The organism is Sphingobium jiangsuense (assembly GCF_014196495.1).
Classification (GTDB): domain Bacteria; phylum Pseudomonadota; class Alphaproteobacteria; order Sphingomonadales; family Sphingomonadaceae; genus Sphingobium; species Sphingobium jiangsuense.
Genome location: NZ_JACIDT010000001.1, coordinates 278,039 through 334,936, shown reverse-complemented (window position 1 = coordinate 334,936; position 56,898 = coordinate 278,039). Strand labels below are relative to the sequence as shown.

The 56,898-nt window shown below is 66.5% G+C and carries 54 protein-coding genes and 1 tRNA gene (1 of these 55 running past the window's edge); 40 read left to right on the top strand and 15 right to left on the bottom strand.

The features are described from left to right. Window positions 1-593: 593 nt before the first annotated feature. The 3 genes from GGR43_RS01595 to uvrB form a co-directional block, all read right to left on the bottom strand. A complete protein-coding gene (locus GGR43_RS01595; protein ID WP_246343263.1) occupies window positions 594-1,175 on the bottom strand; it encodes a hypothetical protein in 582 nt (193 codons plus the stop codon). Window positions 1,176-1,252: 77 nt separating this feature from the next. Then, the gene (locus tag GGR43_RS01590; protein WP_246343262.1) at window positions 1,253-2,071 is read right to left on the bottom strand and encodes a class I SAM-dependent methyltransferase; all 819 of its coding nucleotides are present in this window, start codon (window positions 2,069-2,071) and stop codon (window positions 1,253-1,255) included. A gap of 93 nt (window positions 2,072-2,164) precedes the next feature. Further along, entirely contained in the window at window positions 2,165-4,348 is a 2,184-nt protein-coding gene (gene uvrB, locus GGR43_RS01585) for an excinuclease ABC subunit UvrB (protein WP_188070179.1), read from the bottom strand. 70 nt (window positions 4,349-4,418) lie between these two features. On the opposite strand from uvrB, the gene GGR43_RS01580 reads away from it, so the two are divergent. From GGR43_RS01580 to GGR43_RS01445, 28 genes are all read left to right on the top strand, one after another. Further along, complete coding sequence (locus GGR43_RS01580) at window positions 4,419-4,991, top strand: DUF3617 domain-containing protein (RefSeq protein ID WP_188070178.1); 573 nt, start codon at window positions 4,419-4,421, stop codon at window positions 4,989-4,991. A 16-nt stretch (window positions 4,992-5,007) separates the two neighbouring features. Continuing rightward, complete coding sequence (locus GGR43_RS01575; protein WP_188070177.1) at window positions 5,008-5,883, top strand: arylamine N-acetyltransferase family protein; 876 nt, start codon at window positions 5,008-5,010, stop codon at window positions 5,881-5,883. Window positions 5,884-6,124: 241 nt separating this feature from the next. After that, entirely contained in the window at window positions 6,125-7,498 is a 1,374-nt protein-coding gene (locus GGR43_RS01570; protein ID WP_188070176.1) for a class II 3-deoxy-7-phosphoheptulonate synthase, read from the top strand. A gap of 259 nt (window positions 7,499-7,757) precedes the next feature. Then, window positions 7,758-7,832: transfer RNA gene (locus GGR43_RS01565), tRNA-Glu, on the top strand. Between the two features lie 11 nt (window positions 7,833-7,843). After that, window positions 7,844-9,541, top strand: a complete 1,698-nt coding sequence (locus GGR43_RS01560; RefSeq protein ID WP_188070175.1) for a DUF6538 domain-containing protein — start codon at window positions 7,844-7,846, stop codon at window positions 9,539-9,541. Between the two features lie 201 nt (window positions 9,542-9,742). Next, window positions 9,743-10,297, top strand: coding sequence for a hypothetical protein (locus GGR43_RS01555; protein ID WP_188070174.1), 555 nt, complete (start codon window positions 9,743-9,745; stop codon window positions 10,295-10,297). 470 nt (window positions 10,298-10,767) lie between these two features. After that, window positions 10,768-12,021, top strand: a complete 1,254-nt coding sequence (locus GGR43_RS01550; RefSeq protein WP_223177236.1) for a phage portal protein — start codon at window positions 10,768-10,770, stop codon at window positions 12,019-12,021. Continuing rightward, the gene (locus tag GGR43_RS01545; protein WP_188070173.1) at window positions 12,011-12,343 is read left to right on the top strand and encodes a gene transfer agent family protein; all 333 of its coding nucleotides are present in this window, start codon (window positions 12,011-12,013) and stop codon (window positions 12,341-12,343) included. Before GGR43_RS01550 ends, GGR43_RS01545 begins: the two co-directional genes overlap by 11 nt. Next, complete coding sequence (locus tag GGR43_RS01540; protein ID WP_188070172.1) at window positions 12,336-12,578, top strand: hypothetical protein; 243 nt, start codon at window positions 12,336-12,338, stop codon at window positions 12,576-12,578. The genes GGR43_RS01545 and GGR43_RS01540 overlap by 8 nt, the downstream gene beginning before the upstream one ends. Beyond that, complete coding sequence (locus tag GGR43_RS01535; RefSeq protein WP_188070171.1) at window positions 12,575-13,114, top strand: HK97 family phage prohead protease; 540 nt, start codon at window positions 12,575-12,577, stop codon at window positions 13,112-13,114. The genes GGR43_RS01540 and GGR43_RS01535 overlap by 4 nt, the downstream gene beginning before the upstream one ends. Then, window positions 13,111-14,307, top strand: a complete 1,197-nt coding sequence (locus tag GGR43_RS01530) for a phage major capsid protein (RefSeq protein ID WP_188070170.1) — start codon at window positions 13,111-13,113, stop codon at window positions 14,305-14,307. The genes GGR43_RS01535 and GGR43_RS01530 overlap by 4 nt, the downstream gene beginning before the upstream one ends. 65 nt (window positions 14,308-14,372) lie before the next feature. Next, window positions 14,373-15,110: an Ig domain-containing protein gene (locus GGR43_RS01525; RefSeq protein ID WP_188070169.1), complete on the top strand. Its 738-nt coding sequence runs from the start codon at window positions 14,373-14,375 to the stop codon at window positions 15,108-15,110. A 7-nt stretch (window positions 15,111-15,117) separates the two neighbouring features. Further along, a complete protein-coding gene (locus tag GGR43_RS01520) occupies window positions 15,118-15,681 on the top strand; it encodes a hypothetical protein (protein ID WP_188070168.1) in 564 nt (187 codons plus the stop codon). Continuing rightward, window positions 15,681-15,923 carry a helix-turn-helix domain-containing protein gene (locus GGR43_RS01515; RefSeq protein WP_188070167.1) on the top strand — a complete coding sequence of 81 codons (243 nt, stop codon included), beginning with the start codon at window positions 15,681-15,683 and terminating at the stop codon, window positions 15,921-15,923. The genes GGR43_RS01520 and GGR43_RS01515 overlap by 1 nt, the downstream gene beginning before the upstream one ends. Then, the gene (locus GGR43_RS01510; protein WP_343054387.1) at window positions 15,920-16,264 is read left to right on the top strand and encodes an HNH endonuclease signature motif containing protein; all 345 of its coding nucleotides are present in this window, start codon (window positions 15,920-15,922) and stop codon (window positions 16,262-16,264) included. Before GGR43_RS01515 ends, GGR43_RS01510 begins: the two co-directional genes overlap by 4 nt. Beyond that, window positions 16,261-16,911 carry a hypothetical protein gene (locus GGR43_RS01505; RefSeq protein ID WP_188070166.1) on the top strand — a complete coding sequence of 217 codons (651 nt, stop codon included), beginning with the start codon at window positions 16,261-16,263 and terminating at the stop codon, window positions 16,909-16,911. Before GGR43_RS01510 ends, GGR43_RS01505 begins: the two co-directional genes overlap by 4 nt. Beyond that, window positions 16,908-17,210 (top strand): head-tail connector protein, encoded by a 303-nt coding sequence (locus GGR43_RS01500; RefSeq protein ID WP_188070165.1) that lies wholly within the window; start codon window positions 16,908-16,910, stop codon window positions 17,208-17,210. Before GGR43_RS01505 ends, GGR43_RS01500 begins: the two co-directional genes overlap by 4 nt. Further along, on the top strand, window positions 17,210-17,614 hold the full coding sequence (locus GGR43_RS01495; RefSeq protein WP_188070164.1) for an HK97-gp10 family putative phage morphogenesis protein: 405 nt from the start codon (window positions 17,210-17,212) through the stop codon (window positions 17,612-17,614). The genes GGR43_RS01500 and GGR43_RS01495 overlap by 1 nt, the downstream gene beginning before the upstream one ends. After that, entirely contained in the window at window positions 17,611-18,024 is a 414-nt protein-coding gene (locus GGR43_RS01490) for a DUF3168 domain-containing protein (RefSeq protein ID WP_188070163.1), read from the top strand. Before GGR43_RS01495 ends, GGR43_RS01490 begins: the two co-directional genes overlap by 4 nt. 11 nt (window positions 18,025-18,035) lie before the next feature. Continuing rightward, window positions 18,036-18,338 (top strand): head-tail adaptor protein, encoded by a 303-nt coding sequence (locus GGR43_RS01485; RefSeq protein ID WP_223177235.1) that lies wholly within the window; start codon window positions 18,036-18,038, stop codon window positions 18,336-18,338. 3 nt (window positions 18,339-18,341) lie between these two features. Beyond that, window positions 18,342-20,039, top strand: a complete 1,698-nt coding sequence (locus GGR43_RS01480) for a terminase large subunit (RefSeq protein WP_223177234.1) — start codon at window positions 18,342-18,344, stop codon at window positions 20,037-20,039. Between the two features lie 10 nt (window positions 20,040-20,049). Next, window positions 20,050-22,809: a tape measure protein gene (locus GGR43_RS01475; RefSeq protein ID WP_188070161.1), complete on the top strand. Its 2,760-nt coding sequence runs from the start codon at window positions 20,050-20,052 to the stop codon at window positions 22,807-22,809. A gap of 84 nt (window positions 22,810-22,893) precedes the next feature. Then, the gene (locus GGR43_RS01470; RefSeq protein WP_223177233.1) at window positions 22,894-23,703 is read left to right on the top strand and encodes a hypothetical protein; all 810 of its coding nucleotides are present in this window, start codon (window positions 22,894-22,896) and stop codon (window positions 23,701-23,703) included. Window positions 23,704-24,339: 636 nt separating this feature from the next. Next, complete coding sequence (locus tag GGR43_RS01465) at window positions 24,340-26,556, top strand: TonB-dependent siderophore receptor (protein WP_188070159.1); 2,217 nt, start codon at window positions 24,340-24,342, stop codon at window positions 26,554-26,556. A 4-nt stretch (window positions 26,557-26,560) separates the two neighbouring features. After that, entirely contained in the window at window positions 26,561-26,854 is a 294-nt protein-coding gene (locus GGR43_RS01460) for a hypothetical protein (protein WP_188070158.1), read from the top strand. Beyond that, the gene (locus GGR43_RS01455; RefSeq protein WP_188070157.1) at window positions 26,851-28,437 is read left to right on the top strand and encodes a PepSY domain-containing protein; all 1,587 of its coding nucleotides are present in this window, start codon (window positions 26,851-26,853) and stop codon (window positions 28,435-28,437) included. The genes GGR43_RS01460 and GGR43_RS01455 overlap by 4 nt, the downstream gene beginning before the upstream one ends. After that, complete coding sequence (locus tag GGR43_RS01450; protein WP_188070156.1) at window positions 28,434-28,718, top strand: DUF3325 domain-containing protein; 285 nt, start codon at window positions 28,434-28,436, stop codon at window positions 28,716-28,718. Before GGR43_RS01455 ends, GGR43_RS01450 begins: the two co-directional genes overlap by 4 nt. A gap of 197 nt (window positions 28,719-28,915) precedes the next feature. Beyond that, window positions 28,916-30,103 (top strand): acyl-CoA dehydrogenase family protein, encoded by a 1,188-nt coding sequence (locus tag GGR43_RS01445; protein WP_425502143.1) that lies wholly within the window; start codon window positions 28,916-28,918, stop codon window positions 30,101-30,103. A gap of 103 nt (window positions 30,104-30,206) precedes the next feature. On the opposite strand, the gene GGR43_RS01440 is transcribed toward GGR43_RS01445, so the two are convergent. Then, window positions 30,207-30,878: a peroxiredoxin-like family protein gene (locus GGR43_RS01440; protein ID WP_188070154.1), complete on the bottom strand. Its 672-nt coding sequence runs from the start codon at window positions 30,876-30,878 to the stop codon at window positions 30,207-30,209. A 101-nt stretch (window positions 30,879-30,979) separates the two neighbouring features. Beyond that, a complete protein-coding gene (locus GGR43_RS01435) occupies window positions 30,980-31,813 on the bottom strand; it encodes a LysR substrate-binding domain-containing protein (protein WP_188070153.1) in 834 nt (277 codons plus the stop codon). A gap of 462 nt (window positions 31,814-32,275) precedes the next feature. On the opposite strand from GGR43_RS01435, the gene GGR43_RS01430 reads away from it, so the two are divergent. The 8 genes from GGR43_RS01430 to GGR43_RS01395 all read left to right on the top strand — a co-directional run bounded on the left by GGR43_RS01430 (window position 32,276) and on the right by GGR43_RS01395 (window position 42,381). Continuing rightward, window positions 32,276-32,893 carry a cysteine dioxygenase family protein gene (locus GGR43_RS01430; protein WP_188070152.1) on the top strand — a complete coding sequence of 206 codons (618 nt, stop codon included), beginning with the start codon at window positions 32,276-32,278 and terminating at the stop codon, window positions 32,891-32,893. After that, window positions 32,890-34,122, top strand: coding sequence for a rhodanese-like domain-containing protein (locus GGR43_RS01425; protein ID WP_188070151.1), 1,233 nt, complete (start codon window positions 32,890-32,892; stop codon window positions 34,120-34,122). Before GGR43_RS01430 ends, GGR43_RS01425 begins: the two co-directional genes overlap by 4 nt. A 20-nt stretch (window positions 34,123-34,142) precedes the next feature. Continuing rightward, window positions 34,143-35,231 (top strand): LLM class flavin-dependent oxidoreductase, encoded by a 1,089-nt coding sequence (locus tag GGR43_RS01420; protein WP_188070150.1) that lies wholly within the window; start codon window positions 34,143-34,145, stop codon window positions 35,229-35,231. Between the two features lie 111 nt (window positions 35,232-35,342). After that, complete coding sequence (locus GGR43_RS01415; RefSeq protein WP_188070149.1) at window positions 35,343-36,677, top strand: LLM class flavin-dependent oxidoreductase; 1,335 nt, start codon at window positions 35,343-35,345, stop codon at window positions 36,675-36,677. A 365-nt stretch (window positions 36,678-37,042) separates the two neighbouring features. Beyond that, window positions 37,043-39,319 (top strand): TonB-dependent receptor, encoded by a 2,277-nt coding sequence (locus tag GGR43_RS01410; RefSeq protein WP_188070148.1) that lies wholly within the window; start codon window positions 37,043-37,045, stop codon window positions 39,317-39,319. A gap of 145 nt (window positions 39,320-39,464) precedes the next feature. Then, a complete protein-coding gene (locus GGR43_RS01405) occupies window positions 39,465-40,538 on the top strand; it encodes an ABC transporter substrate-binding protein (RefSeq protein ID WP_188070147.1) in 1,074 nt (357 codons plus the stop codon). A 26-nt stretch (window positions 40,539-40,564) separates the two neighbouring features. Next, entirely contained in the window at window positions 40,565-41,584 is a 1,020-nt protein-coding gene (locus GGR43_RS01400) for an ABC transporter permease (RefSeq protein ID WP_188070146.1), read from the top strand. After that, a complete protein-coding gene (locus GGR43_RS01395) occupies window positions 41,578-42,381 on the top strand; it encodes an ABC transporter ATP-binding protein (protein ID WP_284278300.1) in 804 nt (267 codons plus the stop codon). The genes GGR43_RS01400 and GGR43_RS01395 overlap by 7 nt, the downstream gene beginning before the upstream one ends. A gap of 97 nt (window positions 42,382-42,478) precedes the next feature. Here GGR43_RS01395 and epsC read toward each other — a convergent pair whose 3' ends face one another. The 8 genes from epsC to cysK all read right to left on the bottom strand — a co-directional run bounded on the left by epsC (window position 42,479) and on the right by cysK (window position 51,041). Continuing rightward, window positions 42,479-43,480: a serine O-acetyltransferase EpsC gene (epsC, locus tag GGR43_RS01390; protein WP_188070344.1), complete on the bottom strand. Its 1,002-nt coding sequence runs from the start codon at window positions 43,478-43,480 to the stop codon at window positions 42,479-42,481. Then, window positions 43,467-44,072, bottom strand: a complete 606-nt coding sequence (locus GGR43_RS01385) for a nitroreductase family protein (protein ID WP_188070145.1) — start codon at window positions 44,070-44,072, stop codon at window positions 43,467-43,469. The genes epsC and GGR43_RS01385 overlap by 14 nt, the downstream gene beginning before the upstream one ends. A gap of 684 nt (window positions 44,073-44,756) precedes the next feature. Beyond that, window positions 44,757-45,707: a sulfate/molybdate ABC transporter ATP-binding protein gene (locus tag GGR43_RS01380; protein ID WP_246343261.1), complete on the bottom strand. Its 951-nt coding sequence runs from the start codon at window positions 45,705-45,707 to the stop codon at window positions 44,757-44,759. Beyond that, window positions 45,704-46,543 carry a sulfate ABC transporter permease subunit CysW gene (cysW, locus tag GGR43_RS01375; RefSeq protein ID WP_188070143.1) on the bottom strand — a complete coding sequence of 280 codons (840 nt, stop codon included), beginning with the start codon at window positions 46,541-46,543 and terminating at the stop codon, window positions 45,704-45,706. The genes GGR43_RS01380 and cysW overlap by 4 nt, the downstream gene beginning before the upstream one ends. Further along, window positions 46,540-47,391 carry a sulfate ABC transporter permease subunit CysT gene (gene cysT, locus GGR43_RS01370; RefSeq protein WP_188070142.1) on the bottom strand — a complete coding sequence of 284 codons (852 nt, stop codon included), beginning with the start codon at window positions 47,389-47,391 and terminating at the stop codon, window positions 46,540-46,542. Before cysT ends, cysW begins: the two co-directional genes overlap by 4 nt. A 42-nt stretch (window positions 47,392-47,433) precedes the next feature. Next, window positions 47,434-48,453 carry a sulfate ABC transporter substrate-binding protein gene (locus GGR43_RS01365; protein WP_188070141.1) on the bottom strand — a complete coding sequence of 340 codons (1,020 nt, stop codon included), beginning with the start codon at window positions 48,451-48,453 and terminating at the stop codon, window positions 47,434-47,436. 281 nt (window positions 48,454-48,734) lie between these two features. Then, window positions 48,735-50,096, bottom strand: coding sequence for an FAD/NAD(P)-binding protein (locus GGR43_RS01360; protein ID WP_188070140.1), 1,362 nt, complete (start codon window positions 50,094-50,096; stop codon window positions 48,735-48,737). Between the two features lie 15 nt (window positions 50,097-50,111). Continuing rightward, on the bottom strand, window positions 50,112-51,041 hold the full coding sequence (gene cysK, locus GGR43_RS01355) for a cysteine synthase A (RefSeq protein ID WP_188070139.1): 930 nt from the start codon (window positions 51,039-51,041) through the stop codon (window positions 50,112-50,114). A 565-nt stretch (window positions 51,042-51,606) separates the two neighbouring features. Between cysK and GGR43_RS01350 the strand changes: the two genes are divergently transcribed. Next, entirely contained in the window at window positions 51,607-52,170 is a 564-nt protein-coding gene (locus tag GGR43_RS01350) for an arsenate reductase/protein-tyrosine-phosphatase family protein (protein ID WP_284278968.1), read from the top strand. Here GGR43_RS01350 and GGR43_RS01345 read toward each other — a convergent pair. Both GGR43_RS01345 and GGR43_RS01340 read right to left on the bottom strand, forming a co-directional pair. Next, window positions 52,136-53,374 carry a carboxylate--amine ligase gene (locus GGR43_RS01345; RefSeq protein WP_188070138.1) on the bottom strand — a complete coding sequence of 413 codons (1,239 nt, stop codon included), beginning with the start codon at window positions 53,372-53,374 and terminating at the stop codon, window positions 52,136-52,138. The two genes, GGR43_RS01350 and GGR43_RS01345, sit on opposite strands and share 35 nt — an antisense overlap. Beyond that, window positions 53,371-54,363, bottom strand: a complete 993-nt coding sequence (locus tag GGR43_RS01340; protein ID WP_188070137.1) for a polysaccharide deacetylase family protein — start codon at window positions 54,361-54,363, stop codon at window positions 53,371-53,373. The genes GGR43_RS01345 and GGR43_RS01340 overlap by 4 nt, the downstream gene beginning before the upstream one ends. A gap of 216 nt (window positions 54,364-54,579) precedes the next feature. Here GGR43_RS01340 and GGR43_RS01335 point away from each other — a divergent pair, with 216 nt between their 5' ends. The 3 genes in view from GGR43_RS01335 to GGR43_RS01325 are tightly spaced (each overlapping or abutting the next) and all read left to right on the top strand, a layout consistent with a single transcriptional unit that may run on beyond the window. Further along, the gene (locus tag GGR43_RS01335; RefSeq protein ID WP_188070136.1) at window positions 54,580-55,302 is read left to right on the top strand and encodes an ImuA family protein; all 723 of its coding nucleotides are present in this window, start codon (window positions 54,580-54,582) and stop codon (window positions 55,300-55,302) included. After that, complete coding sequence (locus tag GGR43_RS01330; RefSeq protein ID WP_246343260.1) at window positions 55,299-56,831, top strand: Y-family DNA polymerase; 1,533 nt, start codon at window positions 55,299-55,301, stop codon at window positions 56,829-56,831. Before GGR43_RS01335 ends, GGR43_RS01330 begins: the two co-directional genes overlap by 4 nt. Continuing rightward, window positions 56,828-56,898: the 5' portion of an error-prone DNA polymerase gene (locus GGR43_RS01325; protein WP_188070135.1), read on the top strand. It continues 3,163 nt past the right edge of the window; only the first 71 of its 3,234 coding nucleotides appear in the window; the start codon lies at window positions 56,828-56,830; its stop codon lies off the right edge, out of view. The genes GGR43_RS01330 and GGR43_RS01325 overlap by 4 nt, the downstream gene beginning before the upstream one ends.

Below are 56,898 nucleotides of genomic sequence, written 5' to 3'. Positions count from 1 at the left end.
CCTGCCGCGCATATGAGAGGGGCCGCCGGTGCATGGACATGCTCCGACGGCCCATCATGACATGGTCAGCGGCCGGAAAGGCTGCCCCATATTCGATGGAATGTGGTTCGCGCTGGCTTGCCGGCGGGCGCGGCGGCCGGGCTATGTCATGACCCGGCGGCCGGGGCCGCTGTCCTGCAAGGCGACGCTGCTCCGTCGCTCAGCCGCGCATTCCCCGAATGGACCTGTCCGACCCTCTTGCTGAACCATGAGACATCGGATCACCTCCTTTCGCGCTGTTGAAGCCGTTCGTCGCCGGAAGCCCCGGATAGGTGTCCTTTTTCGACCAGACGCCCGAAAAACCACCGGCCACGACTCATATGTGAGTCAAAGAGGCGGCGCGATCAAGGCTTGTAATTTTCTTTTTTGGAATCATACTTGTTCGTCCGCGCCGCAGCCCGCCCCGGTGCGTTTCGTCCCATTGCCGTGGCGCAACAAGGGCTTAATCCCATCCCTCTTCTTAAAGACGCGCTCGCGGCGATGCGCCGCGTCGTCCGGACTGCCGGGATTGCGGCGAACCGGGCGGAATTTCCGGCGTTCGGGCGCTCAGCGCTTCAGCCCCGGCAATCCTCGATCACGCGGGACACTTCGGCCCAGGCGGGCACGGAAAGCGGCGTGGCGCCCGGCGCCTCGATCGCGAACCGTCCCCGGCTGAAGGCGATCCGGTCCAGCGCGGCGTCGTTGCCCGCGCGTATGGCGATGGCGAAGGGCGCGGTCGAGCCTTTCTCCGGGCTGGATAGGGTGGGAATGTCCGACACCGGCCATTGATAATCGCCGAAGCTGGTGCGCACGGTCATCTGGTCGCCGGGGCGCGTGGCGGAGGCGGTGGCGCGTGCGACATGAAGGCGGCGCGTCGCCAGCTCGCAGCGGATCGCCAGCAGCGCCGTCCGGCCCGGCTCGCCGAAGCTGGCGAGCGTGCCGCCGTCGATCGCGCGATAGCTCCAGTCGCCGCGCGCGACCGGCCAGTCGCGCCAGTCCTTCGCGACCGGGGCGGGCGCGGGCGTCGCAGGCGGCGGCGGGGCCGGGCGCTGTTCCGGGGCGGGCGACGGCGCGCCGACGCAATTGGCGAGGAACAGAAGCCCGCCCAATGCGGCGGCGGCGCGAACCATGGTCGATGCGGTGGTCGATGCGGTCATCCCGCGCTTATGACCCGGACCATGGCCGCGCTCAACCCCCTTATCGGTGGACCGGCCCGGCAGGGGCATAAAGGCCCTTATTGCGGCTTGCGGAATTTCAGCAGGAAGCGGTCCGTCTTGCCGCGTATCGCCGGATCGAACACCATCTTGCTGTGGTCGTCCTCCGCATTGCGCAGCACTTCGCTCTCGCCTTCGGTGACGAAGCCCGCCCGCTCGAAATCGGCCCGCACCACGGCGGGGTCGATGCGGTGGAGGCTTTCGGCGATGGCGCGGGTGTCGCCGGGGCTGGCGACATGGTCGATCACGCCGACGACCCCGCCCGGCTTCATCGCCGCATAGAGGGTGCGGACGAAATCATCCGGGTTCATGCGCGGGATCTTCATCTTTTCCGACTGGGTGTAGAGGTCGTGATAGGTGGTGTTCATGATCGCGAAGTCGAAGCTTTCCGGGCTGGCGGTGAAGGCTTCCAGCGGATGGGTTTGCAGCGTGATGCCCTTCTGCCGCGCGAGCAGGGCCTGCCATTCGGCCTTGGTCTTGTCGCTGTAGAATTGCAGCGGCTCGAACGCGGTGACATGGCCCTGCGGGCCGACCACGCGGGCCATCAGTTCCGCCCAATAGCCGCCCCCGGTCATCAAATCCGCCGCCTTCATCCCGCTGGACAGGCCGAGGAAACCGAGCACCTCGGCGGGCTTGCGGCTGGCGTCGAGCGCGGTCGCGCTTTCCGGGCGGCCGGGCGCGGCGACCGCGTCGGAAAGGTCCGCCGCCATCACGATCATCGCCTTTTCCAGCGGGCTCAGGTCCGCCACGGCGGGCGCGGGAGCCGCGAGCGCGGCGATCAATATGGTTGGCAGCAAGGCCGGCAGGGCGGCGGGCAATGACAGGGGACGCATGGCCATTCTCTCCTCAATCTTATGTCGATTGGGGGGAGCATGCCCGCATGCGCGCGCGGGCTCAAGCGCCGTGTGAGCGGGCGGCGCTTGCGGGCGCGATCAGAATTTGCCCTTACGCTGCGTCCTGCCGTAGCGCAGCTTGCGCGTGCCGGGCTTGCCCTCGGTCGCGCGGCCGGTGGGGCGGGCGACCTGCTGATCGGTGGGCAGGCCGAGTTCGGTCGCCTCCAGCTGCTTGATCTGGTCGCGCAGGCGGGCGGCTTCCTCGAACTCCAGCTCGGCGGCGGCGGCGCGCATCCTGCCTTCCAGCTCCTCGATATAGGCGCGCAGATTATGGCCGACGAGATGCTGCGGCGCGTCCTCGCCGATATCGATGGTCACGCTGTCATGGCTGGACACGTCGGCGATGATGTCGCCGATATGCTTCTTCACCGTTTCGGGCGTGATGCCGTGCGCCTCGTTATAGGCCATCTGCTTTTCGCGGCGGCGGCCGGTTTCGCCCAGCGCCCGCTCCATGCTGCCGGTCATGCGGTCGGCATAGAGGATCACGCGCCCGTCGACATTGCGCGCGGCGCGGCCGATGGTCTGGATCAGCGAGGTTTCGGAGCGCAGAAAGCCTTCCTTGTCCGCATCCAATATGCCGACGAGGCCGCATTCGGGAATGTCCAGCCCCTCGCGCAGCAGGTTGATGCCGACCAGCACGTCATAGACGCCGAGGCGCAGGTCGCGGATCAGCTCGATGCGCTCCAGCGTCTCGACGTCCGAATGCATGTAGCGGACGCGGATGCCCGCCTCGTGCATGAATTCGGTCAGGTCCTCGGCCATGCGCTTGGTCAGCGTGGTGACGAGCGTGCGATAGCCCTTCTCCGCCGTCAGCTTCGCCTCGTGGATCAGGTCCTGCACCTGGTCCTCCACCGGGCGGATCTCGACCGGCGGGTCGATGAGGCCGGTCGGGCGGATCACCTGCTCGGTGAAGACGCCGCCGGTCTGCTCCAGCTCCCACGAGCCGGGGGTGGCCGAGACGCTGACCGTCTGCGGGCGCATCGCGTCCCATTCGTTGAAGCGCAGCGGGCGGTTGTCGATGCAGCTGGGCAGGCGGAAGCCATATTCGGCCAGCGTCACCTTGCGCCGGTGGTCGCCGCGCGCCATCGCGCCGATCTGCGGAATGGTCTGGTGGCTTTCGTCGACGAAGAGCAGCGCATTTTCGGGCAGATATTCGAACAAAGTCGGCGGCGGTTCGCCGGGCAGGCGGCCGGTGAGGAAGCGGGAATAATTTTCGATCCCCGCGCAGCTGCCGGTCGCCGCGATCATCTCCAGGTCGAAATTGGTGCGCTGCTCCAGCCGCTGCGCCTCCAGCAGCTTGCCCTGCGCGTTCAGCTCCTTCAGCCGTTCGGCCAGCTCCATGCGGATCGCCCCCATCGCCTGCTGGAGCGTGGGGCCGGGGGTGACGTGGTGGCTGTTGGGAAAGACCTTCACATAATCGAGCTTCGCGGCCGTCTTGCCGGTCAGCGGATCGAATTCGGAGATTTCCTCTATCTCGTCGCCGAAGAAGGAGATGCGCCAGGCATTGTCCTCATAGTGGGACGGGAAAATCTCCAGATTGTCGCCCCGCACGCGGAAATTGCCGCGCGCGAAGGCGGCGTCGTTGCGCTTGTACTGGAGGGCGACCAGCTTGCGGATGATCTCGCGCTGGTCGACGCTCTCGCCCTTCTTGAGCGAGAAGGTCATCGCCGAATAGGTTTCGACCGAGCCGATGCCGTAGATGCACGATACCGACGCGACGATCAGCACATCGTCCCGCTCCAGCAGCGACCGGGTGGCCGAATGGCGCATCCGGTCGATCGCCTCGTTCACGCTCGACTCCTTCTCGATATAGGTGTCGGAGCGCGGCACATAGGCTTCGGGCTGGTAATAGTCGTAATAGGAAACGAAATATTCGACCGCGTTTTCGGGGAAGAAATGCTTGAACTCCCCGTAAAGCTGCGCGGCCAATATCTTGTTGGGGGCGAGCACCAGCGCGGGGCGCTGCACCGCCTCGATCACCTTGGCCATGGTGAAGGTCTTGCCCGATCCGGTGACGCCCAGCAGCACCTGATCGCGCTCCCCCTCTTCGGCGGCGGCGACCAGCTCGGCGATGGCGGCGGGCTGGTCGCCGGCGGGCTGATAGTCGCTGACGAGCCTGAACGGCCGGCCGCCTTCCGCCTTTTCCGGGCGGGCCGGGCGGTGGGGGACGAAGGCCGGGCCGGTTTCCGGTTCCTCTAGCGTGGTGCGGATCTGGATGGACATGGGGCCTTGATATGGTAGTCCCGACCGGCGGGCGCAACAGGTGATGCCGCGAACAGGCCGAAAGGACAGGATGATGAGGATGCTTCCGATATTGCTGGCGGGCTCCGCCGTGCTGATGCTCGCGGCATGCGGCAAGGAACCGGAGACGGCCCGGAACCAGAGCGCCGAGGAAGTCGCCTCGGAAATGAAGAAGATCACGCTGTTGCCGGGCGAATGGGAAACCACGCAGGAGGTCGTCGACGTGAAGCTGGAGGGCGCGCCCGAAGGCATGCCGGCGGGAGCGATGGACGCGATGAAGGGGCGCAAGACCACGGTCAAGACCTGCATCACGCCCGAACAGGCCGCCAATCCCAGCGCCGATTTCCTGACCGCGCAGAAGGACAGCAACTGCACCTATAGCGGCTTCGAAATGGCGGGCGGCGCGATCAAGGGCGCGGTATCCTGCCTCAGCCCCGACGGCAAGGGCAAGGCGGATATCGCCATCGACGGCAGCTATGGGGCGGACAGCTATCAGATGACGATGGAAATGCAGGCCGCCGGGATGGGCGGGCCGCAGACCTCGGCGATGACCATGCACCTGAAGATGCGCACCAGCGGCAAGCGGATCGGCGAATGCCCGGCTTCCCCCGCGACGGGCGGATGAGGCGCGGCCGCCGGAGATGACGTTTTCCCCTCCCCTTGCCGATTCCTCGCCCGCGCGGGCGGAGGGGTTCGATCTGGCCGCCTATCTCGGCCGGATCGGGCTGGACGCGCCGCCGCCGGTGTCGCTGGAGGGGCTGGCGCTGCTGGTGCGCGCGCATCGCATGGCGATCCCGTTCGAAAATCTCGACATCGCGCTGGGGCGGGGGATCAGCCTTGCGCCCCAGGCGATCTTCGACAAGCTCGTCCATCGGCGCCGGGGCGGCTATTGCTTCGAGCAGAACGCGCTGTTCCACCGGGCGCTGGCGGCGATGGGTTTCCACGGGCGGCCGCTGATGGGCCGAGTCTGGCTGGGGGCGCAGGCGGGGGATGTACCGCCGCGCACGCATCAACTCGAACTGGTGACGCTGGACGGGCGGCCGTGGATCGCCGATGTCGGCTTCGGCGGCAGCCTGACGCCGCCGCTGCCGCTGGCCGAAGGGGAAAGCGAGGCCGGGCCGGACGGCGTCCGCTTCCGCCTGACGCGCGATCCCGATCATGGCTGGCTGCTCGCCCGCCTGGGCGCGCCTTCCTACACCGAGGTGACGGCGGAGGAGGCCGCGCGCTGGCAGCCGCAATACAGCTTTACCGAGCATCCCGTCTTTCCGGTGGACATGGAGATGGGCAATCACTGGACCTCGACCCGCCCCGGCACGCGCTTCACCAGCCTGCTGATGGTCCACCGCATCACCGGCGACGGCTTCGCCTCGCTGATCGGCAACCGCCTGCGCCTGCGCGATGCGCGCGGGACCGGCGAGGCAATGCTGGAAACGCCCGCCGCCTTCCGCCGGGCGCTGGCGGACCATTTCGGCATGGCGCTGGATGGGGAAGAGGCCACCCGCCTCCACGCCTTCTGAAGGCCGCGGCGCCCGTCCGCCCTTGCATGGCGGCGGCGCATCTCCATATGCGGCGGCCCTCGCGGTCGATCACAGTGATCGGAAGAGTCCGCTTTCCCGGCGATCGGGACAGGCGTATGATTGTGGCTCCCGCAAGAGGGCGGGGCTTGCCTTGATGGCGGACTCTCCATAGGGGACTTGGCCAGAGGGAATTTCGTGCAAGAGGCGCGCGGCGGACCGCGCGCAGGACAGGAGTGATACGGTGGCGGCGAATTGGACGCCCGACAGTTGGCGGGACAAGGAAGGGCTGCAAATGCCCGAATATCGCGATGCCGCGGCGCTTGCCGCAGCGGAGAAGCAGCTTTCCAGCTATCCGCCGCTGGTCTTTGCGGGCGAATCGCGCGCGTTGCAGGCGGAACTGGCCAAGGTGCAGCGCGGCGAGGCGTTCCTGCTTCAGGGTGGCGACTGCGCGGAAAGCTTCGCCGAGTTCCACCCGAACAACATCCGCGATACCTTCCGCGTGCTGTTGCAGATGGCGGTGGTGCTGACCTTTGCCTCGAAGCTTCCGATCGTCAAGGTCGGCCGCATGGCGGGCCAGTTCGCCAAGCCGCGCTCCGCGCCGACCGAAACCATCGGCAGCCGCGAACTGCCGAGCTATCGCGGCGACATCATCAACGACATCGCCTTCACCCCCGAAGGGCGGGAGCCCGACCCGCAGCGCATGGTGCAGGCCTATAACCAGGCGGCGGCGACGCTCAACCTGCTGCGCGCCTTCGCGCAGGGCGGCTATGCGAACCTGCATCAGGTGCATCGCTGGACGCTGGAGTTCATGGGCCGCAGCCCGTGGGCGAAGAAGTTCAGCGAGACCGCCGACCGCATCGGCGAGGCGCTGGACTTCATGAAGGCGTGCGGCATCGACGCCGACACCGTGCCGCAGTTGAAGGCGACGAGCTTCTACACCAGCCACGAGGCGCTGCTGCTGCCCTATGAGCAGGCGCTGACGCGGCAGGATTCGCTGACCGGCGACTGGTACGACACGTCCGCGCACATGCTGTGGATCGGCGACCGCACCCGCTTCGAAGGGTCGGCCCATGTCGAATATCTGCGCGGCATCGGCAACCCGATCGGCATCAAATGCGGTCCCTCGCTGGAGCCGGACGCGCTGCTGCGCATGCTCGACCTGTTGAACCCGCAGCGGGCCGAGGGGCGCATGACGCTCATCACCCGCTACGGCCATGACAAGATCGAGACGGGCCTGCCCAAGCTGGTGCGGGCGGTGCAGCGCGAGGGGCATCCGGTGCTGTGGTCGTGCGATCCGATGCACGGCAATGTCGTCAAGGCGGCCAACGGCTACAAGACGCGCCCGTTCGAGCGCATCCTGGCCGAGGTGCGCGGCTTCTTCGCGGTGCATCGCGCCGAGGGCAGCTTCGCGGGCGGCATCCATGCCGAGATGACCGGCCAGAACGTGACCGAGTGCACCGGCGGCGCGATCGCCATTACCGACGAGGGGCTGGCGGACCGCTACCACACCCATTGCGACCCGCGCCTCAATGCCGCGCAATCGCTGGAACTGGCGTTCCTGCTGGCCGAGATGCTGAACGACGAACTGGCGGAACGGCGCAGGGCCGCGGCCTGATCGCCCGCCGGCGAAGAGCGATAGGATGGAGATGCCGGGGCACGCCGATGCGCGCCCCGGCATTTTTCGTTCGGAAACGGGCAGAGGAGGCGCGGGCATCCCTTGCCGTGGGGAAGGGGCGGACGGGGCGGTGTGGGCCCTGCATCCCGGCTACGGCAGGCGAAGGAAATGCGCGGCAAAGACACGCTTGTCGCCTGAACGCTTGATTCTTGCGGACCGACCCGTTAAGGGCGAACCCACCGGGGCGCCACGCGCCCATGGCCCCTTCGTCTAGCGGTCAGGACGCGGCCCTCTCACGGCTGAAACACGGGTTCGATTCCCGTAGGGGTCACCATAACCCGCCGAATGTCCCGGAATTGGGCAGAAACGGCGGTTTTCAGACATTTAGACGTGCCCACTGGTCACAATTCTGTGATACAAAGAGGCATGGAAAAGATGGCTGATATGCAACGGCTGCTGAAGCGCGGCGACACTTACCACTATCACCGGCGCGTGCCGCTGCACCTTGTCGAGACAGTCGGCAAAAAGTTTGTTCGCCGTGCGCTGGGCACTGATAGCCCCAAGGAAGCGCGCCGCCGCCGCACAATGGAGGACGCCCGCACCGAAGCAATGTTCCGGGAAGCGGAAAAGGGCATCAAGCCCGGCACTGGCCGCATGTCCGTATCGCTGGACACCCTCACCGCCTATGTGCGGGAGACGGTGGAAGAGATGGACCGCAAGGCGTCCGAACGGCTGGCCTTGTCCCCTCCCGCCGACAAGCGGCAACTGGCCGATATGGTCGAGGATGCACAAGTTCAGCTTGGCATCCTGACCAATCCGGGCGACCCCCGACAGGATGAGTTCGTGGCAACCGCGACCGACCGCATTGCCCATGCCCATGGGGCAGACCTGACCGACGCCGCGCTTGTCGCGCAGTTCGCGGAGATCGTGCGGCGGGGCTTGGTGGAAGTCACCCGTCGCCATATCGGGCGGCTCACCAATGAAAACGGCACCGCCTTCCACGATGCCGCATTTGATCCCGCCGCGCAGCCTTCCACCCCCGCCAGCGTGGCCGCTCTCGACACCGATATTGTGGACGGCTGGGCAGCAGAGCGGAAACCTTCGCAAAAGGCGGTGGACAGTTGCCGGAGCGAAGCTCGCAAGTTCCTTGCCCACACCGGCCCGAAGGCCGTGGGCGACATCACGCGGGCGGATGTGCTGACCTACAAGGCCGCGATGATCGCGGACGGCCAAAGCCCCGCCAACATCAAGACCCGGCTAAGCCGTCTCAACACCGTGCTGGGCTGGGCCACCGAGAACGGGCACCTTGCCGCGAACCCCGCCAAGGGCATCACCATCAAGGTGCCGAAGAAGAGCAAGGACAAACGCCAGCCCTTCGACACCAACGACCTGAACGCGATCTTTGCCGGTCCCGTTCATGCCGAAGGCGACCGTCCCCTTCGCGGGCGTGGGGAAGCATCCTATTGGCTCCCCTTGCTTGCCTTGTTCAGCGGGGCGCGTCTGGAGGAAATGGCCCAGCTTCGTCCCCATGACGTGGCGCAGCACACCTATGCCGATGGCGATGGCCAGACCCGGCAAGGCTGGTTCATCACGATTGTGGAAGTGGACGGCGAAGACGGCACCAGCGTCAAGACCGCAGGCAGCGAACGCCTTGTCCCTGTGCACCCCGTGCTGGAGGAACTTGGCTTCATCGCCTTCGCGAAGGCCCAGCAGGACGCTGGCCATGCCCGCCTATTCCACCTGCTGAAGCCGGGAGCTTATGGGAAGCTGGGCAACAAGTGGGGCGAATGGTGGAGCGGTTACATGCGCGGCACCATCGGCATCACCGACAAGCGCAAGGTGTTCCATAGCTTTCGCCACACCTTCAAGGACGCAGCCCGGCATTGTGGCCTGCCCGAAGGCGTTGCGCGCCAGATTATGGGCCATAGCGGCGAGGACGTGGCCGACGACTATGGGAACGGCTATTCCCTGTTCCAGCTTGTCGAGGGCATGGCGAAGGTGAAGGCCGTGGGCGTGACCCTGCCCGCACCCCCCGCCGCCTAGTCGCTGCCGGGGTCGGGATAAAAACCGTCCCGGCCTTTCAGCAATCCGTTGCACGGGCGCAGTGAGTTGCCCAACCTAAAAGAGAAAGCCCCCGCCTTGCAGGGCGAGGGCCTTCGGGAACGCCGGAACCCCGACGCTGACTATCACCAGCGACACTACCCCCGGCGATCCCTCCACGCAATACCGGAAGGAGCCAGAACCGTGTCCAATGTCGTGTCGTTCGCCGCCAGCGCATCAGCCAAGGCCAAGATGAAAAAGGCCATCACCAAGGGCCAGACCACGGCCAAGACCGCCACCACGCCAGCGGGCAAGCAGAAGATCGCGGCGACCATCAAACAGAAGATCAAGGCAGCGGAACAAACCCAAGCCAAGCTCACCGCACCGGGCGCGATTGCGCGTTGTCGCCATATTGCGGGGGGCGACTTGCGGGCCGCTGTCCTGCTGTATCGCATCGCCGGGCTGTGGGATGCCATCAATCCCAAGATGCGCCTGCCGGGCGGGAACAGGGAATATCTCGCCATGACCCAAGCCGAATGGGCGACGGTTGCCGGATTGAGCGAAAGCGAGTGCAGGAAATATGCCATCAAACGCCTACAAAGTTGCGCTTCCCATATCGTCCAGTTTGAGGTTCACGGACGCGGGGCGAAGAAAAAAACATGGGTCCATTTCGACAAGGCGGCCTACCGCGCAGCCCTTGATGAAGCCGGATATGAACTGAAAGTGGCGGCCAATGAGGGCTTGCCCGGATACCTCTAAAACGGGGAATTTGCCGGTTTAATAAACAGGCCGAAAACGGCCAGTTTAGATATAATCGGAGACGTATAAATCGGAGAGACTTCCTATTCCTATCTTACGATAGAAATAGGTGCATCCCGATCCGCTGCGCTGACGGGCTGCAACAGTTCCCGAACCTTCGTCCGGGGAAGGAAGGAAGTGGGGACACTGGCTAACGCCAGTATCCCGTTGGGAGCGGGAGCCATGCTTCGCATGTCTCCTCTCCCGTTACCTCCTCACCCCAGCCCCTAGGTTCCGCCGCGCCGAGAATTATTGACTGGCCACTGCCTCCATGGCACAAGGGCAGCAGTTCATCAGACCCGTAGTGCTTCGGGGAAAGCTGACCAGCTTTCGGATGACATGAGAAAGATCGGAGCCAACCCCGGATATAGTCGGGCACCGCTTTGGCGGTGGGCATTAAACCTCATGTCCACCATCCGAAAGCCTGCCCCTTGTTCCGTCTCTTCTCACGCCAGCAACCTGAAGCGTCCGCGCCTGTCGCGGATGACGTTCGTGCAATTAATTGCACGGCAGATGATGAAACCCGTTCGCTTGCCAGCCCTGAAGACTGGCTGCTGGACCTGTTCGGCGCGATCCCGGCCCAAGCGGGCGTCTCCGTCACCCCCGCCACCGCGATGCGCTCCACCGCCGTCCGGGCCGCCGTGGAGGCGATTGCCGAAGCCATCGGCGGGCTTCCCCTCCACGTTTACGAGCGCGGCGAAGACGGGGCGCGGGACCGGGCAACCGATCATCCGGCCTATGTGCTGCTGCACGATGATGCGAACGACTGGACCCCAGCCACCAGCTTCCGCGAACAGCTTACCCGTGATGCCCTGCTGCACGGCAACGGCTATGCCTTCATCAACCGGGACCGGGATGGCCTGCCCCGCGAACTGATCCGGCTTCGTCCCGATGCCGTCACTGTCGAACTGGACGCCCTGACCAGCGAACCCCGTTACCGGCTGAACGATGGCAGCGGCCAGCGTTACCTTGACCGGCGCGACGTGCTGCACATCGCTGCCCCCAGCATGGACGGCGTGAAGGGGGCCAGCCCGGTCCAGCAGTGCCGGGAGGCCATCGCCCTTAACATCGTGATGGAACGCCACGCCGCCCGCCTGTTCGGGCGTGGAGCGCGGCCCAGCGGCATCCTGCGCTTCCCCGGCAAGCTGGGGGCCGAAACCGCCAAGCGCATCAAGGCAAGCTGGCAGGCCGCTCATGCCGGGGAGAACAGCGGCGGGACCGCCGTGCTGGAGGAAGACGGGCAGTTCCAAGCCCTGACCCTCTCCAGCGTGGACGCGCAGTTTCTGGAGCTATGGCAGCATAGCATTCTGGAAATCGCCCGCATCTTCCGCGTCCCCCCGCATATGCTGTTCGAGCTTGGCCGGGCAACGTGGGGCAACGCCGCCGAGATGGGCGCAACCTTCCTGCGCTTCACCTTGGACCGCTGGCTGAAGGCGTGGCAGGGGGAAATCCGGCTGAAGCTGATCGCCCCGGACGACCGCGCCCGCTTCTATGCCGAGTTCCTGACGGACGACCTGTTGCGGACGGACCTTGGCGCCCGTGCCGATGCGTATGGCAAATTGATCGCGGCCCGCATCCTGAACCCGAATGAAGTCCGGGCGATGGAGAACCGCGCCCCCTATGCGGGCGGGGACAAGTTCCAGAACCCCAACACCACGGCGGGAGGCGCGGCCAATGCAGCCTGAAGCCCCCAGCCATCGCCAGTTTTTCGGGGACCGGGAACGGGCCTTCAGCCTGCCCCCGGAACTGATCGTGGAGCTTGAACGCATCACGGGCGCGGGCATCGGCGGCCTGTGCCGTCGCCTGTTCAGCGGCGACTTCCACCACCGCGAAATCATCGAAACCATCCGGCTGGGCCTGATCGGCGGGGGCGAAAACCCCGAACCCGCCGCCGCGCTGATCGCTGCCTATGCCGCCAACCGCCCGCTGGCCGAAACCTATCCGCTGGCCGTGGCGATCCTTGAAACCGCTTGGTTCGGACAATCGCAGGAGCAGGCCAATGGGTAGCGGATTGGGCAGTGCCCAGCGGGCCGTCATGGCCATATTCGAGGATGAGCCGGACGCCCGGCTTACCGTCAAGGAAGTCGCTGCCCGTGTCTATCCGGGCAAGGAAATCACACGCGGCGACACCAACAACATTGGCCGCGTCCTGCGCCAGCTTGCCCCCATGATCGGACTGGCCTGCTGCCGTGTCCGCATCCCCGATCATTTCGGCTGGCGTCACCAATGGGGGCGCAAATGACTGCATCCGTGCCATTGATTGCAGGCCGCGACCTGCTGGATTGTGAAGTCCGGTTCGCACCCCCAGCCGATGACGGCACGATAGAGGGCATCGCCGTCCGCTTCGACGTGCTGGACAGCTACCGCACCACCTTCGACCGCCGCGCCTTCGCATGGGACGGCAAGAGCCTGCCCCTGCTGTGGAGCCATGACCCCAGCGAAGTCGTGGGCAGCGTCCGCAGCGTATCCGTGGAAGCGGATGGCCTGAAGGTTCGGGGCAAGCTCAATCTGGAAGTTCAGCGCGCCCGTGAAGTCCGGGCCATGCTGATCGCCGGGGACGTATCCGGCCTGTCCATCGGCTTCCGTCGCCTGAAGGACGAAAGCCGTGCCGGGGGCATCCGTCACATCACGGCGGCCCGGCTGGTGGAAGTCTCATTCGTCGCGGTCCCCAGTGTCCCCGGTTCGCATGTCACCAGCATCCGGGCCGTGCCTGACCTTTCCACCCTCAATCGCTCCATCACCAACGCCATTGCCGCCCTGAAAGGAAAACGACCGTGACCCTGCATAACCCCATCGAAATCCGCAGTGCCCAGCCCATCGAAACCCGCGAACAGCAGCAGGATGACCCGCTGGCCGCTGTCGTGGCGGGCGTGGAGGAATTGCGCTCCGCAGCCGAACAGCACCGCAGTCAGCTTGATGAGCGGCTGGGCAATGAAGTCCGCACCATCGGGGACCGCATCGCCGCGCTGGAAACCCGGCTGAACCGTCCCGGCACCGGCCAGCAGCAGCAGGACAACGGCCCCGATGCCGAAATCCGTGCGTTCCTGGACTATGCCCGCCGTGGCGTTCTTCCGCAGGGCCATGAACAGCGCGCATTGGACAGTGGCACCACCAGCGGCGCGACGGGCGGCTATACCGTCCCGGAAAACTTCGTCGCTGAACTTCTCCGCAACATCGTCCAGTTCTCGCCTGTTCGTTCCGTCGCCCGCGTCATGTCCATCGGCAGCGCGAGCGTGAAACTGCCCAAGCGCACCGGCACCATGACCGCCGCATGGGTGGATGAAGGCGACGATAGCGACGAAACCAGCCCGACCTTCGCGCAGGTGACGGTCCCCGCCTATGAGGCCCGTTGCTTCACCGACATCAGCAATCAGCTTCTGGAGGACAGCGGGCTGGACCTGTCGGCGGAACTGGCCTTCGACGCCGCCGAAGAGTTCGGGCGGCTGGAGGGCGCGGCCTTCCTGAAGGGCACCGGCACGGGCCAGCCGTCCGGCATCCTTGCGGACACCGCCATCACCACGGGCGCGAAGATCAGCGGCAACGCCTCCACGCTGGGCAGTGCCCCCGCCGAACTGCTGATTGACCTGTTCTATTCGCTGAAGCCTTTCTACCGGGCGGGCGCGACGTGGGGCATGAACGGCACGACGCTGGCCGCCGTCCGCAAGCTGAAGGACACCACCGGGCAATTCCTGTGGCAGCCGAGCCTTCAGGCTGGCCAGCCCGACACGCTGCTGGGCCGTCCCGTGCTGGAGCTTCCCGACATGGACGACGTGGGGGCTGGCAAGTTCCCGATCATCCTTGGCGACTTCGCGCAGGGCTATCGCATCGTGGACCGCATCGCGCTGTCCGCTCTTCGCGACCCCTACAGTGCCGCCGTCTCCAGCCAGACCCGCTTCCATTGGCGTCGTCGCGTCGGCGGGACTGTCGTGAAGTCCGAAGCCTTCAAGGCGGTGAAAATCGCCGCGTCCTGATCCGAAACGGGGGTGACGGCTTTCGTCATCCCCGACCTGCTGCCCCCATCTGAAAGGCCCATGCGATGACCGTCCACACCAATGCAAAGTCCCGCCTGTTCATCGGCGCGGCGAACAACACCATCAGCGAGCTGTCCGAGTTCGAGGCCGAAGACTGGCTGGAGATCAAGGAAATCGAGGACATCGGGGAGTTCGGCGTGGAAGGCTCCGAACAGACCTTCCTTTCGCTGGCCGATGGCTATGTCCGCAAGCTGAAAGGTTCGCTCAATTCCGGCACCCTTGAAGTGATCGCCGGGCGTGATCCTTCCGACCCCGGCCAGAACCGTGCCCGTGCCGCTGCTGGCGATTGGTTCAAATATCCGTTCAAGGTGGAACTGAACGACAAGCCGACCCCGACCGGCACCAACACCGTCTATTATTTCCGCGCCCCGGTAATGTCCGCCAAGTCGAATTACGGCAATGCGGACAACATCGTGAAGACCACCTTCGCGCTGTCCATCGACGGGGCAATTCTGGAACTTCCCGCCGCCCCGGCTGTCACCATGTCCCCGGCTGCTGGCGCGCTTACCGCTGGCGAAGAGGATGTTTCCTACACCGTCACCATCGCGGCGACGGGCGGCGCGGGCAATCCGTCCTATGCCATCACGGCGGGCGCGCTCCCGGCTGGCTTGTCGCTCAACGCCACGACCGGCGAGATTTCCGGGACGCCCACCGCCACCGGCAGTTTCAGCTTCACCGTGACGGCGACCTTCGACGGCGCGGGCACCGCGTCCGCCGCCTACACGCTGAACGTCGCGGCATAAAGGCCTGATGATGCGGCTGGCTGCGCCGATCATCATCATCTTGGCGGGCGAGGCTGTGACGCTTCGCCCGTCATTGGCCTGTGCCATGCAGCTTGAACGCCGCCCCGGTTCCTTCAAGGGGCTGCTGGACGACATCGGGGACGATAGCCTGTCCGCCGCCAGCGCGATCATCGCCCCCCATCATTCTCACCCCATGCTTGCCAGCAGGATCATGGATACGGGGCTGGAAGCCCTGCGCCCGGCCCTGATGGACTATGTGCTGCAATGCGCGGGGATAGACCCGGACGCGCCCAAGGCTGCGCCCGATGGCCCCAGCGTATCCTTCGCGGAACACCTTCAGCACCTCTACCGCATCGGCACCGGCTGGCTGGGCTGGACGCCCGCCGCCACGCTGGACGCCACCCCCACCGAAATCATGGAAGCCTATCGGGGCCGCATGGACATGCTGAAGGCGATCTTCGGCAGTGCCGACGATGACCAGCCCCAGCCCAGCCCCGGCAATCTGGACGACAAGTTCCGGGCCGCGTTCGGTTCCTTCGGCACCACCATCATCAACCGGGAGGCCGCATAATGGTGCAAGGCCGCGAGTATTGGGCGGGACTGATCCGCGAATTGATCGCTGAAAAAGGCGTGTCCTATCGCGAGCTTTCGCGGGCGACGGGCGTTCACCGCGCCACGCTGCGCCGCTGGCTGAACCTTGGTTCCAGCCATATGCCCATCACCACCTTGGAAACCCTGCTGGCGTATCTGGGCTATGAACTGGACGCGATCAGGCGGGAAGATGGCCATAGCGTTCGCCGGGAGGGCCGATGATGCCCGTGCGCGCACCCTCTATCCGCATGTGCGGCTGCGTCGTGCCGTCCGGCCAGCGTTGCCAGCACATGATTGCCCGTGACCGGGAGCGGAAGGCCCGGCACGATCAGCACCGCCCCAGCGCACGGCAGCGCGGCTATGATGGCAAGTGGCAGCAGGCCCGTGCCGAGTTCCTGAAGGCGTATCCGCGTTGCACCCGTTGCGGGGCACCCGCCAGCGTCGTGAACCATCGCATCCCGCACAAGGGCGACCGCAAGCTGTTTTGGTCCCGGTCCAATTGGGAAGCCGTATGCACGCCTTGTCATAACGGCCCCATCCAATCGCAGGAGGCCCGCCGATGAACCGCCGCCTGTTCACCTATCAGGGCGCGGGCCGGTCCATCCGGGAGATTGCGCGCATGGTGGGCATGAAGCCCAGCACCCTGCATTTTCGGCTGTGCGTGAAAGGCATGTCCGTCGCGGACGCCATCGCCATGCCCATCACTCCCAAGCACCGCCTGAACCCCGAAGGCAGGCAACCCCGCCTCTATGAGTTCCGGGGCCAGATGCTGGACGCCAAGACCATCGCCACCCTGATCGGCAGGCATCGCGACACTGTATATCGCCGCGTCGTGGGCAACCGCGTGCTGGACATCGGGGAAACCCCTGATCCCTTCAGCGGCTTTCAGGACGCCCCCAGCACTGCCGTGCTGATAACCCATGACGGCGAAACCCTGACAGCAGCCGAGTGGGCAAGACGCATGGGGATCAGCAAAGAGACAATCTATTCCCGCATAGCCTATGGCTGGCATCCCGTGGACGCAATCACCACGCCCCCGGACCCGCGTTTCGCCATGCGGACGATCAAGGTGCGGAACCTTCGCATCATCCGCCGCATCGCCTCCACCTTTCACCCCATGACCGGGGGGTATGCCCAAACTTTCGCCAATCCCTTGGGGACCGGCGTGGGGAGGCACGTTCATCATCTGCAATCAGGGAAAACGGCATGACCATCATCACCGTGGCCGATGCCAAGGCCCATATGAACATCACCAGCGATGCCGACGACGCCCTGATAACGGCGAAGATCGGGGCCGCCGAAGCGTGGATTGGCCAGTTCATCGGAAAACCGCTGGACGATGCCGAAGCCTTCCCGGACGGCACCCCCGAACCGCTGAAGGAAGCCACGCGCCAGCTTGTCGCCCACCTGTATGAGAACCGGGAAGCCACCCTTGTCGGGCTGAACATGGTGGACGTGTCGCCCGGCCTGTTCGACCTGATGGCCCCCTATCGGGATTGGGCTTTCTGATGAGCGCGCAGCTATCCCGCCTGTCCAAACGCCTCGCAGCCATCCCAAAGGCCGTGCGTTCCGCCGTGCATCCGTCCCTGATCCAGTCGGGGGAGGAACTGGCCCAGCGGATGCGTCACCTTGCGCCGGAAGACACCGGGGCGCTGAAAGACAGCATTGCCGTCACCCCGCCCGGACAGGCCACGCCACCCTATAGCCAGTCGGGCGGTTCCACCGTTGCGCGGGATAATCAGGTCTTGGTGACGGCGGGCAGCAGCGACGTGCGTTATCCCCATCTTGTCGAATACGGCACGGCGGACGCCCCGGCGCAGCCCTATTTCTGGCCTGCCTATCGCCTCACCCGGAAGCGCATCGCCAACCGCGTGAAGCGGGCCATCCGCAAGGCCGTGCGGGAGGCGCGATGATGGAACCCAGCCTTGCCCTTCAGAAAGCTGTCCGCGCCCGGCTGATCGGCACCCCCGCCGTCACGGCCTTGGTGCCCGCCGCCAACGTGCTGGACAAGAACAGCCGCCCGGAAGTCTTCCCGTCCATCATCATCGGGGAGGCCCAGACCGTGCCGGGCGACGGCCTTGCCCGCACCCGTTACACCGTCTTTGCCGACCTTCACCTGTGGCAGACCGAACCGGGGCTGGCCTTCGTGAAGGGCGTGGCGGGCGCGCTATGGGGCGCATTTCGGACACCCTTCTACACGATAGACGGGCACCACGTTGCGGACCTGCACATCACGTCCAGCCGCTTCATCCGCGACCCCGATGGCCTGCATTCGCACGGCATCATCAGCGTGGAAGCCCAGCTTGCGGAGATCATGCCATGAGAGCGGGCCGCTTGGACAGGACCATCACCATCGAGCGCGTCACGACGACTGTGGACGATTTCGGCACCCCCATTTCGGGCTGGGCCACCGTCGCCACGATCAGGGCGCAGCGTATTCAGGCCACCACGGAAGAGTTCATGCGGTCCTTCGGGGCCAGCACCGAAACCGCCGTGATATTCCGCATCCGGCACATGGACGGGCTGACCCTTGCCGATCGCGTGAAGGAAGGTTCCGCCGTCTTCGATCTGAAGGAGATCAAGGAACTTGGACGGCGCGAAGGACTGGAACTTCGCACCGTAGCGACGGGGGGATGATCCGTGCCCATCAAGATTATCCGCAAGCGCAAGCCAAGTGACTGCACCCGTGACACTGCTTGCATCGCCCCGGACCCCATTGTTCCCGACAATCCGTTCCCGGAAATCCCGGACCCGTTCGGCTATGGACAGCGGGCTGTCGATTTCCTGCGCGGCCTGAAGCATCCCAAGTCCCGGCTTCCGGGCGGCGCGTTCCAGTTGGACCCGTGGCAGGAAAAGATAGTCCGCCAGATTTACGGCCCATGCGACGAGTTCGGCAATCGCATTGTCCAGTCCGTTGTCATCATGGTGCCCCGTGGCAACCGGAAGACCAGTCTGGCCGCTGCCCTGACCCTGCTGCACACCACGGGGCCGGAAGCCGTGCCGGGCGGCGAAGTCCTGCTGGCCGCAGCCGATCAGAAACAGGCGAAGATTGCCTTGCGGGAGGCCATCGGCCTGATTGAGGCCGGGGATACCCAGCTATGGCGGAAGGGACAGGGCAATGTCCGCTTCGACGCCGCCAGCCAGATAAAGCTCCAGGAATATAAGAACCGCATCAGCTTCCCGAACGGTTCATGGCTGGAGGCCCTTTCAAACGAGGCGGGAACCCAGCACGGGCGCACCCCCGTCTTCGCCCTGTGCGACGAAATCCACGCATGGCCGAAGCGCGACCTGTGGGACGTGATCGACACCGGGCTGGCCAAGGTGGACAACAGCCTTCGCGTCACCATCACCACGGCGGGCCGGGGGCAGGAGAATGTCGCCTTCCAAGTGATCGACTATGCCCGCCGCGTGGCGCGGGGCGAGATCGACGACCCCAGCACCTTGGCCGTCCTGTATGAGACGCCCGCCGATGCGGACTGGCAGGACGAAACGCTGTGGCACCTTGCCAATCCCGGCCTTGCCCACGGCTATCCCAGCCTGTCGGGCCTGCGCCGCATCGCCCGTGCCGCCGCGAACAGCCCAGCCGACCGGGACGCCTTCCGGCAACTTCACCTGAATGTCTGGCTGGGCCATAGCTCCACGCCCTTCGTGGACATGCCCATCTATGACATCGGGGCCAGCCCGTTCGATCTGGCCGAGCTGGAGGGCGAACCCTGCTGGCTGGGCGTGGACCTGTCGAGCAATTCAGACCTGACCGTGATTGTCGCCGCGTGGCGGGACGGCAACGGCGGCTATATCGTCCACCCTTGGTTCTTCTGCCCCGAAGACAATCTGCAACGCCGCGCTGACCGCGATGGCGTCCCCTATCCCTATTGGGCCGAACAGGGCTTCATCGAGCCGACGCCGGGCAATGTCGTGGACTTCCGGCATGTCGAGGACACCATACGCGACCTGTGCGAGCGGTTCGACGTGCGGGAAATCGCCTTCGACCCGCACCTTGCCCGCAACATGCTGAACAACCTGCTGGAGGACGGCTTTCCCGCCGTGGAGATGCGGCAGGGCTGGATAACGATGGCCCCGGCCATCAAGGAACTGGAACGCGCCATCATCGCGGGCAAGTTCCTCCATGGCGGGCATCCCGTCCTGCGCTGGAACTTCGACAATATAGCTGTCGAGACGGACAAGGCCGGGAACAAGTCCTTCCACAAGGGCAAGAGCCGCGACCGCATAGACGGGGCCGTTGCCGCCGCCATGGCCGTCGCCCGTGCCGCGACCGGGGAAGACACCCGATCAATCTACGAAACCGATGACCGGGCCGATGGCCTGTTGATTTTCTAGGGGACGCATCATGGCCACCGAAACAGAACAGCTTGTCGTTTCCCTTGAAGCCCGCATCCGGGACTTCGAGCGCAATTTCCAGCGCGCCAACCGGGCGGCGAATGACAATTTCGGCAAGATCGAAAACCGCGCCCGCGTATCGGCCCGCCGCATGGAAAAGAGCATGGCGGACGCCGCCACCGGCATGGGCAACCGGCTGAAGGGGCTGGCCGGTTCGCTGGCCGCTGCCTTCTCCGCCCGTGAACTGATTTCCCTGACGGACAGCTACACCCGGTTCCAGAACAGCCTTCGCGTGGCGGGCGTCGAGGGCGCGAACCTGAAATTGGTGCAGGACCAGCTATTCGCATCCGCGCAGCGATATGGCGTGGAACTGGAAACGCTGGGCCAGCTTTATGGCCGGGCATCACAGGCCGCCGTCGCGCTGGGGGCATCGCAAAGCGACCTGCTGAAGTTCACCAACAACATATCGGCGGCGGTGAAGGTGCAAGGCGGTTCCGTCCAGCAGGCATCGGGCGCGCTGCTGCAATTGTCGCAAGCCCTGCAAAGCGGGACGGTTCGGGCCGAAGAGTTCAATTCGATCAATGAAGGGCTGTTCCCGGTCCTTCAGGCCGTCGCGGCAGGCAATGAGCGGTTCGGCGGTTCCGTCGCCAAGCTGCGCGCCGAAGTCATGGCGGGCACCGTGTCCAGCCGGGAGTTCTTCGAGGCGTTCCAAGCGGGAGCGCCCATGCTGGAGGAACGCGCCGCCAAATCCGTCCTAACCACCAGCGCAGCATTCCAGACCCTTCGCAATGCCTTGGTGCAGTATTTCGGGGAGGCCGATCAGTCCAACGGCGCGACCGCCGCCCTTGCCGAAGCCATCAAGATGCTGGCCGATAATCTGGACATCGTTATCCCGGCCATCGCCACCCTGTCCGGCGCGCTGGGCATCGGCTTCGTCGTCAATGCCGCCCGTGCCGCCGTCGCTGCCCGTGGCGTGGGCGCGGCGCTGCTGGGGGCATTCGGCGGCCCCGTGGGCATCGCCATCACCGGCATCACCGTCGCCCTTGTCGGGCTGGCGTCCGAAACCGCCAAGACCCGCGCCGCCCTTGATGGCGTGGAGGCCATCACCAGCGATGCCGCCCGTGCCCTGAACGATGCCAAGGGCAAAGCCGATAGTGCCGCCACGGGCGTCCGGGGCGTGGGCAGCGAAGCCGCCGCATCGGAAACCAAGGTGCGGTCCTTCGCGGGGGCCGTGGGCGAAGCAGCGCAGGAGCTATACAATCTGGCGCGGGCACGGCAGGCAGCCTTGATTTCCGATCTGGAGGCCAAGCGGCAGGAAGCCAGCGTCCAGTATAGTGAGCTTTGGGGCCAGACCCGGCGCGGCCTTGATGCCCGTGTCCGGGGGGACGGGTCTATCCGCCACCAGATATTCAGCCTTGATGGCTGGAAAGCGGACCTGACCCGGCTGGGCCGTTCCATCGGGATGCTGGAAGACCCGGAAGCCGAACTTCAGGAAGGCATGAACGACCTGAAGGGGGCCATGGCGGATTATGATGCCGCGATTGCCGAGGCGTCCCGCAATCTGGAGAGGTTCGCCACCAATCCCCGCACCCCGGCCCCAGCCGGAACCAAGCCCACGGGCCGGACCCGCACCGGCAAGACCGATGCCGAGCGGGCAGCGGAAGCCGAAAAGCGACTTCAGGAACGCATCCAGCAGGCGACCGATGACTTGCGGCTCCAGCTTCGCCTTTCCGATCTACGCGCCGAAGGGCTGGACGTGCAGGCGGACAAGGAACAGGCTATCGCCAATATCCGCCAGCAGTTCCCCGAACTGGTGAACACCGAAAACGCGGCCTTGCGGGAACAGCTTGCCTTGATGGAGGGGCTGGCCATCGCCGCCGTGGACCGGGCGGAAGCCCAGCGGCAGGCGCAGGAACAGAAAGAGCGGGAAGAAACCTATTCTGGCATCATCGGGGACGGCCAGAACTTCATTCGCGATCAGGGCAATGAGATGCAGGCCATGGGCATGGACCCGCAAGCCGCTTCCGCGTTCCTGCATGAACAGGATATGCTCAATCAGGCCCAGCAGCAGGGCATCGAATTGACGGCGGGCCAGCGCGCCGAGATCGCCCAGCTTGCCCAAGGCATGGCTGCTGCCGAAGCCGCCACCACCGCCTTTGCCCAAGCCCAGCGCAACGCCGCCGAGCTATCGCGGTTCTTCGGGGACAGTGCCGTTGACGCCCTGCATGGCGTCATCACCGGCACCAAGAACGCGAAGCAATCCATTCTCGACATGACCAGCGCGCTTATCAAGATGGCCCTGCAATCCATGCTGTTGGGCAGCGGCCCCATGGCTGGCCTGTTCGGCGGACCCGCTGGGGGGCTTGGGGGCGTTATTGGCGGCCTGCTGGGCTTTGCCGAGGGCGGCCATATCCGAGGCCCAGGAACGTCCACCAGTGACAGCATCCCCATCATGGCCAGCAACGGGGAATATGTCATCAACGCCAAGGCGACCCGGAAGCATCTGCCATTGCTGGAGGCGATCAACAGCGGCAAGGCCCCGGCCTTCGCCACGGGCGGCAGGATCGGCGCGAGCCTGTCCAACACCTATGCCCCCAGCGTCAACGTGAACGTAGCAGGCGGACAGGACGCCCGCGTTGCCCGTCAAATCGCTGATGCCGTGGGCCAAGCCCTTGATAGCCGCCGCCCCGACACCTTCCGCCGTTCCGAAGCCCAGCAGCTTGCCAAGGCCCAGACCGCCATCAGCCGTGCCGGGACGCGCAACAACTGATCCGCTGGACGGCCATTTATGATCACTTAACTGCCCCCGTCCTATGCTGTCCCTATCTGGATACATCGGCGGGGGCGCATAATCTTGGTGACGTTCAATGAATTATTGAGCGCGAACGGAATTGATCCGGCGCAAGTAACCTTGCTGCGCCATAGCGGCAGGGCGCGTCTAGGCATCACCCCTTATGACCTATGGCAGCGGCGCGATGGCTCATTTGACAGATACCAGAGCACCCAAGCCCCCGGCAAAGCCCTGTTCCAATCGCCCTATTGGGCCAGCTTCGTATCCAACCCGGCGAATGAAACGCTGTTCGTCGGGCTGTATTCAGCCAGCCTTGGGGACCGGGCAGAAATCGACTGGGATTGCCCGATGACCGGGATGCCACCGGGGGCGGATAAAGGCCGCGAAGCCGACCTGTATCATCTAACCCTGCTGGACACTTTCCGGGAGCATCGGGGCACCCTGAAAATCCAATGGGATAACGGCTGGGTTGCATGGGCACGATACGCCTACCGGAGCGACCATGCCATTATCGGAGACGTGGACACCGGCCAGATTGTTGCCTTTGCCGCGTCCCCGGAAGGTGAAGCAACGTGGCAGATGCAACGGAAGGTGGAGCGCAGTTCCCGCATCGCGAAGGCCGCGCTGGCGAAGAACGCTGAAGCTCATGGGGGCGTCCATGTCTGTGAGGCTTGCGGCTTTCAGCATTCGGACCGCGCCATGTTCGACGCCCACCACCCGCATCCTATAGCGGCGGGGCCGAGAATGACGCGGGCATACAGCCTGATCGTCCTGTGCCCCGTATGTCATCGCCGTGCCCATCGCAGCCCGAACCGGATGCTGCCCTATGACCTGATGGAGCTTCGGGCGTGGAACGACGCGGGGCGGCCCTAACTGCTACCCTCCAACTATTAGCCGTTGCACACGTCGCAAATGGCAGCATCGCTAGTGACTGTCCCCTGCGAGACGGGGAACGGATTTCCGCAATGCAGGCATGTCGCGTATCCCGGACCCGATTGCCGCTGGCGTTCTTCGCGCTTACGTTGTTCTTGCGCCCATTTGCGCGTGCTGTCGTTCGACATCTTAATTCCCTACTCGTTTGAAAGAACCCCATCTTAGCACCGCCCAGTTAATCAATTCTTCTGGATTTTCGTTTGGATCGGCAGTTATTCGAGGCCCCTCATCACTATGAAAATCCACTGGCATGGGCAACAATGTTGTGATACAAGCCAGCTACCAGACACGCCTAAGTGCTTGAAAAATGGTGCCCTAAGAGGGGCTGTCAACCCCTCCCGTAGGGGTCACCAACTTTTCGGCGCATGTCTCTCATGATCGGCGGCCTTCGAGGGCGTCGGCCATTCGCCGTTCCTGCAATACCTGAAAAAACAATCCCTTGCAGCCCGCGATCAGCGGGCGGGTAAGCCGTGTGGTGCGTTTTTTGCCATATCGCTATTTACTAATAGTAATGATAATGACTTGCAACAATTCCCCGGAAGCGGTATCGGCGCGCAAAATTTCACAGGGGATTATATGAGACTCGCATATTGGGGCGTATCCTTGGCCGCGTTGATGATGCCGGCCGTCGCTGCGATGGCCGCCGAGGCGGAAGCGCCTGCGGCTGTCGCCGATGATGATCGCAAGGCGACGATCGTCGTCAACGGCCAGCTTACCTCGGTCGCCTCGATCAGCGGCACCAAGACGCAGGCGCCGTTGATCGAAACGCCGCAGAGCATCACCGTCATCGACAATGACGAGCTGGTCCTGCGCAACGCGCTGTCGATCAATCAGGCGCTGACCTATGTGGCGGGCGTCGGGCCGAACCAGCGCGGCAATGTCGCCGTCCGCTACGACCAGCTGACCATTCGCGGCTTCTCGCCCGCGACTTTCCTCGACGGCATGCGCCTTCAGGGCGGCACTTATTCCTCGCCGCAGATCGACTTCCACCGCATCGAATCGGTCGACGTCATCAAGGGCCCGGCCTCGGTGCTCTACGGCAACTCGACGCCGGGCGGCCTCGTCAACATGACGAGCAAGGTGCCGCAGGCCGAGGCGGCGGGCTCGATCGAAGTGGCGGCCGGCAATTTCGACCTGCTGCGCGGCGCGGTGGACAGCACCGGCCCGATCGACAGCCAGGGGCGCTTCCTCTATCGCATCATCGGCGGCGCGGAAAAGAGCGACGGCTTCGTCGATTATGCCGAGAATGAGCGCTATTATTTCAGTCCGATGATCAGCTTCGTCCCCGACGCGGCGACCTCGCTGACGCTGATCGCCGCCTATCAGCGCGATCCCAAGGGCGGTTCCTACGGCTCGGTGCCGCCGATCGGTTCGGCCGTGACCAACCCCAACGGCCAGATTCCCACCGATTTCTATGACGGCGAGCCGAGCTACGAAGCGTTCGACCGCAAGCAATATTCGCTGTCGGCGCTGTTCCGCCGCGATTTCAACGAGGCGGTCCGCTATCGTGCCAATGCCCGCTACATCAAGGTGAAGCAGCATTACCGCTCGGTCTACAACAGCAGCATGCTGCCCGACCTGCGGACGATCGTGCGCGGCGGCGGCGGGTCGGACGAGGAGTTCCAGACCTTCACCTTCGACAACAATATCGCGGCGAAGGTCGCGACCGGCCCGATCGAGCATGAGATACTGGCGGGCCTGGACTTCATCCACAATGAGGGCACCGGCTATCAGCGCTTCGTGACCGGCGCCGCGAACGGCATCCCCAATCTGGATATCTATGCGCCGGTCTATTTCGTCGCCATTCCCGACGTGCTCGCGGGCGTGCCGCCGACCTACACCCGGCGCGGCCAGACCGGCGTCTACGCGCAGGATCAGCTGCGCATCGGCGGCCTCAACCTGATCGGCAGCATCCGCAAGGACTGGTACCGGCAGCGGTCGACCACCTCGGGCACCAGCACCGTGCTCCAGCAGTCGAAGACGACCTATCGGGCAGGCGCGCTCTATGCGTTCAAATTCGGCCTTTCGCCCTATTTCAGCTATTCGACCTCGTTCGAGCCGCAGAGCGGCGTCAGCGTGACGGGCCAGCTTTTCGTGCCCGTCACCGGGCGGCAATATGAGGCGGGGCTGAAATTCCAGCCGCCCGGCACGGACACGATCCTGACCCTGTCGGTCTATGATCTGGCGCGCCAGAACGTGCCGGTTTCCGATCCCAACAATCCCGGATATTCGGTTCAGGTCGGCGAAACCAAGACGCGGGGCATCGAGCTGGAAGGCCGGGGGTCGATCCGCCCCGGTCTGGAGTTCAGCCTCGCGGGTACCTATATGGATGCCGAGTTCGCGCGCGGCAATCCGCCCGCCACCAACGTCGTCAACGGCGCGCAGCAATCGGGCGTCACCGGCACGCGGCCGCTCGCCATCCCCAAATGGACCGCTTCGTCCTTCCTCTCCTACGACCTGTCGAAGAACGAGGCGATCACCGGGCCGATCGGCGGCCTGACCATCGGCGCGGGCGTGCGCTATGTCGGCGGATCGGACGGCATCTACACGCTGGCGACCAACACGACGCCTGCCACGACGCTGACCCGGTTCCGCACCAGCGGCTATACGCTGGTCGACGCGGTGCTCGGTTACGATCTGGGCCGTCTGGGCGGCGGGCTGGAAGGCTTCAACGTTGCGGTCAATGCCAGCAACCTGTTCGACAAGCGGCATGTGACCAGCTGCCTGTCCACCAACTGGTGCTGGTTCGGCGCGCCGCGCACGGTCGTCGCCTCGCTCCGTTACAAGTGGTGAGGAGATGAAGCCGGCGCGTGCGGCCAGGCTGTCGGTGTGGGGGCGGATCGTGACCGCCGTCCCCCTCGGCTATGCGGCGACCAGCTTGCTGGTGATGGCGCTCGCGCGCCTGCTGCCCGGTGACCGCGCGCAGGCGACGGTGCTGGCGACCTTGCTGTCCTTCGGCATCTACGCCGCGCTGATCGTCTATGTCTTCGCGGCGTCCAGCGCGCGCAAGGCGTTTTTCGTCACGCTGGCGCTGGCCGCGCTGGGCGGCGGCATCACATGGCTTTCCATCGCCAGCGGAGGCCGGTTGTGAGCGCCGGGTTCCGCCAGTCGCAATCCTCGCTGCACACCTGGTCCGGCCTGATCGTCGGCTGGGTGCTGTTCACCATCTTCCTGATGGGAACGGTCAGCTACTGGCGGGAGGACATCAACCGCTGGATGCGGCCGGAGCTTGCGGGCGCCGAGCGGCCAGAGCAGGTCGTTGCGGGCGCCGTCGCCTATCTGCGGGACAAGGCGCCCGATGCGAAGAACTGGTTCATCTCCGTGCCGGGCAAGCATGAGGCGGGCGCCTCGCTGTTCTGGCAGCCCCGGCCGGTCGAGGGCCAGCCGCCCCGGCGCGGCCGCCGCGACACGCAGGCGCTGGTCGGCGCGGACGGCCAGCCGCTGCACGCGCGCGACACGCGCGGCGGCGAATTCTTCTACCGTTTCCATTTCGACCTGCATTATGTGCCGGTGATCTGGGCGCGCTGGTTCGTCGGCTTCTGTGCGATGGCGATGCTGGTGGCGATCATCTCCGGCGTCATTACCCACAAGAAGATCTTCAAGGATTTCTTCACCTTCCGCCGGGAAAAGGGCCAGCGCACCTGGCTGGACGGGCATAATGCGACGGCGGTGCTCGCGCTGCCGTTCCACCTGATGATCACCTATACCGGGCTGGTCACGCTGATGACGCTCTACATGCCCTGGGCGGCGGTGGCCAATTACAGCCAGACCGACAAGCTGTTCGACGCACTCTTCCCTTCGGCGGGGGAGGTCGTCCGCGCCGAAAAGCCCGCGCCGCTGGTCGATCTGGTGCCGCTGATGCGCGATGCCCGCGCGCGCTGGGGCGGGCGGGAGATCGGCACGATCCGGGTCGCCGAGCCGGGCGACGCCGCCGCGCGCGTCACGATCACCGCGAGCCAGACCGACAGCATTTCGGTGCGCACCCCCAGCATCGCCTATTTCGGCGCGACCGGCCGGGTGATCTGGCAATCGGACGGCGCGCAGAGCGCCGCCGAGGCCGCCGGGGTGATGATCGGCCTGCATGCGGGGCGCTATGCGCCCGATCTGCTGCGCTGGCTCTATTTCCTGAGCGGCATCGGCGGCACGGTGATGGTCGGCAGCGGCCTCGTGCTCTGGACCGTCAAGCGGCGGGAGAAGCTGTCCGATCCGATGCGCCCGCATTTCGGCTTCCGGCTGGTCGAGCGGCTCAACATCGGCTTCGTCGCGGGCCTGCCGCTGGCGATGACGGGCTATCTTTGGGCCAACCGCCTGCTGCCGGTGGAGATGGAGGGCCGCGCGGATTGGGAAATCCATGCGATGTTCCTCGTCTGGGGCGCGGCGCTGCTGGCGGGGTTCCTGCGGCCGGCGAAGCGGGCCTGGGTGGAGCAGTTCGCGCTGACCGGCGCGGCGCTGATCGCGCTGCCGCTGCATGACCTTGCCGGCGGTCGCGGGCTGATCGGCGCGGGCATGGCCGGGGACATGCGGATGGTGGCGATGAACCTGACCCTTCTCGTTCTGGGCGGCGCGTTCCTGCTGATGGCGCAAAAGGTGCACCGCTACCGGCCCAAGGCGAAGAGGGCGCGCAAGGTCCCGAAGGCGCCTGAGGCGCAGGCGATGCTGGAGGCCGCCGAATGACGCTGCTCGCCCTGCTCGTCGCCGTCGCGGCCTTCGCGTCGCTGGCGCTCTCGATGGAAAAGCATCATCAGGACCTGCTGAAGAAGCGGCCCTTGCCGCGCGACCGCCGCGCCTTCCGCATCGCCGGCTGGGCTGGGCTGGTGCTGTCCTATGCGCTGACGGTGGCCTCCTGGGGCGCGGCGATGGGCAGCATCCTCTGGTTCGGCCTGCTCTCGCTCGCCGCCGCGCTGGTCCTCCTGACCCTGAGCCGGATCGCCGCCCGCCCGTCGGCGAAGCGTTGACCCCACGCGCCAGTGCAGGCTTGAGCGCTGCTCATAAGCCTGCGGTAAAACTCGATTGAGGGGCGGGGAGCGGTCCATTAGGACTGGGGCTGCCGGGATGGAGCATGGCGGCGACGCCATGATGAAGGCGCGCCTCGCCGCGCGAAACGCCGTCCCCATGTCCTTTCGTCCAGATATAGGGGGGCCATATGGCCACATTGCTATCGCCTGCCGCCAGCGGGGAGCCGGATCGTCGCGACCCGCCGCCGCTTACCGACGCCTGGCTGGCCGGGATCACCGCCCGGCTGGCGGAAACGGCGGAAAGCTATGACCGCAGCGGCGCGTTTCCGCAGGCGAATTTCGACCTGCTCGGCCGCGAAGGGCTGATCGGCCTGACGGTCGATCGTCGCCTGGGCGGGCGCGGCGCGGGCTATGTCGACGCGTTGCGGGTATTGGCGGCGGTGGCGAAGGGAGAGCCTTCCACCGCGCTCATCCTGTTCATGACCTATGCGTTCCATGCCTCGCCGGACCGCAACCTGCGCTGGCCGAAGGCGATCTACGAGCGGCTGGCGCGGCAGGCGGTTGCCGGGGGCGGGCTGATCGGCACCTTCCGGGTGGAGCCGGAACTGGGCACGCCGGTCAGGGGCGGCCTGCCCAAGACCGTCGCCCGCCGGACGGAGCAGGGCTGGGAAATCACCGGCGAGAAAATCTATTCGACCGGATCTACCGGGCTGGACTGGTTCGCCGTCTGGGCGCGGACGGAGGGGGACGACCCGGCGCTGGGGCTGTTCCTGCTGGAACCGTCCAGCCCCGGCATCCGCATCGAGCCGGAATGGGACCATCTGGGCATGCGCGCGACGGTCAGCCACAAGGTGGTGTTCGACTGCGCGCCGCTGCCTTTCGATCATGCGGTCGATGTGCGCAAGCCGGAGGAATGGGTCGCGGGGCCGCAGGCCGACAGCCGGCAGGGGCTGTGGAACGCCCTGGCCATCTCGACCATCTATGACGGCGTCGCGCGGGCCGCGCGCGACTGGCTCGCCACCTATCTCAACCAGCGGGTCCCGGCCAATCTCGGCGCGCCGCTCGCCAGCCTGCCGCGCGTGCAGGAGAAATTCGGCGAGATCGAGGCGCTGCTCCATACCAACCGGGTGCTGATCGGCGAGGCTGCGCGCGCCGCCGACCTGGGCGAGCTGCCCTCGGCCACCGACGCCAATCTCATCAAGCATGTCGCGAACGCCAATGCCATCAAGGCGGTGGAGATCGGGCTGGAACTGACCGGCAACCCCGGCATCAGCCGCAACAATCCGCTGGAGCGGCATTATCGCGACGTGCTGTGCAGCCGGATCCACTCGCCTCAGGCGGACACGATATTGGTCGGCGCCGGGCGGGCCGGGCTGGCCATCTGAGGCTCTTGCCCCAAAGAAAAAACCTCCGCCGGGAAGGCGGAGGTCAAGGGGGCGGGCTTGGGGATGGGGATAGGGATAGATGGGAAAGAGGGCGCTTGCGCGGTCAGGCCGCCTCGTCGCCTGCGATGTCCGCTTCGGGCAGCTGCGCCAATATCTCCGTGCTTTCGGTGCGGATCAGCCAGTCCGGGCTGACGTCTATGAAGCGGATCGTCCCGTCGCGGTTGAGGACGACCACCGTCGGCTGCGGCAGCTCATAGCTGTCCGTCCCCAGCGTCGCGCCGATCCAGGCGTCTCCGGGCGCGATCTTGGGCTGCTCCTCCGGCAGGAAGGTGATCCCCAGCGCGCGGCCCAGCGCATAGCCGGGATCGCTGGCGATCGGGAAGCCGAGCCGGTGCCGTTCGGCCGGGCCGGGATCGACCGGCGTCTGCGGGCTGACCGCCACCAGCGGGATGCCCGCCTTGCGCAGCGCGGGCCAGAGCGTCTCGTTATAATAGGGCAGCGCGATGTTGCAGGCCGGGCAGCCGCCGAAGCGGAAGAAGATCAGCACCGCCGGGCCGGTGGCGAGAAGATGCCGGTCGGTCAGCGGCTTCCCTTCCGCATCGATCAGCGTGAAAGGCGCGATCCGGTCGCCCGCCTGCGCATGGTTTTCGGGCGCATAGGCCTTCACCAGCGCCTCGCGCTGGCCGGCGTTGCGGGCATAGGCTTCGGGCGTCCAGCTCCGTTTGCGCTCTGCATCCAGTTCGGCAAAGCGCTGGTTCAGTCCTTTTTGCGTCATCGTCACGGCCTTTCAGTGGAACTGGTGCGAACCTACCAGCCGTGAAGGGCGTGGAAATTGAGAAGGGTTGAAGCGCTGATGAATGTTTGAAATAGGCGGCCCTACAGGCTCGTCACCGTTTTCGAGGTCAGCTCCGCCAGCTGCTTCGTCGCCCCTTCCAGATTGGGCGCGACCCGCAGGATGCAGGCGACCTGCGGCAGGGGCGGCAGCAGCGGCGATTCCAGCGGATTTTCCTTCAGGAAGATCTGGGTGCGGCAGGTGATGCCCAGCCCGGCGTCCACCGCCGCGCGCAAGGTGGTGAGATTGGGGGTCTCGACTGCGATGCGGTAGGACCGGCCGCTGTCCTCCAGCGCGCGGATCGCCGCCTCGCGAAAGCGGCAGGGCGGCTCCAGCACCGCCAGCGGGATGATGTCGCGCCGCAGCAGCTCGGCCTTGCCGAACCAGCCCATCGGCGCGCGGTTGACCGCGTTGGGATCGTTGATCGCCGCGAAGCCCAGCGCGATGTCCAGCTCCCGCCGCTCCAGCAGCTCCAGCAGTTCGGCCGTCCCGGCGACGCGCGCGAAGATCTGCGCATCGGGGTGCAGGTCGGCGAACTGCGCGAGCAGCCCGGACAGCATGGTTTCGGCGAAATCCTGCACCATGCCGACGCGCGCGGGGCCGGTGAAGCGCCCTTCGGTGACGGCGGAGACGGCCTCGTCATGCAGCGCCAGCACCTTGCGCGCATAATCGAGCAGCAGGTCGCCCGCCGCCGTCAGCGACAGCCGCCGCCCGTCGCGGTGGAACAGCGATTTCTGGAGCAGTTCCTCCAGCCGCTTGATTTGCAGGCTGAGCGCGGATTGGGTGACGAACACCTGTTCGGATGCGTTGAGCATCGATCCCGTATCGACGATGGCGACGAAGCTGCGCAGCAGATTGGTCGGAAGATTTACCGGCATGACGTGTCCTGACTATCTCTTCGGGGCAGGGAAGGGAGGATCGCCGCTGGTGACGGTGGAACCAGTCTTGCCCATATTAAAATGATCCGGCCGCATATTTGTCAATTAAATTGGTAGATAATTTTCCTGCGGGCGGCTGAACCCCTTCTTTATCCTCCGGCGCGAACGGCGAAGCGGCGGTTCACGTGGATTCCCGGCGGAAGGGCAGGAAATACCGTGCCTGCGGATGCCTGCGCCGCGCCACGCCTGGCGCGGATTATGAGCGGCGGTCATCAATGGCCGGAGAAAACTCAATTGAATTGATTGAGATATAGGTTTTCTCTGTCCGCCTCATCAATCGGAGGCAGATATGAGCCGGGCTCGCCGAACCTTCCTTTCGACAAGACGATCGCGCTGGCCGTCACCCGCCATCGCCGCTCATCGCGACGGCGCGCCGCCGCCGCGCAACGTGGGAGGCGGCGCATGAGCCTTGCCCTCGCTTTTCCCAAGGCGGTGGATATCTCGCCGCTGCGCCATTTCGTCACCGCCTTGGGCACCGTGCTGTCGGAGACCGACGACGAGGACCTGATCCTGGTGCGCGGCAGCGGGCTGCTCGCCGATCTGGTCGCCCATGACGACTGGCTTCCGGCGGCCTTCGCCATTCCCCATCCCGATTATTATCGCCAATATCTGCTGCATTGCGACAGCCGGGAAAGGTTCAGCGTCGTGGCCTTCATCTGGGGACCGGGGCAATCGACGCCGATCCATGACCACCGCGTCTGGGGCCTTGTCGGCATATTGCGCGGCGAGGAGCTGGTCGAGAAGTTCGAGCGCGACGAGGACGGGCGGCTGGCGCGGGTGGGCCAAGTCCAGCGCCTGCGGCCCGGCGAGGTCGATATCCTCTCGCCGCGCATCGGGGATGTCCACCGCGTGTCGAACGGGCTGCCCCACGCGGTGTCGGTGTCGATCCATGTCTATGGCGCGAATATCGGCGCGGTGGAGCGTGCGGTGTTCGACCTCGACGGAACCGCCAGGCCTTTCATCTCCGGCTACGCCAATGATGTCGTGCCCAATATCTGGGACAGGTCCAAATCCCTATGAGCCTGTCGCCGCAAGATGTTCGCAAGGCGCTGCTGGCGCGCGAGGAAATAGCGTTGATCGACGTGCGGACGGAGGACGCGTTCGCCCGCGGCCATCCGCTCTTCGCCGCGCAGATCCCGCTGGCGCGGATAGAGGCGGAGGCGCATTGGCGCATCCCCCGCCGCGACACGCCGGTCGTCGTCTATGACGATGGCGAGGGGCTGGCGCTCAAGGCCGCCGTCCGCTTCGCCGCGCTGGGCTACAGCAATGTGCGGGAACTGGAAGGCGGGCTGGGTGGCTGGCGCGATGCCGGATATGAGCTGTTCGAGGATGTGAACAGCTATTCCAAGGCGTTCGGCGAGCTGGTCGAGCATCGGCGCCACACCCCGTCCCTTCCGGCCGAGCAGGTGCAGGCGCTGATCGAGGAGCAGGCGGATATCGTCGTTCTCGACGCGCGGCGGTTCGACGAATATGCGACGATGAGCATCCCGACCGGGCAGAGCGCGCCGGGGGCGGAGCTGGTGTTGCGCGCGGCGGCGGCGGCGCCGGACCCGGAAACGACGATCATCGTCAATTGCGCGGGCCGCACGCGCAGCATCATCGGCACCCAGTCCCTCATCAACGCGGGCGTGGCCAACCGCGTCTTCGCCCTCCGCAACGGCACGATCGGCTGGACGCTGGCCGGGCAGAGCCTCGACACGGGGCAGCAGAGGATCGCGCCGGAAATCGAGATCGAAGGCGCCGGCGACGCGCGCGAGCGGGCGCGCAATGTCGCCTATCGCGCGGGCGTGCGGCGCATCTCCACGGAAGAGCTGGCCTATCTGAAGGCCGATGCGTCGCGCACCCTCTATCTCTACGACGTGCGCCTGCCCGATCGCTATGAGGCGGGGCATCTGCCGGGCTTCCGCAATGCGCAGGGCGGGCAGCTGGTGCAGGAAACCGACCATTATGCGCCGGTGCGCGGCGCGCGGATCGTCCTGTCGGACGACCGGGGCGTCGGTGCGGACATGACCGCATCCTGGCTGGCGCAAATGGGCTGGGAGGTGCTGGTGCTCGACGCCGGTTTCGACGGCGAGCTGGAAACCGGGCGGGACGCCGCGCCGCCGCCGCGCGGGCCGGAGGGGCGCTACAAGCGGCCCTATGAGGGCACCGACAACCGCGCCGCCGCCATGCAGGCCTATCTGGAATGGGAATATGGCCTCGTCGCGCAACTGGCGCGGGACGGCACCCACGGCTTTTTCGTCATCTGATCCATAACGGGAGACTTATCATGACCGTCCGTTTCATCGGCTATATCGGCTTCAACAACAGCTCGGAAATCCATGGCGGCGCGCGCGACCGCGCGCTCGACAAGGACTATGTCGAGGCGGCGGCGCGAGCGCAGGAGGAAGGCGGGTTCGACCGGGTGCTGATCCCGTTCGGATCGTCCACGCCGGAAAGCCAGATCGTCGCCGCCCACGCCGCCGCGATCACCACGAAGCTGGGCTTCCTGGTCGCCCATCGCCCCGGCTTCACCCAGCCCACGCTGGCCGCGCGCCAGCTCGCGACGCTGGACCAGCTGTCGGGCGGGCGCGTCGCGGTGCACATCATCACCGGCGGGGCGGACGAGGAAATGGCGCGCGACGGCGACACCGCGACCACCAAGGCGGATCGCTATGCGCGCACCGACGAATATCTCGACATCGTGAAGCAGGAATGGAGCGCGGTGCGCCCCTTCGACCACAAGGGCCGCTTCTACGAGGTGAAGCAGGGGTCGAGCGCGGTGAAGCCGGTCAATCTGCCGGTGTTCTTCGGCGGCTCCTCACCGGAGGCGATTGAGGTCGCCGGGCGCCATGCCGATGTCTATGCGCTCTGGGGCGAGACGCTGGAACAGGTCGCGGACAATGTGCGGCGCGTGCGGCAGGCGGCGGCGCGGCACGGGCGCAACCCCGGCTTCTCGCTGTCGCTGCGTCCGGTCATCGCCGATACCGAGGAAGCCGCGTGGAAGCGCGCGAAGGAGATAGAGGATCAGGTGCGCGCCCGGCGCGAGGCGGCGGGCCTGCCGCTCAGCGGCCATCGCCCGCCCAATGCCGGGTCGCTGCGCCTGCTCGAAACCGCCAGCAGCAACCGGCGCGACAGCCGGCTGTGGACCGGGGTGGCCGCGCTCACCGGCGCGCAGGGCAACAGCACCGGGCTGGTCGGCACGCCCGAACAGGTGGCCGACGCGCTGCTCGATTATGTCGCGGTCGGCATCGACCATTTCCTGATCCGGGGCTTCGACCCGCTGGGCGACGCCATCGGCTACGGCCGCGATCTCATCCCGCTGGTGCGGCGGAAGGTCGCGGAGCGCGGCGCCGCCCCGGTCGCGCTGGCGGGCTGAGTGCCGGACGGTCCCAGTCAAGCATTACTCAGCAGCAGTTCAGCCCTTCCAATTGGACCCGCCCCGGTGCCGGTCGCACTGTGGGCGGGACCACTTTCACGGGAGACTTGAATGACACAGCGCCAACTGAAACTGGGCTTCATCCTGCACGGCGTCGGCCCCGGCTGGGACGACTGGCGCCATCCCGATGCGCAGGTCGACGCCAGCACCAGCCTTTCCTTCTACAAGCGGCAGGCGCAGACGGCCGAGCGCGGCAAGTTCGACTATCTGTTCGTCGCGGACAGCGTGTCGATCAACGCCCGTTCCTCGCCGCATTATCTCAACCGGTTCGAGCCGCTGACCATCTTGTCGGCGCTGGCGGCGGTGACCGAGCATATCGGCCTCGTCGGCACGGCGACGGTCAGCTATACCGAGCCTTTCAACCTGGCGCGGCAGTTCGCCTCGCTCGATCATATCAGCGGCGGCCGGGCGGGGTGGAACGTGGTGACGTCCTGGCTGGAAGGCAGCGCCGCCAATTTCGGCAAGGAAGAGCATCTGGCGCATGACGTGCGCTATCGCCTCGCCGAGGAATATCTGGAGGTCGTCAAGGGGCTGTGGGACAGCTGGGAGGACGATGCGCTGGTCCGCGACAAGGAAACGGGGCAGTTCCTCGATCCCGACAAGCTGCATGAGCTGAACCACAAGGGCGCATTCCTGTCGGTCAAGGGGCCGCTCAACATCTCCCGCTCGCCGCAGGGGCAGCCGGTGATCTTTCAGGCCGGATCGTCCGAGGACGGCCGCAGCTATGCGGCGAAGCATGCGGAGGCGATCTTCACCCACCAGAATGATCTGGAGGAGGCGAAGCTCTTTTACGCCGACGTGAAGGCGCGGGCGCGGGGCTTCGGGCGCGATCCCGAACAGCTGTTCATCGTGCCGGGCGCGCGTCCGGTGATCGGCTCGACCGAAGCGGAGGCCGAGGCGAAGCATCAGGAACTGGCGAGCCTCGTCACGCTGGAAAATGCGCTGCGGGCGCTCGGCCGGTCGTTCAACGACCATAATTTCAGCCAATATGACCCGGACGGCCCCTTTCCGCAGGAGGTCGCCGCCGAGGGGCTGAAGAGCAACCAGAGCGGCTCCGCCCGCGTGCTGGAGCTGGCCCGGCAGGGCCTGCCGCTGCGCGAGATCGCGCTGCGCCTCGCGACCCCGCGAGGCCAGTTCGTCGGCACGCCGGAGCAGATCGCCGACCGGTTCCAGAACTGGCTGGAGGAACGGGGATCGGATGGCTTCAACCTGTTCGAACCGCTGCCCGGACAGCTCGACCTCTTCGTCGATCAGGTGGTGCCGATCCTCCAGAAACGCGGCATCTACAAGCAGGACTATCCGGGCGGCACCTTCCGCGACACGCTGGGCCTGCCCAAGCCGGAAAACCGCCATACCCTCGCCCGTAGCCGCCGCAGCGCGGCCTGACGGGCGGCAGGATGCCGGAAGGCGTCCCATCCGCGCGCGTGGCGGCTTTTACTATGGGATCGGCGTCAAATTATGACTGCTGACAGATGAGGAAAAGGGCCTGTCTTTCCCGGTCGGAAAGGCGGGCCCATTTTCGTTGCGGACGGTGAAGATCATCGCCGGATATATATGCTTATTTGGAATGAAGATATATTATGAGATTTAAATATATAGACGAAGGAATATATGAATATTTCAAACTATATTGGCAATATTCCTGCCGCTATAAGATATTGTCAATATCGAGCCGCGCATTTGCCTCCTATTGTTCCCCCTGTTTGATGAAATCGGGGGCTTGATATCCTATGATATATTCGAAAAGGCTGATGGTCCGGTGGCTGGCCGGGGCAGGTATCGGTGCATTGCTCGCGGCGCCAGCGCTGGCGGCGGAAGAGGTGGCGGATGCCGTGGCGGAGCAGCCGCTGGCCGATGCGGAAAAGGCTTCGGGCGGGCTGGACATCATCGTGACGGCCTCCCGCCGCGAGGAAAGCGTGCAGCGTACGCCGATCGCGGTGACGGCGCTGACCTCCGACGGCATAGAGCAGCAGCAGGTCGCGACCTTCCGCGATCTCTCCGGCCGGATTCCGGGCCTGCTCGCGCCCAAGCGCTCCACCGCCTACACGACGCAGACCTACGCCGTCCGCGGCATCGGCGAAACCGACACCTATCCCGAACCGACGGTCGCGGTCTATGTCGACGATGTCTATCTCGCCCGCACCGTGGGGTCGCTCTACGATGCGCCGGACCTGGAGCGGGTGGAGGTGCTGCGCGGTCCGCAGGGCACGCTCTACGGCCGCAATTCCAGCGCGGGCGCGATCCGCTTCATCACCAGGGATCCGACCGCCGAACCGGAGCTTTACGTCAGCGGCAGCTATGGCTCGTTCGACAATGTGAACCTGAAATTGCGGGCCAATGGCGGGATTCTCGCCGATGACAAGCTCAACGGTTCGCTTTCGGTGATCCGCCATGTCCGCGACGGCTGGACTTGGAGCGTCCCCCTCAACCGCGATGTGAACGATCTCGATCTCTGGGTGCTGCGCGGCAAGCTGAAGTCGCGGCTGACCGACCGGCTGACGGTCACCCTTTCCGCCGATGCGATGTTCGACCGCTCGACGCAGAGCTATTATACGCCGATCAACCAGCCCGACGGCGTGACGGGCACGGGCAACCGGACCGATCCCGACCTCACCTGGTCGAACACCCTGCCCTATAACTACACCAACGCCTATGGCGGATCGCTGACCCTGCGATACGAGGTGGACGATCATCTCGTGCTGAAGTCGGTGACGGCCTATCGCGGCCTCGACGGCCCCATTTATTACGACAATGACGGCGTGCAGGCGATCAAGGGCGACAGCCATGCCGGTTTCCGGCAATATCAGAAAACGCAGGAACTCAACCTGAACGGCGAATATGAGAAGCTGAACTTCGTCCTCGGCTTCTATTATTTCTACGAATATTTCATGAACGATCGCCTGAGCCAGGCGGCGGGGTCGACGGTGGACAATGTGGGGTCGGTGTCGGCGGTCCAGAACTGGCTGCGGACCACCAGCTATTCGGTGTTCGGGCAGGCCAAATACGCGTTCGACGACCGCTTCACGCTGACGCTGGGCGGGCGCTGGACGCAGGACCGGCGCGGCTTCCGCTCGCTGATCAGCACCAGCGTCAGCGTGCCGCTCCACCATCCGCAGGAATGGGATTACGACCCGCGCGTCTATGCCGACCTGTTCGGTCCGTTCCAGAATAATTACGATGTCCGCCCGGAACGGCGCAGCTTCTCCAACTTCTCGCCCAAGGTCGGTTTGCAGGCGCAATGGGCGTCGGAGCTGTTCCAGTATCTGTCCTGGTCCAAGGGGTTCAAGAGCGGCGGCTTCGACCTGCGCTCCAGTTCGCTGGTCGGATCGTCCCAGCCTTATCGGCCGCAGGTCATCACGACATGGGAAACCGGCCTCAAATCGACGCTGGCGGGCGGCAACCTGACCGCGAACCTTTCCGTCTTCCACAATGCGATCAAGGATTTGCAGGTCCGCGCGACATCGCCCGCGACGCCGACGACCCCGTCGTTCAGCGGCATATTGAACGCCGCCAGCGGCGAGACCTACGGGGCGGAGTTCGAGCTGTCGGCGCTGCCGTTCGACGGGTTGCGCATCGATGCGTCCGCCGCCTGGCTCAAGACCGCCTACAAGAATTTCTCCGCCGTGCTGCCCGCCAACCTGCCGGGCCGCACCACGCTCGTCGGGCTGGAATTCCCGCTGGCGCCGCGCTGGCAGTCCTCGGTGGCGGTCAATTACCGGCTGCCGCTGCGCGTCGAGGGCGCGTGGCGGATCGGACTGGACGCGCAATATGAATCGGCGCGCTGGTCCGACATCTACAACACCGCGCAGACGCGGATCCAGAAGCAGCTGTTCGTCAACGGGACGATCAACTACACCAGCGAGGACGGGGACTGGGCGGCCGGGCTCTACGTGACCAACCTGTTCGACCTGCGGCGGGCGCAGATGCTAACCTACACGCCCAATAATTCGGGCGTCTATCCCAACCATTATGCCGCCTACAACCTGCCGAGGATGGTGAATATCACCCTCAGCAAGACCTTCCGCTAGGTGCCCATACCCAAGGGGCATCGCCATCGGGAAGGGCCGCATTCCCGATGAGCGTTGCGGATATCCATATGAGCAAAGCCAATTTTCGCTCCTTTCGCTCCTGCACTAGCATCGCTGGCGCAGGACCCTCTGGCCGGATCGTTCGATGACCGAGATACAGCATGTGCCCGACGACATAGCCGAACCGCCGCCGCTCGCCGCGCGCGCTTTGACGGGGCGGCGCGCGCTGCTCATCGGCGGGGGCGTGGCGCTGGCGGCGGGGGCGCTGGGCGTCGGCCTCGCACGCCGCGCGCCCGAACGCGCCTATACCGCCGACGGGCTGCGCAAGCTGACCCTCGCGTGGAACGCCAATGCGATCTGCCTCGCCCCGGTGCTGCTGGCGAAGGAACTCGGCATCTTCCGCAACCATGGGCTGGAGGTCGAGTTGTTCAACTTCGCCGGGCCGACCGACCAGATGCTGGAGGCGCTCTCCACCGGCAAGGCGGATGCGGGGATCGGCATGATCATGCGCTGGATCAAGCCGCTGGAGCAGGGGTTCGACGTGCGGCTGATCGCGGGCACGCATGGCGGGTGCATCCGCATGTCGGGGTCGCGCGCGGCGGGCGTCACGCCCGATCCGAAGAGCCTTGCGGGCAAGGTGATCGGTCTGTCCGACATCAACGGCGCGGCGTTCAACACCTTCGCGGTGCTGCTGAAATATCACGGGCTCGACCCCAAGCGCGACGTCGAGTGGCGCGCCTATCCCCAGCCGCTGCTGGGCGAGGCGATCCGCAAGGGCGAGGTGCAGGCGATCGCCGATTCCGACCCGATCCTCTACAAGATGGAGCAGGATTCGCGCGGCGATCTGGTCGAGGTGCTGAGCAACCTGACCAAGCCGTGGGACCGCCGCGTCTGCTGCGTGGTGGGGGCGGGCGGATCGCTGTTGCGGGACGACCCGGAAAGCGCCCGCGCGCTGGCTTCCTCGCTGGTGCAGGCCGCGAAGCTGTGCCAGGGCGACCCGGAGCAGACCGCCCGCCTGTTCGCGCCCTATGCGAAGGCGAGCGTCGAGGATATTGCCGGGGTGCTGCGCACGCAGACCCATGGCGTGCACCCGGTCGGCACCGACCTGATCGGCGATATCGCCCTGTACGCCGGGGAACTGCGCGACATCGGGGTGATGAAGGCGGATACCGACCCGCAACGCTTCGCCGAGCGCACCGTCCAGAATCTCTTCACCTGATCCCGTTCCAGCCGAAGGGCCCCATCATGAACGACATTGCGCATCATGCCCCCGACCTTCCCGCGATCGCCGCCACCGCCGACTGGCCGGCCGCGAGGGAAGCCCCGCCCTTCTGGACCACCGGCGCGGTGGCCGCGACGGTGTGGCTGGCGGGGTCGGCGATCAACTATCATTGGCCGGATCTCTCCCCCTGGGCGCGCACGCCGCTGCTCGCCATGGCGCAGGGCGCGCTGGGCGTGCTGCTGCTGGGCGCGGCGATATTCGGCGGGCGGACGCGGCAGGTGCGCTATTTCCATCCGGCGGGCCGCTGGCTGGTGGCGCTGGGCGCGCTGCTGACGGTGTGGGTCGTCCTCACCGCCAAGACCGCGCTGCTGCCCCTGCCTTTCTTCCCGCCGCCGCAGTCGATACTGGAAGTCTATACCGACGATTATGCGCGGCTGCTGGAAAGCCTCTGGTATTCCGCCTGGCTGCTGGTGCCCGGTTTCGTCGCCGGGGCGCTTGCCGGCTTCGGCGCGGGGGTGGCGATCGGCTGGTCGCGCACCGTTCATTATTGGGGACACCCGATCCTGCGCATCGTCGGCCCGCTGCCCGCAACGGCCTGGCTGCCGGTCGCCTTTTTCTTCTTCCCGTCGGCCAACAGCGCCAGCATCTTCCTGATCGCGCTGTCGACGGGCTTTCCGGTCGCGGTGCTGACCGCGTCGGGCATCAGCGGCGTCAACAGCGCCTATTACGACATCGCCCGCACGCTCGGCGCCAATGAGCGTTTCCTGATCGCCCGCATCGCCATTCCCGCCGCGCTGCCCAGCGTGTTCGTCGGCCTGTTCATGGGTTTGGGCGCGTCCTTCGCGGTGCTGATCGTCGCGGAGATGATGGGGGTGAAGGCCGGGCTGGGCTTCTACCTGCAATGGGCGCAAGGGTGGGCCGCCTATGCCAATCTCTACGGCGTCCTCATCCTGATGGCGCTGCTGTTTTCCGGCCTCATCTCCCTGCTGTTCCTCGTGCGCGACAGGGTTCTCGCCTGGCAGAAGGAGCTGGTGCGGTGGTGAGCGCGGTGACGGTTCCCCTGACGCGCGAGGCGCCGTCCCCGGTCGGCATCCGCGCGCAGATACGCGGCGTCAGCCATCATTACCCGACGCCGGGCGGCGGGTTGCTCCATGTCCTCGACGATGTGACATTCACCGTCGAGCCGGGCGAGTGCGTCGCGCTGCTGGGGCCGAGCGGCTGCGGCAAGTCCACGCTGCTGCGCCTGCTCGCCGGGCTCGAACAGCCCGGCCGGGGCAAGATCGGCGCCGACGGCGTACGGATCGTCGGGCCGGACCCGTCGCGCCTGCTCGTGTTCCAGGATCCGACGCTCTATCCGTGGCGGACGGTGCGGCAGAATGTGGGGCTGGGGCTGGAGGCGCGCGGCATCGCCGATCGCGCGCGCCGGGTGGACGAGGTGCTGCATCTCGTCGGGCTGGACGGCTTCGCCGACGCCTATCCCAACCAGCTGTCGGGCGGCATGGCGCAGCGGGCGGCGCTGGCGCGCGTGCTGGTCAACGACCCGCGCCTGCTGCTGCTGGACGAGCCGCTGGGCAAGCTCGATGCGCTCACCCGGATGACGATGCAGGCCGAGCTGCTGCGGCTGTGGCAGAATGCGGGCTTCACCACGCTGCTGGTCACGCATGATGTGGAGGAGGCGCTGCTGCTGGCCCAGCGGGTGCTGGTCTTCACGCCCCGCCCGGCGCGGATCGCTGCCTCCTTCGAGGTCGGGCTGGACTATCCGCGCCACCGCGACGACCGGCATTTCGTGGAGTTGCGGCGGCGCATATTGGAAGTCGTCGGCCATTCCGACATATTGTGAAGCGCGCGATCGCCGGGAACCGTCCGGCGGCCCTTAAAACGCGAAAGGCCCGGTTCAGGTCGAACCGGGCCTTTTCCGTTCCGGCGTGGAACCGGCCTCAGCCGGGCGGCTGGTCCTTCGGGCCGGGAACCGCCGCGGTCACGGAGGCGGCCGGGGCCTGCCTGCCGTTCATCCTGATCGCGGTGACGCGGTTTTCGACATGGGCCTGGGTGATGCGGCTGCCGGGCGGCACGCTGCTGGTCAGCCAGACATTGCCGCCGATCTCCGACCCCTGCCCGATGGTGATGCGGCCCAATATCGTCGCGCCCGCATAGATGACGACATCGTCCTCGATGACCGGGTGGCGGCGCTCGCCCCGTCCCGTCACGCCGTCCGTGCCGAGCCGCAGGCTGCGCGCGCCCAGCGTCACGCCCTGATAGAGCCGGACCCGCTTGCCGACGATCGCCGTTTCGCCGATCACCACGCCGGTGCCGTGGTCGATGAAGAAGCCTTCGCCGATCCGCGCGCCGGGGTGGATGTCGATGCCGGTCTTGCCGTGCGCAAGCTCGGAGATGATGCGGGCGACCAGCGGCGCGCCCAGCCCGTGGAGATGGTGGGCGAGCCGGTGGTGGATGATCGCCAGCATCGAGGGGTAGCAGATCAGCACCTCATCGACGCTGCGCGCCGCCGGGTCGCCGAGGAAGGCGGCCTCCACATCGGTGTCGAGCAGCAGGCGCAGATCGGGCAGCGCCTGCGCGAAATCGGCGATGATCTGCGCGGCCTGGCTGTCGATCGCGCTGTGGGAGATGTCGCTGGCCGCATAGATCAGCTCCAGCCGGATCTGCCCGTAGAGGCGCGACAAGGCGGTCTGGAGGGTCTGCGCGACGAAGGCGTCCTCATTGTGCAGCCGGACGAAGGCCGGGCCGAGGCGCAGCGGGAACAGCGCCCCGCACAGTGCCCCCATGATTTTGCCGAGATCGCCGCGCGAGGGGAAGCTGTCTTCCCCATATTCGCCATGATGGGCCTGCACCGACCGCCAGTTCCGGCGAATGGTGCTGAGCCGCGCGACGATCGGATCGAGATCGAAATAGCCCTCCACCCTGGCACTACCCGGCGAGATCGTCCGGCAGGCCGTCGCGGAACGCCAGCGCCTCGACGGGCAGGCGGTCGCTCGGCACTTCGCGCGCCTGCAAGGCTTCCGGCAATTTGCCCTTGTCGCCCAGATGGCCGACGGCGATCGCCGCCTCTATCCGGTAGCGGTCCGGCAGGTCGAAATAGCCGCGTGCCTTCGCCTGGTCGAACCCGGCCATCGCATGGGTGTGAAGGCCGAGGCGCCGCGCCTGCAACGCCAGCAGCGCCCATGCGGCGCCCGCGTCGAAGCTGTTGCTGGTCGCCGGCTGCGCCTCCGACTTGCCGGGCGGCACGATCAGCGTGTCGGACAGCACGAAGATGAGCGCGGCGGCATCCTTCACCCAGGCGGCGTTGAACGGCAGCAGCAGGTCGAGGAACTCCTGCCACACGGCGCTGTCGCGCTGTGCGTAGACGAACCGCCACGGCTGGTAGTTGAAGGCCGACGGCGCCCAGCGCGCGGCATCGAACAGGGTCAGCAGCTGCTCTTCGTCGATCGACGTCCCGTCGAAGGCGCGCGGCGACCAGCGTTCCAGAAACAGCGGATCGACGGCGAAGGGCGTCGAGCGGAGATGGGTGCTCATATGGGATGTCCTTTTATGATAAAGGGGGAATCATATGCCCAGCCTTGCCCAGAATTCATCGGCCCTGATGGCCTGCGCAGGGGAGGGCGCGTCCGGGTTGTACCGGAGCCATGAGGGATGAGGCAAGGGCGCCGCGCGCGGGGGAACGGCGTTGGCGCGGGGACGTCGGGGGGCGGATCGGGTCATTCGTATTCTCCTTGTGCGGAACACGAAGCCGGCGTTGTCGCGAGGGATTCGTGCGCTTTAGCCGTTGGTGACGCGGAGCAAGCTGACATGAATCAAAAGCCGCGAGGCGGGTGCCTGTGATTTCTCTACTCAATCGGTTGTCAAATGTCTCGCAATCCTTCTTTGCGGCGGGTGAAGCTTTTCTTTTGGGGTGGGCGATCGCCTTCGGCCCATCACGTCATGCCAGCGCAGGCTGGCATCTCAGGAGATGGAGCGCGACATGGCCAGCGGCCCCAGCCTGCGCTGGGGCGACAAAGGGGGCTGCGGCCATATGCCGCTCATGCTTCCTCTCCAAAACTGACACAAGCAAACCGTTCGGGCTGAGCTTGTCGAAGCCCTGTCCTTCTTCTAGCCCCAAGAGAAAAGCAGCCGTTGACCCTTGGTCGCCCTTCGGGTCGACAAGCTCGGGGCGAACGGTTGGGGGCCGTTGGTTCTTTATAGCACGGTGTGCCGCGCTCTTTATCCCCCGAAACTCTTCGACCGCAGCGGCTGCACGCGGATCGTCGCGCCCGGTTGCGGCGCGGGCGATCCGGCGTCCAGATCGATCTCGACGATCTCGCCGGTGCCGGAAAGCACGCCTTCGACGCGCCAGACCCCGCCCTTGCGGAACACATTGTCGACCAGCACCGCCTCGCCGCCTTCCTCGACGATGCGCAGGTCGTGCGGGCGGACGTGCAGGCCGTCGGGCAGATGGTTCGTCTCGCCCACGAAATGCGAGACGAACGGGGTCGCCGGTTCCATGTAGATTTCCTCCGGCGTGCCGATCTGCTCGATCACGCCATGGTCCATCACCACCACCCGGTCGGCCAGCTCCAGCGCCTCTTCCTGATCATGGGTGACGAAGATCGAGGTCAGCCCCATCTGCCGGTGCAGGTCGCGCAGCCAGCGGCGCAGGTCCTTGCGCACCTTGGCGTCGAGCGCGCCGAAGGGTTCGTCCAGCAACAGCAATTTCGGTTCGATCGCCAGCGCGCGGGCCAGCGCCACGCGCTGTCGCTGGCCGCCGGAAAGCTGGCTGGGATAGCGCTTGCCGAGGCCGTCGAGCTGCACCAGCCGCAGCAACTCCTGCGCGCGGGCCTCGATCTCCCGCTTCGGCGGGCGGTTGCGTTTCCTGACGCTGAGGCCGAAGCCGACATTCTGCGCGACCGTCATGTGGCGGAACAGCGCATAATGCTGGAACACGAAGCCCACCTGCCGGTCCCGCACGCTGAGACCGGACACGTCCCGCCCATCGACCAGCACCTCGCCCTCGTCCTGAAATTCGAGGCCCGCGATGATGCGCAGCAGCGTCGTCTTGCCGGAGCCGGACGGGCCGAGCAGCGCGATGAATTCCCCCGGCTCCACCGACAGGCTGATGTCGCGCAGCACGCTGACATCGTCGAAGCGCTTGGTGAGGTTGTTTACGCGGATCAATGCTTGGCTCCCGAGTGGAGGTCGAAGCGCCATTCGAGAACGCTTTTGGCGACGAGGGTTACCAGCGCCAGCAGCGCCAGCAGCGAGGCGACCGCGAAGGCGCCGACGAAATTATATTCGTTGTAGAGGATCTCGACATGCAGCGGCATGGTGTTCGTCTCGCCCCTGATATGGCCGGACACCACCGACACCGCGCCGAATTCGCCCATCGCCCGCGCATTGCAGAGCAGCACGCCGTAGAGCAGCCCCCAGCGGATATTGGGCAGCGTCACGCGCCAGAAGGTCTGCCAGCCGCTCGCGCCGAGCGACAGCGCGGCTTCCTCGTCGGCGCGGCCCTGTTCCTGCATCAGCGGGATCAGCTCCCGCGCGACGAAGGGGAAGGTGATGAAGATGGTGGCGAGGAGGATCCCCGGCACGGCGAAGATCACCCGGATGCCATGATCGGCCAGCCACGGTCCCAGATAGCCTTGCGCGCCGAACAGCAGCACGAAGATGAGGCCGGACACGACCGGCGACACCGAAAAGGGCAGGTCGATCAGGGTGACGAGCAGGCTCTTGCCCTTGAAGTCGTATTTGCTGATCGCCCAGCTCGCCGCGACGCCGAAGACCATGTTGAGCGGCACGCTGATCGCCGCGACCATCAGCGTCAGCCGGATCGCGGATTGCGCGTCCGGGTCCGTCACCGCATTGGCGAAGCCGCCGATGCCCTGCTTCAGCGCCTCCCCGAACACGGCGATCAGCGGCAGCAGCAGGAAGAAGGCGAGGAAGGCGAGCGCGACGAGGATCAGCAATATCCGGGTCGCGCGCCTTTCGGTGGTGGAGCGATGAATGCTCATGCGCCCATCCTCCTGCGGCGAAGCGTCTGATAGCCGTTCAGCAGCAGCAGGATCGCGAAGGACACGACCAGCATCACCGTCGCGATCGCGGTCGCCCCGTCATAGGCATATTGCTCCAGCTGGGTGACGATGAGCAGCGGCGCGATCTCCGTCTTGCCGGGCATGTTGCCGGAAATGAAGATGACCGACCCATATTCGCCGACGCCGCGCGCGAACGCCATCGCGAAGCCGGTGATAAGCGCGGGCAGGATCGAGGGCAGGATGATGCGGAAGAAGGTCTGCGCGCGCCCCGCGCCCAGCGTCGCGGCCGCTTCCTCGACCTCCAGCCCCATGTCGGCCAGCACCGGCTCCACCGAGCGGACGACGAAGGGCAGGCCGATGAAGATGAGCGCGATGGTGATGCCGAGCGGCGTGAACGCCACCTTCACCCCCAGCGGGTCGAGGAACTGGCCGATCCAGCCGCTGGGCGCGTAGATGGTCGTCAGCGCGATGCCCGCGACGGCGGTGGGCAGCGCGAAGGGCAGGTCGACCAGCGCGCCGATCACCCGCTTGCCGGGGAAGCTGTATCGCACCAGCACCCAGGCGATGAGCAGGCCGAACACGACATTGACCAGCCCTGCGGCGGCGGCGGTGCCGAAGCTGAGCCTGTAGGCGGCCAGCGCCCGGTCGGAAAAGCCCGCCGCGACGAAATCCGACCAGCCCATTCCCGCCGATCGGAGGAAGATGGTGGCGAGCGGGATGAGGACGATCAGCGACAGCCAGATCACCGAAACCCCAAAGGTCAATCCGAAACCGGGGAGCACGGAAGGCTGGCGCCAGCGCCCGCGCGAGAGGGAAAGTGAAGTCATCTGCAGAGGCCTGCTCGATAGAAGGAGGTGGGGATGGTCCGCTTATTTCCCGTATATGCGGTCGAACACCCCGCCATCGTCGAAAAACTGCTTCTGGGCCTTGGCCCAGCCGCCGAACGCCTCGTCGACGGTCACCAGATTGATGTCCGGGAACTGCTTTTTGAACTGGGCGGCGACCTCCGGGTTGCGCGGGCGGTAGAAATTATGCGCGATCGCGGTCTGCGCTTCGGGGGTATAGAGATATTCCAGATAGGCTTTGGCGACCTCTTCCGTGCCGTGCTTCTTCGCATTGGCGGTGATGACCGCCACCGGGGGTTCGGCAAGGATGGAGATGGACGGCATGACGATCTCGAACTTGCCCGCGCCCAGTTCCTTTTCGGCGAGGAACGCCTCATTCTCCCACGCCAGCAGCACGTCGCCGATGCCGCGCTCGACAAAGGTGGTGGTGGAGCCGCGCGCGCCGCTGTCGAGCACCGGCACCTGCGTGAACAGGCGTTTCACATAGGCTTCGGCGGCGGCGTCGGATCCGCCCGCCTTGCGGCCATAGACCCATGCGGCGAGGAAATTCCAGCGCGCGCCGCCGCTGGTCTTGGGATTGGGGGTGATGACCTGCACGCCCGGCTTCACCAGATCGCCCCAGTCCCTGATGCCCTTGGGATTGCCCTTGCGGACGAGGAAGACGATGGTCGAGGTATAGGGCGCGCTGTTGTCGGGCAGCGCCTTCTGCCAGTCCTGCGGCAGCAGCTTCGCCCGCTCGGCGATCGCGTCGATGTCGTACCCCAGCGCCAGCGTGGCGACGTCGGCCTCCAGCCCGTCGATGATCGCGCGGCTCTGCTTGCCGGACCCGCCATGACTCATGCGGAAGGTGACGTCCTGCCCGGTCTTGTGCTTCCAATAGGTGGCGAAGGCGGGGTTGATCGCCTGATACAGCTCCCGCGTCGGATCGTAGGAAACGTTGGTGATCTGGACCGAGTTCGCCTTGTTGCCGCCGGAGCCGGAACATGCGGCGATGCCCAGCACCAGGGTGGCCATGATGGCGGTGATGAGGGGGCGGCGCTGCATTGTCATTCTCCCGGATAATGGCCGACCTATAAAATCAAGTAATTCGATTGACAATAAATTTGGGATGGCTGTCGCTAAAGCTCTCCTATCCGCTTTCGCCGCCGCGCGCCACGAAAAGCCGCCTTTTCACGCCGATGCGGTTGGCGGAACGGGGACGCGGGCGGGGTGGGCGCGCGGCTTGGTCCGGCCGGAAAAGCGGGCATGGAGGCGCGATGGGGACGATTCGCCGGGGGAATGGAAGGGCTTCGCCGCATCGGGTGGAGGCCGCCCCCGGCAGCCGGCTAAAGCCCTTCGCCGCCCACCCAATGGGCATGGGAGAGGGCGCGCGCTATGTCCCAGACCTGTCGCCTTATGTCGGGCACGGCGACGATTTCCCATGCCTCGCCCTTGGTCAGCGGCCCGACCGCATAGAGATCGAGCCGGGGTGCGCCGTCGCTGCCTACCGCCCGTCCGAAGCGGTCGACGTCGATGCCGAGGCGATGGACGTCCGGCCGGATCGTTCCCCGCGCACAGAGATGGCGCAGCAGCGCGTCCGGACAGGTGCTGATGTCGCCCTGCGGGCCGGTGCAGTTGACGATCCGCGCCACGTCGATCCGCCGCCGCTCTTCCCTTCCCCTGACGCGCCATTCGACGACGGCGCGGTCCCGGTGCGCGAGCGCGCCGACCAGCTTGCCCGCCTCGAAGTCGAGCCGGCCCTCGTCCATCCAGTCCTGAAGGCGGCGGGCGACCGAAGGGGCGATGCGGTGGCGGTGAATGTCCCAATAGGGGCGCAGATGGCGCAGGAATCGCCTCTGCGCCTGCGCGTCCAGCCTGCGCCAAAGGTCCTGCATATGCGGGCGCAGCTCATCCACTGCCGCGTGCCAGCCGACGTCCTGCGCGCGCTGCCGCACATGGCGGACCAGCAGGGAGCCGTCGACCGGCGGCCGGTCCGTCCTTTCCGTGCACGGGCCGCTGTCGAGATGGGCCTGCGGCTTCAGGCCCCGCCGCGACAGGGCGGTAACCTTCCCCCGGAATCCCGCGCGGTCGAGCGAGAGGATCGCGTCCACGGCGGTCAGCCCGGTGCCGAGCAGCAGCACATGATCGGTGGCGGCAAGGCCGGTCAGCCAGTCCCGGCCCCATGGGTCCGCATGATAGAGGCCCTCGCCAAGAGCGCTCAATTCGGGAATGTCGGCGGGCGGCAGATTGCCCTGCGCGAGGACGAGGATATCGCAGGCGATCGTGGCGCCGTCGCCCAGCGTCACGTCGAAACCCGCCGGATCGCGCCGATCCGCCGTCACCGCTTCGCCGACGATGATGCGCAGCCGGTCCGCCCCGGCGCGCTGCGCGTTCGCCGCCAGCTCCTCGGCCAGATAGCGGCCATAGGTGGAGCGCTGGACGAAGCGGATGCCGCCGTCCCTGTCGCCTTCCTCCCCGATCCAGCGCTGGAAATGGCCGGGATCGTCGGGATAGGCGCTCATGTTCGAGGTGCGGACGTTGAGCAGATGTTCCGGGCACGAGGCGCCGTAGGCGGTGCCCCGCGCCAGCCGTGCGCCGTCCCGCTCGATCAGGATCACGCGGACGTCCGGCTGGCGCAGCAGGTTGATCGCCAGCAGGGTGCCGCTGAACCCGGCCCCCGTTATGACGATCGTCTTGCCGCCGCTCACGCTGTTTTCCTTTGCCTATTCGGGGAGGAAGTCGGGGACGGAGAGATAGCGTTCGCCGGTGTCGTAGTTGAAGCCGAGGACGCGGGAGCCGGGATCGAGGTCGGGAAGCTTCTGGGCGATGGCGGCGAGGGTGGCGCCTGAGGAGATGCCGACCAGCATGCCTTCGAGACGGGCGGCCTTGCGGGCGAACTCCTTGGCGTCGGCGGGATCGACCTGGATCACGCCGTCGAGCAGCCGGGTGTCGAGATTGGCGGGGATGAAGCCCGCGCCGATGCCCTGGATGGGATGGGGACCGGGCGCGCCGCCGCTGATCACCGGAGAGAGGGTGGGCTCGACCGCATAGGCCTTGAGATGCGGCCAGCGCTGCTTGAGCACGCCGGCGACGCCGGTGAGGTGTCCCCCGGTGCCCACGCCGGTGATCAGCACGTCGATCGGATCATTGGCGAAATCGGCGAGGATCTCCTGCGCGGTGGCGCGCACATGCACCTCGACATTGGCGGGGTTCTCGAACTGCTGCGGCATCCAGGCGCCCGGCGTCTGCTCGACCAGTTCGAGCGCGCGCTCGATCGCGCCCTTCATGCCGCGCTCCTTGGGCGTCAGGTCGAAGCTGGCGCCATAGGCGAGCATCAGCCGCCGCCGCTCGACCGACATGCTCTCGGGCATCACCAGCACCAGCCGGTAGCCCTTGACCGCCGCCACCATCGCCAGGCCGATGCCGGTATTGCCCGAGGTCGGCTCGATGATCGTGCCGCCCGGCCGGAGCGCGCCCGATATCTCTGCCGCCTCGATCATCGACAGCGCGATCCGGTCCTTGATCGATCCGCCCGGATTGCTCCGCTCCGACTTGATCCACACCTCGCTGCCCAAGGGCAAATCCCCGTAAAGGCGGTTCAAACGGATATGCGGCGTGTTGCCGATCGCCTCCAGCAGGGAAGAAAAGCGCATGGGATTCGGTTCCTTCGGGTCGTCTGATTAATATAATCAAAAAAGTAGACATATAGGTGCGCGTCCGTCAACCACCCAATATGCCGATGGCCCGATATTCCTCTCGCCCTGATGGCGAAGCGGCGACAGCGGAATGATTTGAAGAACGGCCCCCTTCTGGTGTATCGCGGGAACAAGGTGAACGTGGCGGCAGGGAAATGGGGCGCCGCCGCGCTCGCCGGGTGGGGGTTATCATGAGAAATGCCGGTTGCCGGGTTGAATCCGTCCTTGGCCGGAATGCGGTCCTTCCGCCGCCGCTACCTGTGCGTTCGCGCGCGGGGCGGGGCGGACTCGTGGCCGGCCGGGCCTCGCGCGGCGGGCGGCGATCCCTTGCCCTGACGTCCGGTTTCGGGGGGAACCGGACGGCCCGGTCGCCGAAGGTGCGGTCGCGCCATCCGTCAGGATCGCGCCGCGACGGCCTTCGGCGGCCGGTTACAGCGCCGCGATGGTTCCATCCGGTCGGGAAATGCGCTACCCCGCCCGCGCCCGGCATGACGGGTGCCCTTGCTTTCACAGGAAAACACCGGTGCGCGACAGCTTCCTCTCCTCCCGCTTCGGAACGGCGCGCGGCCTTGTCCGCCTGACGCTGGCCTATGCCGAGCTGGGATTGGGGCTGGGGGCCGTCCGGGCGGGCGAGCCGGAGCAGGTGCGGCGGCTGGTGTTCGTCTGCCACGGCAATATCTGCCGCAGCGCCTTTGCCGAAAGGCTGGCGCGCGACGCGGGTATGGCGGCGGCGTCCTTCGGCCTGTCGACGGCGAGCGGCAAGCCCGCCCATCCGCCGCTCGCGGCGCTCGCGGCCGGCCGGGGGCACGATCTTTCCGCGCATCTTTCCACCGCGCAGGAGGATTATGAGCCGCTGGACGGCGACCTGCTGCTGGCGATGGAGACCCGCCACCTGCGCCTGCTGGCGCGGCATCCCCGGTTCGCGCCTCTGCCGCGCGGCCTGCTGGGCCTGCACTGCCGCCCGCCGGTGCCGCATCTGCACGACCCCTATCGGCTGAGCGACGCCTATACCCTCGCCTGCCTGCGCCGGATCGAAAGCGCGATACCGGTGCTCAGGCGGCGCTATCCCGGTGCCGTTCGCGCCTGAGGATCGCCAGCATGTCGGTGAAGAACGGCATCGGATCGTTCCGGTCCCAGATATAATAGCCGGTCGCGCGGTCGAAGAAGTCCGAGAGGTAGGACAGCGTCTCGCGCCAGCGGCTGAAGCGCGCGCGGCCGGACAGGGCGCCCGATGCCGGGGATCGCCAGATCCGCGCCAGCCTCTTGGTGTCGGGCACGACGAAGCGGGCGCGGCGTGGCGGATAGGGCGGCTGCGGCGCTTCCTCGGCGTCGGGGTCGAGCGCGCGGCGATATTCCTCCCACGCGAAGCAGACGCCGCACTGGCTGGCCAGCGCCATGCTGCCCCAGAAGCGGCCGTTGACCTCCATCAGCCAGTAGCGGCCGGTTTCGGGATCATGGCGATATTCGACCATCGCGCTGCCCCGCCAGCCGAGCGCGGCGAGCAGCGCCTCGGACAGGCGCATCTGTTCGGCATGTTCGCCCGGCGGCACGGCGGCGCACAGCGTCGATATGCCGCCGGTCGCCGGATATTCGCGCAGCCGCCGGTGCTGGAAGCGCAGCAGCGCGCGGCCCTGTTCCATCAGCAGCATCTGCCCCATGCCGTATCCGCCGCACCAGCTCTGCACCATCGGCCATCGGCCGAGCGCGTCATAGCGGGACAGCAGGCCGAGCAATCCCTGCGAGTCCTCGGCATATTCGGCCTTGAGGAAGGGCAGGCCCGCATCCTTGAGCAGCGCCCAGATGGCGGGCGGGTCGCTCCATTTCAGCACCGCCGGATAGCTCAGCCCGGCCGCCTCCGCCGCGAAATCCTCGCCCTTGCGGGGTTGCCAGCAATCGGGGGTCGACAGGCCGAGCGCCCGCGCAATCTCCAGCGTGCGGGTCTTGTCGAGAACGACGGCGAGCTGATCCCGGCGCGGCGTCGATATGCGGCAGCCGTCGATGATGTCGGGCAGCTCCGACAGGTTGAGCAGCGTCTTTTCGCCGATGGCGAACAGCACTTTCGCGCCGCTCTGCCGGATGAGAGGCGGCAGCCATTGCTCCAGCGGCGTGCCGTCCGCCGGGGGCTGGACGAATTGCCGGACGAAGCGGGACCGGCGGGCGAGCGCATGGGCGGCCTGGTCGACGGCGATAACCGGCACGCCATGACGCCCCAGCTCGCGGATGACCGTCAGCGCGATCGCGGAATCTCCCCCCAGCACGATCGCCGGGGGGAGGGAGGGGGAGGCTTTCATAAAAGCGGCAGCGCCCTTTCGTACCGCCAATTGGCCCAGGCCTGCTGCGCCATGCGCGACCAGGTGCGCAGCCGGTTGGGGGGAAGGCGCGTCGGCAGCCCGGCTCCCTCCCTTATCCCGTCCCGCGCGGGGGGGACGGGCAGGTCGGCGAACAGCGCGGGGCGCACCCCCGGATGGTCGGCGATGGCGCGGCACAGCGCCTCGCATCGCTTCATCACCGCCAGATTGGGACGGGTGCGGTCGCGCGACATCATCTCGAAGCTGTGGGTGACGGTGACGAAGCTGTGCGCGCCGGTGGCGGCGGCATGGTCCAGCGCCTGCACCATCTCGGCGGCGGACAGTGCGCAGATCTGCGCCGGGCGGAAATGGCCGGGCCGGTCGAATATGCCGGCGACGGGCGCCTCGGCCACGCGGCCCGCCAGCACGGGGTCGATCATCGCGCGGGGCAGGGCGATGCGGCATTCGCGTCCGGCATAATCGGCGTTGAAGCTGCTGTCCCATTGCAGGCCGAGCCGTTCCAGCGCGCGCAGCGTATCGTCATTGGCGCCGAAATTGCCCGCGCGGAACGCGTTGGGCGCAGGCGCCCCCGCCCGCACCAGCGCATCGCGCGCCCAGCCGATCAGCGCCACCTGATCCTCCAGCGAGAAATCGCCGATATTGCGTCCGGTGCGGCCTTCGACCGGCGACTCCTTCGCCCATTCCAGCCATTCGGTGTGGATATGGAGCTGCACGTCATGGCCGCCCGCCAGGATCGGCTGCACCATGCGCTCGACGATTTCGGGGCCGTGGACGAGGCCGGGCATGGGATCGACCATGAACACGCCTTTTATCCCATGGGCGGCCATGCGCTCCATCAGCCAGCCGACGCCGAAGCTTTTTCCGTCGATCAACCCGGCGAAGCTGCTGTCGTAATTGGCATCGACGGCCATGCCCTGCGCCTGCCGTCCGGCGGACAATTCGGTGTCGATGGTGATGAGCGCGCGCGTCATGTCGAATCCGTCCCTTATAGGGGAAGAGTGTATGTTCCCTGAACGGTGCGCGCGACTCCCGAAAATTCGGCAGAGGATGACGCTCTTGTCATCGATTGATCCGATCGGTCTTTCTGCTCTCTGGTTCTTTCGTGCATTAGAACATAAAGTGAACATATGCGCAGCGATTCGATTCTGGCGATCCCATCGAAGGATAAGCGGGGGGCGGGTGCCCCCGTGCCTTCCGTCCTGCTGGCGCTGGGCGCGGAGCGGGTGGATGCGGAGCTTGGCGGCGGGCTGAAGGGCGACGGGCTGCACGAATTCTACGCGGCGCGGGGCGAGGACGGCATCAGCGCGCTCGGCTTCGCGCTGGGCGTGGCCGCGCGCAGGCAGGCGCAGGATGGCCGTCCGCTGCTCTGGCTGCGCCTGTCGAAGGGGCCCGCCGCGCGGGCGCTGCCTTATGGGCCGGGGCTGGCGGAACTGGGGCTCTCGCCCCGGCAGCTGACGCTGCTGCTGCTGCCCGACGGCAAGGCGCTGCTGCGCGCCGGGCTGGATGCCGTCCGTTCGGGCGCGCCGGGCGTGGTGCTGCTGGACATGCAGGGACCGTGCCCGTTGCTCGACCTCACGGCCAGCCGCCGTCTTGCTCTGGCGGCGGAAGAGACGGGGACGATGGTGCTGCTGGCGCGCGGCGGCGCGCGACCCGCCCCCAGCGCAGCGCACAGCCGATGGGAGGTCGCGGCGGCCCCTTCCCCCGCGCGGGAGGGGAATATGCCCGACGCCCCGGCCTTCGCCCTGACCTTGCTGCGTCATCGCGGCGGGCGGGACGGCCTTGCCTGCACCCTCGCATGGGATCGGGACGGCGGCCTGTTCTGCGATGCGCAAGGGCGGGAAGATGGGCAGGCGCCCGCATCCCGGCCTTTCCACCCCGTCGCCGCCAATGACTGGCGGGAGGCGGGATGATGATGCCCCTCGCTTCCGCCCCGCTCCACATGGCGCTGTTCCTGCCGTGGCTGCCGTCCGAACGGGCGCTGCTGGCGCAGGCGGTGGCGCCCGATGTCCCCTTCGCCCTGATCGAGAAGCAGCGTGGCGCGCTGCGGCTGGTGGCGGTGGACCGGCGGGCGGCCCGGCTCGGCCTGACGCCGGGGCTGCCGCTGGCCGATGCGCGGGCGCGCGTGCCGGAACTGGTCTCGCTGCCTCATGCGCCGGAGGCCGACGCCGCGCTGCTCGGCAAGGTGGTGCGGCTGTGCGGCGATTTCACGCCGATGGCCGCGCCCGATCCGCCCGCCGGCGTGCTGTGCGACATGACCGGCTGCGCGCATCTTTTCGGCGGGAAGGAGGCCCTGCGCGCGGAAGCGGCGCGGCGGGTCGGGGCGCTGGGGCTGAGCGTGCGGGTCGCGCTTGCCGCAACGGGCGAGGCGGCGCTGGCGCTGGCGCGCTTCGGCGGCGAGGATGTGCGCGCGCTCCCCATAGAGGCACTGGCGGCCGGGGAGGATGTGCGCGTCGCGCTCGCCCGCGCGGGCTTCCGCACGCTGGGCGAGTTGATGGCGCAGCCCTCCGCGCCGCTCGCCGCGCGTTTCGGGGCGGAGCTGGTGCGCCTGCTCGCGCGGCTGGCGGGCGAAGAGGGCAAGCCGATGACGCCCCACCGCCCGCCCGATCCGGTGCGGGCGGAGATGCGCTTTGCCGAGCCGGTCGGCCGCACCGGCGACGTGCTCGATGCGATCGAGGCGCTGGCCGGGCAGGCGGCGCTGCTGCTGGCGCGGCGCGGCGAGGGCGGGCGCGCCTTTGCCGTGCGCCTCCACCGCAGCGACGGCCATGTCGCGCGCCTCACCGTCGAAACCGGCGCGCCGACGCGCGATCCGGCGCTGCTGCTGCGCCTGCTGCGGGAAAGGATCGACAGCCTCGCCGATCCGCTCGACCCCGGCTTCGGCTATGACAGCATCGACCTTGTCGTGCCGAGGGCCGACCGGCTGGAGGAGCGGCAGCAGGGCCTGACGCAGGAGGCGGACCCGGCGGAGCGGGATATGGCGGCGCTGCTCGATCGGCTGGCGGTGCGCCATGGCGCGGGCGCGATCCTGCGCCTCGCCGGGGAGGACAGCCATGTGCCGGAACGGGCCGGGCATCTCGCCCCCTATCGCGCGGAAACGCCGTTCGATCCGCCGCCGCCGCAAGCGGGGGAGCCGCCCACGCGGCCGCTGCTGCTGCTCGATCCGCCGCAGCAGGTGGAGGTGCTGGCCTCCGTCCCCGACGGCCCGCCGCGCCTTTTCCGCTGGCGGGACCGGGCATGGCGCATCGTGCGGCAGGAAGGGCCGGAGCGGATCGCGCCGGAATGGTGGCGGCGCGCGGACGGGCATGACGGCAATCCCGGCCTCTCCCGCGACTATTACCGGGCGGAGGCGGACAGCGGCCACCGCTTCTGGCTGTTCCGCCACGGCCTTTACGAGCGCGAGACGAGCGACCCGCGCTGGTATGTGCACGGCCTGTTCGCATGAACGCGTCGGCGCCCTTTTACGCCGAACTGGCGGCGGCGACCAATTTCTCGTTCCTGCGCGGCGCGTC

Excerpts from the sequence above, each read along its gene's own strand:
- GGR43_RS01595 (WP_246343263.1), bottom strand. The coding sequence starts at position 1,175 with ATGACCGCATCGACCACCGCATCGACCATGGTTCGCGCCGCCGCCGCA.
- GGR43_RS01590 (WP_246343262.1), bottom strand. The coding sequence starts at position 2,071 with ATGGCCATGCGTCCCCTGTCATTGCCCGCCGCCCTGCCGGCCTTGCTG.
- uvrB (WP_188070179.1), bottom strand. The coding sequence starts at position 4,348 with ATGTCCATCCAGATCCGCACCACGCTAGAGGAACCGGAAACCGGCCCG.
- GGR43_RS01580 (WP_188070178.1), top strand. The coding sequence starts at position 4,419 with ATGATGAGGATGCTTCCGATATTGCTGGCGGGCTCCGCCGTGCTGATG.
- GGR43_RS01575 (WP_188070177.1), top strand. The coding sequence starts at position 5,008 with ATGACGTTTTCCCCTCCCCTTGCCGATTCCTCGCCCGCGCGGGCGGAG.
- GGR43_RS01560 (WP_188070175.1), top strand. The coding sequence starts at position 7,844 with ATGTCCCGGAATTGGGCAGAAACGGCGGTTTTCAGACATTTAGACGTG.
- GGR43_RS01545 (WP_188070173.1), top strand. The coding sequence starts at position 12,011 with ATGCAGCCTGAAGCCCCCAGCCATCGCCAGTTTTTCGGGGACCGGGAA.
- GGR43_RS01540 (WP_188070172.1), top strand. The coding sequence starts at position 12,336 with ATGGGTAGCGGATTGGGCAGTGCCCAGCGGGCCGTCATGGCCATATTC.
- GGR43_RS01535 (WP_188070171.1), top strand. The coding sequence starts at position 12,575 with ATGACTGCATCCGTGCCATTGATTGCAGGCCGCGACCTGCTGGATTGT.
- GGR43_RS01525 (WP_188070169.1), top strand. The coding sequence starts at position 14,373 with ATGACCGTCCACACCAATGCAAAGTCCCGCCTGTTCATCGGCGCGGCG.
- GGR43_RS01520 (WP_188070168.1), top strand. The coding sequence starts at position 15,118 with ATGATGCGGCTGGCTGCGCCGATCATCATCATCTTGGCGGGCGAGGCT.
- GGR43_RS01515 (WP_188070167.1), top strand. The coding sequence starts at position 15,681 with ATGGTGCAAGGCCGCGAGTATTGGGCGGGACTGATCCGCGAATTGATC.
- GGR43_RS01510 (WP_343054387.1), top strand. The coding sequence starts at position 15,920 with ATGATGCCCGTGCGCGCACCCTCTATCCGCATGTGCGGCTGCGTCGTG.
- GGR43_RS01505 (WP_188070166.1), top strand. The coding sequence starts at position 16,261 with ATGAACCGCCGCCTGTTCACCTATCAGGGCGCGGGCCGGTCCATCCGG.
- GGR43_RS01500 (WP_188070165.1), top strand. The coding sequence starts at position 16,908 with ATGACCATCATCACCGTGGCCGATGCCAAGGCCCATATGAACATCACC.
- GGR43_RS01495 (WP_188070164.1), top strand. The coding sequence starts at position 17,210 with ATGAGCGCGCAGCTATCCCGCCTGTCCAAACGCCTCGCAGCCATCCCA.
- GGR43_RS01490 (WP_188070163.1), top strand. The coding sequence starts at position 17,611 with ATGATGGAACCCAGCCTTGCCCTTCAGAAAGCTGTCCGCGCCCGGCTG.
- GGR43_RS01475 (WP_188070161.1), top strand. The coding sequence starts at position 20,050 with ATGGCCACCGAAACAGAACAGCTTGTCGTTTCCCTTGAAGCCCGCATC.
- GGR43_RS01465 (WP_188070159.1), top strand. The coding sequence starts at position 24,340 with ATGAGACTCGCATATTGGGGCGTATCCTTGGCCGCGTTGATGATGCCG.
- GGR43_RS01460 (WP_188070158.1), top strand. The coding sequence starts at position 26,561 with ATGAAGCCGGCGCGTGCGGCCAGGCTGTCGGTGTGGGGGCGGATCGTG.
- GGR43_RS01450 (WP_188070156.1), top strand. The coding sequence starts at position 28,434 with ATGACGCTGCTCGCCCTGCTCGTCGCCGTCGCGGCCTTCGCGTCGCTG.
- GGR43_RS01440 (WP_188070154.1), bottom strand. The coding sequence starts at position 30,878 with ATGACGCAAAAAGGACTGAACCAGCGCTTTGCCGAACTGGATGCAGAG.
- GGR43_RS01435 (WP_188070153.1), bottom strand. The coding sequence starts at position 31,813 with ATGCCGGTAAATCTTCCGACCAATCTGCTGCGCAGCTTCGTCGCCATC.
- GGR43_RS01430 (WP_188070152.1), top strand. The coding sequence starts at position 32,276 with ATGAGCCTTGCCCTCGCTTTTCCCAAGGCGGTGGATATCTCGCCGCTG.
- GGR43_RS01425 (WP_188070151.1), top strand. The coding sequence starts at position 32,890 with ATGAGCCTGTCGCCGCAAGATGTTCGCAAGGCGCTGCTGGCGCGCGAG.
- GGR43_RS01420 (WP_188070150.1), top strand. The coding sequence starts at position 34,143 with ATGACCGTCCGTTTCATCGGCTATATCGGCTTCAACAACAGCTCGGAA.
- GGR43_RS01415 (WP_188070149.1), top strand. The coding sequence starts at position 35,343 with ATGACACAGCGCCAACTGAAACTGGGCTTCATCCTGCACGGCGTCGGC.
- GGR43_RS01410 (WP_188070148.1), top strand. The coding sequence starts at position 37,043 with ATGGTCCGGTGGCTGGCCGGGGCAGGTATCGGTGCATTGCTCGCGGCG.
- GGR43_RS01405 (WP_188070147.1), top strand. The coding sequence starts at position 39,465 with ATGACCGAGATACAGCATGTGCCCGACGACATAGCCGAACCGCCGCCG.
- GGR43_RS01400 (WP_188070146.1), top strand. The coding sequence starts at position 40,565 with ATGAACGACATTGCGCATCATGCCCCCGACCTTCCCGCGATCGCCGCC.
- GGR43_RS01385 (WP_188070145.1), bottom strand. The coding sequence starts at position 44,072 with ATGAGCACCCATCTCCGCTCGACGCCCTTCGCCGTCGATCCGCTGTTT.
- cysW (WP_188070143.1), bottom strand. The coding sequence starts at position 46,543 with ATGAGCATTCATCGCTCCACCACCGAAAGGCGCGCGACCCGGATATTG.
- cysT (WP_188070142.1), bottom strand. The coding sequence starts at position 47,391 with ATGACTTCACTTTCCCTCTCGCGCGGGCGCTGGCGCCAGCCTTCCGTG.
- GGR43_RS01365 (WP_188070141.1), bottom strand. The coding sequence starts at position 48,453 with ATGCAGCGCCGCCCCCTCATCACCGCCATCATGGCCACCCTGGTGCTG.
- cysK (WP_188070139.1), bottom strand. The coding sequence starts at position 51,041 with ATGCGCTTTTCTTCCCTGCTGGAGGCGATCGGCAACACGCCGCATATC.
- GGR43_RS01345 (WP_188070138.1), bottom strand. The coding sequence starts at position 53,374 with ATGAAAGCCTCCCCCTCCCTCCCCCCGGCGATCGTGCTGGGGGGAGAT.
- GGR43_RS01340 (WP_188070137.1), bottom strand. The coding sequence starts at position 54,363 with ATGACGCGCGCGCTCATCACCATCGACACCGAATTGTCCGCCGGACGG.
- GGR43_RS01330 (WP_246343260.1), top strand. The coding sequence starts at position 55,299 with ATGATGATGCCCCTCGCTTCCGCCCCGCTCCACATGGCGCTGTTCCTG.